General features: G+C 54.2%; 53 protein-coding genes (2 of these 53 running past the window's edge). 31 read left to right on the plus strand and 22 right to left on the minus strand.

Going from position 1 to position 57,671, the window contains the following annotated elements; all coding sequences use genetic code 11:
- A protein-coding gene (gene cysQ, locus I3V23_09225) for a 3'(2'),5'-bisphosphate nucleotidase CysQ (protein QPI84766.1) crosses the window boundary here: on the minus strand, window positions 1–398 show its start. 400 nt of this gene lie to the left of the window's left edge; the window shows 398 of its 798 coding nt (coding positions 1–398); it begins with the start codon at window positions 396–398; the stop codon falls past the left edge of the window.
- A gap of 131 nt (window positions 399–529) precedes the next feature.
- On the opposite strand from cysQ, the gene I3V23_09230 reads away from it, so the two are divergent.
- From I3V23_09230 to dnaJ, 3 genes are all read left to right on the plus strand, one after another.
- Window positions 530–1,351: an ABC transporter permease gene (locus I3V23_09230; protein ID QPI84767.1), complete on the plus strand. Its 822-nt coding sequence runs from the start codon at window positions 530–532 to the stop codon at window positions 1,349–1,351.
- A 187-nt stretch (window positions 1,352–1,538) separates the two neighbouring features.
- On the plus strand, window positions 1,539–3,437 hold the full coding sequence (gene dnaK / locus I3V23_09235) for a molecular chaperone DnaK (protein ID QPI84768.1): 1,899 nt from the start codon (window positions 1,539–1,541) through the stop codon (window positions 3,435–3,437).
- A 76-nt stretch (window positions 3,438–3,513) separates the two neighbouring features.
- Window positions 3,514–4,665 (plus strand): molecular chaperone DnaJ, encoded by a 1,152-nt coding sequence (dnaJ, locus tag I3V23_09240; protein ID QPI84769.1) that lies wholly within the window; start codon window positions 3,514–3,516, stop codon window positions 4,663–4,665.
- 30 nt (window positions 4,666–4,695) lie between these two features.
- Here the strand turns inward: dnaJ and I3V23_09245 are convergent, their stop codons facing one another.
- Window positions 4,696–6,957: an NADP-dependent malic enzyme gene (locus I3V23_09245; protein QPI84770.1), complete on the minus strand. Its 2,262-nt coding sequence runs from the start codon at window positions 6,955–6,957 to the stop codon at window positions 4,696–4,698.
- A gap of 119 nt (window positions 6,958–7,076) precedes the next feature.
- Between I3V23_09245 and mutS the strand changes: the two genes are divergently transcribed.
- Complete coding sequence (gene mutS, locus I3V23_09250; GenBank protein QPI84771.1) at window positions 7,077–9,710, plus strand: DNA mismatch repair protein MutS; 2,634 nt, start codon at window positions 7,077–7,079, stop codon at window positions 9,708–9,710.
- On the opposite strand, the gene I3V23_09255 is transcribed toward mutS, so the two are convergent.
- Entirely contained in the window at window positions 9,707–10,279 is a 573-nt protein-coding gene (locus I3V23_09255) for a nucleotide exchange factor GrpE (protein ID QPI84772.1), read from the minus strand. The genes mutS and I3V23_09255 overlap by 4 nt on opposite strands.
- A 10-nt stretch (window positions 10,280–10,289) precedes the next feature.
- Window positions 10,290–11,354 carry a heat-inducible transcriptional repressor HrcA gene (hrcA, locus tag I3V23_09260; GenBank protein ID QPI84773.1) on the minus strand — a complete coding sequence of 355 codons (1,065 nt, stop codon included), beginning with the start codon at window positions 11,352–11,354 and terminating at the stop codon, window positions 10,290–10,292.
- 116 nt (window positions 11,355–11,470) lie between these two features.
- Between hrcA and rph the strand changes: the two genes are divergently transcribed.
- The 3 genes from rph to I3V23_09275 are packed head-to-tail and all read left to right on the plus strand — an operon-like array spanning window position 11,471 to window position 13,945.
- Window positions 11,471–12,184 (plus strand): ribonuclease PH, encoded by a 714-nt coding sequence (gene rph / locus I3V23_09265; protein QPI84774.1) that lies wholly within the window; start codon window positions 11,471–11,473, stop codon window positions 12,182–12,184.
- Window positions 12,184–12,795, plus strand: a complete 612-nt coding sequence (gene rdgB, locus I3V23_09270) for an RdgB/HAM1 family non-canonical purine NTP pyrophosphatase (protein ID QPI84775.1) — start codon at window positions 12,184–12,186, stop codon at window positions 12,793–12,795. Before rph ends, rdgB begins: the two co-directional genes overlap by 1 nt.
- On the plus strand, window positions 12,782–13,945 hold the full coding sequence (locus I3V23_09275) for a coproporphyrinogen III oxidase (protein ID QPI84776.1): 1,164 nt from the start codon (window positions 12,782–12,784) through the stop codon (window positions 13,943–13,945). The genes rdgB and I3V23_09275 overlap by 14 nt, the downstream gene beginning before the upstream one ends.
- Here the strand turns inward: I3V23_09275 and I3V23_09280 are convergent.
- The 6 genes from I3V23_09280 to rho are packed head-to-tail and all read right to left on the minus strand — an operon-like array spanning window position 13,942 to window position 20,741.
- Complete coding sequence (locus tag I3V23_09280) at window positions 13,942–14,865, minus strand: ParB/RepB/Spo0J family partition protein (GenBank protein ID QPI84777.1); 924 nt, start codon at window positions 14,863–14,865, stop codon at window positions 13,942–13,944. The genes I3V23_09275 and I3V23_09280 overlap by 4 nt on opposite strands.
- Before the next feature lie 9 nt (window positions 14,866–14,874).
- On the minus strand, window positions 14,875–15,666 hold the full coding sequence (locus tag I3V23_09285; GenBank protein QPI84778.1) for a ParA family protein: 792 nt from the start codon (window positions 15,664–15,666) through the stop codon (window positions 14,875–14,877).
- Window positions 15,659–16,285 carry a 16S rRNA (guanine(527)-N(7))-methyltransferase RsmG gene (gene rsmG / locus I3V23_09290; protein QPI84779.1) on the minus strand — a complete coding sequence of 209 codons (627 nt, stop codon included), beginning with the start codon at window positions 16,283–16,285 and terminating at the stop codon, window positions 15,659–15,661. Before rsmG ends, I3V23_09285 begins: the two co-directional genes overlap by 8 nt.
- Window positions 16,282–18,147 carry a tRNA uridine-5-carboxymethylaminomethyl(34) synthesis enzyme MnmG gene (gene mnmG / locus I3V23_09295; GenBank protein QPI84780.1) on the minus strand — a complete coding sequence of 622 codons (1,866 nt, stop codon included), beginning with the start codon at window positions 18,145–18,147 and terminating at the stop codon, window positions 16,282–16,284. Before mnmG ends, rsmG begins: the two co-directional genes overlap by 4 nt.
- Before the next feature lie 19 nt (window positions 18,148–18,166).
- Window positions 18,167–19,468, minus strand: coding sequence for a tRNA uridine-5-carboxymethylaminomethyl(34) synthesis GTPase MnmE (gene mnmE, locus I3V23_09300; GenBank protein ID QPI84781.1), 1,302 nt, complete (start codon window positions 19,466–19,468; stop codon window positions 18,167–18,169).
- Between the two features lies 1 nt (window position 19,469).
- Window positions 19,470–20,741, minus strand: coding sequence for a transcription termination factor Rho (gene rho / locus I3V23_09305; protein QPI84782.1), 1,272 nt, complete (start codon window positions 20,739–20,741; stop codon window positions 19,470–19,472).
- Window positions 20,742–21,270: 529 nt separating this feature from the next.
- Between rho and maf the strand changes: the two genes are divergently transcribed.
- From maf to dnaQ, 4 genes are read left to right on the plus strand one after another with little or no spacing between them, the layout of a single operon-like run.
- Window positions 21,271–21,867 (plus strand): septum formation protein Maf, encoded by a 597-nt coding sequence (gene maf / locus I3V23_09310; GenBank protein QPI84783.1) that lies wholly within the window; start codon window positions 21,271–21,273, stop codon window positions 21,865–21,867.
- On the plus strand, window positions 21,864–22,697 hold the full coding sequence (locus I3V23_09315; GenBank protein QPI84784.1) for a shikimate dehydrogenase: 834 nt from the start codon (window positions 21,864–21,866) through the stop codon (window positions 22,695–22,697). Before maf ends, I3V23_09315 begins: the two co-directional genes overlap by 4 nt.
- Window positions 22,694–23,284 (plus strand): dephospho-CoA kinase, encoded by a 591-nt coding sequence (coaE, locus tag I3V23_09320; GenBank protein QPI84785.1) that lies wholly within the window; start codon window positions 22,694–22,696, stop codon window positions 23,282–23,284. The genes I3V23_09315 and coaE overlap by 4 nt, the downstream gene beginning before the upstream one ends.
- The gene (gene dnaQ, locus I3V23_09325) at window positions 23,284–23,970 is read left to right on the plus strand and encodes a DNA polymerase III subunit epsilon (GenBank protein ID QPI84786.1); all 687 of its coding nucleotides are present in this window, start codon (window positions 23,284–23,286) and stop codon (window positions 23,968–23,970) included. Before coaE ends, dnaQ begins: the two co-directional genes overlap by 1 nt.
- Before the next feature lie 3 nt (window positions 23,971–23,973).
- On the opposite strand, the gene secB is transcribed toward dnaQ, so the two are convergent.
- Window positions 23,974–24,480 carry a protein-export chaperone SecB gene (gene secB / locus I3V23_09330; protein QPI84787.1) on the minus strand — a complete coding sequence of 169 codons (507 nt, stop codon included), beginning with the start codon at window positions 24,478–24,480 and terminating at the stop codon, window positions 23,974–23,976.
- 56 nt (window positions 24,481–24,536) lie between these two features.
- The gene (locus I3V23_09335) at window positions 24,537–24,998 is read right to left on the minus strand and encodes an FxsA family protein (protein ID QPI84788.1); all 462 of its coding nucleotides are present in this window, start codon (window positions 24,996–24,998) and stop codon (window positions 24,537–24,539) included.
- Window positions 24,999–25,144: 146 nt separating this feature from the next.
- Between I3V23_09335 and I3V23_09340 the strand changes: the two genes are divergently transcribed.
- From I3V23_09340 to I3V23_09350, 3 genes are read left to right on the plus strand one after another with little or no spacing between them, the layout of a single operon-like run.
- Window positions 25,145–25,804 carry a Tim44 domain-containing protein gene (locus tag I3V23_09340; GenBank protein QPI84789.1) on the plus strand — a complete coding sequence of 220 codons (660 nt, stop codon included), beginning with the start codon at window positions 25,145–25,147 and terminating at the stop codon, window positions 25,802–25,804.
- Between the two features lie 21 nt (window positions 25,805–25,825).
- Window positions 25,826–26,761, plus strand: a complete 936-nt coding sequence (locus I3V23_09345; protein QPI84790.1) for an MltA domain-containing protein — start codon at window positions 25,826–25,828, stop codon at window positions 26,759–26,761.
- Window positions 26,762–26,764: 3 nt separating this feature from the next.
- Complete coding sequence (locus I3V23_09350) at window positions 26,765–27,349, plus strand: Smr/MutS family protein (protein QPI84791.1); 585 nt, start codon at window positions 26,765–26,767, stop codon at window positions 27,347–27,349.
- Between the two features lie 3 nt (window positions 27,350–27,352).
- Here the strand turns inward: I3V23_09350 and hslU are convergent, their stop codons facing one another.
- The 4 genes from hslU to crtI are packed head-to-tail and all read right to left on the minus strand — an operon-like array spanning window position 27,353 to window position 31,665.
- Window positions 27,353–28,666, minus strand: a complete 1,314-nt coding sequence (gene hslU / locus I3V23_09355; GenBank protein QPI84792.1) for an ATP-dependent protease ATPase subunit HslU — start codon at window positions 28,664–28,666, stop codon at window positions 27,353–27,355.
- A complete protein-coding gene (hslV, locus tag I3V23_09360) occupies window positions 28,663–29,217 on the minus strand; it encodes an ATP-dependent protease subunit HslV (GenBank protein QPI84793.1) in 555 nt (184 codons plus the stop codon). Before hslV ends, hslU begins: the two co-directional genes overlap by 4 nt.
- 46 nt (window positions 29,218–29,263) lie before the next feature.
- A complete protein-coding gene (locus tag I3V23_09365) occupies window positions 29,264–30,109 on the minus strand; it encodes a carotenoid 1,2-hydratase (protein QPI86775.1) in 846 nt (281 codons plus the stop codon).
- Window positions 30,110–30,144: 35 nt separating this feature from the next.
- Window positions 30,145–31,665, minus strand: coding sequence for a phytoene desaturase (gene crtI / locus I3V23_09370; protein QPI86774.1), 1,521 nt, complete (start codon window positions 31,663–31,665; stop codon window positions 30,145–30,147).
- A 144-nt stretch (window positions 31,666–31,809) separates the two neighbouring features.
- On the opposite strand from crtI, the gene I3V23_09375 reads away from it, so the two are divergent.
- The 13 genes from I3V23_09375 (at window position 31,810) to I3V23_09435 (ending at window position 44,950) form a co-directional block, all read left to right on the plus strand.
- The gene (locus tag I3V23_09375; protein ID QPI84794.1) at window positions 31,810–32,682 is read left to right on the plus strand and encodes a polyprenyl synthetase family protein; all 873 of its coding nucleotides are present in this window, start codon (window positions 31,810–31,812) and stop codon (window positions 32,680–32,682) included.
- A gap of 3 nt (window positions 32,683–32,685) precedes the next feature.
- On the plus strand, window positions 32,686–33,837 hold the full coding sequence (locus I3V23_09380) for a methyltransferase domain-containing protein (protein ID QPI84795.1): 1,152 nt from the start codon (window positions 32,686–32,688) through the stop codon (window positions 33,835–33,837).
- A 133-nt stretch (window positions 33,838–33,970) separates the two neighbouring features.
- On the plus strand, window positions 33,971–34,906 hold the full coding sequence (gene bchC / locus I3V23_09385; GenBank protein QPI84796.1) for a chlorophyll synthesis pathway protein BchC: 936 nt from the start codon (window positions 33,971–33,973) through the stop codon (window positions 34,904–34,906).
- Window positions 34,903–35,907, plus strand: a complete 1,005-nt coding sequence (locus I3V23_09390) for a chlorophyllide a reductase iron protein subunit X (GenBank protein QPI84797.1) — start codon at window positions 34,903–34,905, stop codon at window positions 35,905–35,907. The genes bchC and I3V23_09390 overlap by 4 nt, the downstream gene beginning before the upstream one ends.
- 6 nt (window positions 35,908–35,913) lie before the next feature.
- Entirely contained in the window at window positions 35,914–37,500 is a 1,587-nt protein-coding gene (gene bchY / locus I3V23_09395; GenBank protein ID QPI84798.1) for a chlorophyllide a reductase subunit Y, read from the plus strand.
- The gene (bchZ, locus tag I3V23_09400) at window positions 37,500–38,978 is read left to right on the plus strand and encodes a chlorophyllide a reductase subunit Z (GenBank protein ID QPI84799.1); all 1,479 of its coding nucleotides are present in this window, start codon (window positions 37,500–37,502) and stop codon (window positions 38,976–38,978) included. Before bchY ends, bchZ begins: the two co-directional genes overlap by 1 nt.
- Window positions 38,978–39,196 carry a protein pufQ gene (locus I3V23_09405; GenBank protein ID QPI84800.1) on the plus strand — a complete coding sequence of 73 codons (219 nt, stop codon included), beginning with the start codon at window positions 38,978–38,980 and terminating at the stop codon, window positions 39,194–39,196. Before bchZ ends, I3V23_09405 begins: the two co-directional genes overlap by 1 nt.
- Window positions 39,197–39,409: 213 nt before the next feature.
- Window positions 39,410–39,562: a light-harvesting protein gene (locus I3V23_09410; protein ID QPI84801.1), complete on the plus strand. Its 153-nt coding sequence runs from the start codon at window positions 39,410–39,412 to the stop codon at window positions 39,560–39,562.
- A gap of 10 nt (window positions 39,563–39,572) precedes the next feature.
- Window positions 39,573–39,728, plus strand: coding sequence for a light-harvesting protein (locus I3V23_09415; GenBank protein ID QPI84802.1), 156 nt, complete (start codon window positions 39,573–39,575; stop codon window positions 39,726–39,728).
- Between the two features lie 139 nt (window positions 39,729–39,867).
- Entirely contained in the window at window positions 39,868–40,728 is an 861-nt protein-coding gene (locus I3V23_09420; GenBank protein QPI84803.1) for a photosynthetic reaction center subunit L, read from the plus strand.
- Window positions 40,729–40,731: 3 nt separating this feature from the next.
- Window positions 40,732–41,733: a photosynthetic reaction center subunit M gene (locus tag I3V23_09425; protein QPI84804.1), complete on the plus strand. Its 1,002-nt coding sequence runs from the start codon at window positions 40,732–40,734 to the stop codon at window positions 41,731–41,733.
- A gap of 1 nt (window position 41,734) precedes the next feature.
- On the plus strand, window positions 41,735–42,835 hold the full coding sequence (locus tag I3V23_09430; GenBank protein ID QPI86776.1) for a photosynthetic reaction center cytochrome c subunit: 1,101 nt from the start codon (window positions 41,735–41,737) through the stop codon (window positions 42,833–42,835).
- Between the two features lie 165 nt (window positions 42,836–43,000).
- The gene (locus I3V23_09435) at window positions 43,001–44,950 is read left to right on the plus strand and encodes a 1-deoxy-D-xylulose-5-phosphate synthase (GenBank protein QPI84805.1); all 1,950 of its coding nucleotides are present in this window, start codon (window positions 43,001–43,003) and stop codon (window positions 44,948–44,950) included.
- On the opposite strand, the gene idi is transcribed toward I3V23_09435, so the two are convergent.
- The 6 genes from idi to I3V23_09465 all read right to left on the minus strand — a co-directional run bounded on the left by idi (window position 44,947) and on the right by I3V23_09465 (window position 51,455).
- Window positions 44,947–45,480, minus strand: a complete 534-nt coding sequence (gene idi / locus I3V23_09440; protein QPI84806.1) for an isopentenyl-diphosphate Delta-isomerase — start codon at window positions 45,478–45,480, stop codon at window positions 44,947–44,949. The genes I3V23_09435 and idi overlap by 4 nt on opposite strands.
- A gap of 2 nt (window positions 45,481–45,482) precedes the next feature.
- Entirely contained in the window at window positions 45,483–46,667 is a 1,185-nt protein-coding gene (locus I3V23_09445; GenBank protein ID QPI84807.1) for a geranylgeranyl diphosphate reductase, read from the minus strand.
- Between the two features lies 1 nt (window position 46,668).
- Window positions 46,669–47,961, minus strand: coding sequence for a BCD family MFS transporter (locus I3V23_09450; GenBank protein QPI84808.1), 1,293 nt, complete (start codon window positions 47,959–47,961; stop codon window positions 46,669–46,671).
- 4 nt (window positions 47,962–47,965) lie between these two features.
- On the minus strand, window positions 47,966–48,880 hold the full coding sequence (chlG, locus tag I3V23_09455) for a chlorophyll synthase ChlG (GenBank protein ID QPI84809.1): 915 nt from the start codon (window positions 48,878–48,880) through the stop codon (window positions 47,966–47,968).
- Between the two features lie 97 nt (window positions 48,881–48,977).
- A complete protein-coding gene (ppsR, locus tag I3V23_09460; GenBank protein ID QPI84810.1) occupies window positions 48,978–50,414 on the minus strand; it encodes a transcriptional regulator PpsR in 1,437 nt (478 codons plus the stop codon).
- 21 nt (window positions 50,415–50,435) lie between these two features.
- Complete coding sequence (locus I3V23_09465) at window positions 50,436–51,455, minus strand: cobalamin-dependent protein (protein ID QPI84811.1); 1,020 nt, start codon at window positions 51,453–51,455, stop codon at window positions 50,436–50,438.
- Between the two features lie 211 nt (window positions 51,456–51,666).
- Between I3V23_09465 and bchF the strand changes: the two genes are divergently transcribed.
- The 4 genes in view from bchF to I3V23_09485 are tightly spaced (each overlapping or abutting the next) and all read left to right on the plus strand, a layout consistent with a single transcriptional unit that may run on beyond the window.
- Window positions 51,667–52,146, plus strand: a complete 480-nt coding sequence (gene bchF, locus I3V23_09470; protein ID QPI84812.1) for a 2-vinyl bacteriochlorophyllide hydratase — start codon at window positions 51,667–51,669, stop codon at window positions 52,144–52,146.
- Window positions 52,143–53,426 (plus strand): ferredoxin:protochlorophyllide reductase (ATP-dependent) subunit N, encoded by a 1,284-nt coding sequence (locus I3V23_09475; GenBank protein QPI84813.1) that lies wholly within the window; start codon window positions 52,143–52,145, stop codon window positions 53,424–53,426. Before bchF ends, I3V23_09475 begins: the two co-directional genes overlap by 4 nt.
- Entirely contained in the window at window positions 53,423–54,955 is a 1,533-nt protein-coding gene (locus tag I3V23_09480) for a ferredoxin:protochlorophyllide reductase (ATP-dependent) subunit B (GenBank protein ID QPI84814.1), read from the plus strand. Before I3V23_09475 ends, I3V23_09480 begins: the two co-directional genes overlap by 4 nt.
- On the plus strand, window positions 54,945–57,671 hold the 5' portion of the coding sequence (locus I3V23_09485; protein ID QPI84815.1) for a magnesium chelatase subunit H. 834 nt of this gene lie beyond the right edge of the window; the window shows 2,727 of its 3,561 coding nt (coding positions 1–2,727); it begins with the start codon at window positions 54,945–54,947; its stop codon lies off the right edge, out of view. The genes I3V23_09480 and I3V23_09485 overlap by 11 nt, the downstream gene beginning before the upstream one ends.

Here is a 57,671-nt window from a genome sequence, read left to right on the forward strand (position 1 = left end):
TGGCCATCCGCACGGGTGTAAAACAATCGCTGCTTCGCGGGCGCATAAACAACACCACGCTGAGGGCGGCCATCCAAAACAAGGGCAATGTTGACCGTAAAATCCCCACGGCGCTGCACAAATTCCTTTGTGCCATCAAGCGGGTCAACAATGATGAAATCCCGCAAGGATTGCCGATGGGTTTCAGCCTGTTCTTCGGTCACAAGCGCAAGATCGGGAAAAGCTGCGCGTAGGCCCGCAGAGATATAGGCATCCGCCGCCTGATCAGCGCGGGTTACGGGACTGTCATCTGATTTGCTTTCAACACCAAAATCATCCGAGGCATAAACCTCCATGATTTTTTCGCCTGCCCCCAAGGCGAGGCTTCGAAACACGCGCTCGATCTTGTCAAAATCCATTTTGTAACAATTTCCTTAACCAGATTGCCTTAAATGGCCGTTTGCGGTTATCCTAGTCTCGTTGGATGGGGCAAGTAGATCATATATATCTTGCCAAACAAACCGACATCTATGGATCAAGGCCAGCATCCATGTTTGAAGCGCGACAAACGAACACGATGAGGCGTAGCCTCTTTTCCATGCTTGAGGTGACCTATCACGCCTCGGTTCAAAAGGTGCGTTCATCGCACCGCAACGCCGTTTGGGCCATCATGACCAGCATTTTACAGGCGGGCATGTTTGTCGGCGGATTTTATCTGATGTTCTATTTCATCGGCGCGCGCGAGGCAAAACTGCGCGGCGATTTCATGATGTATCTCTTGTCAGGGATTTATTTATACCTCTGCCATATCCGCGCGGTGGCTGCTGTCTCTGCCGCAGAAGGCGGCACCTCATCCCTGATGCAACATGGGCCGATGAATCCAATTGTGGCGATTGCATCCTCACTGATCTCGGCATTTTACGTGCAAACCATTTCGCTCTTGGTGATTTTATTCGCGCTGCACACGTTCAGCGGCACGGTGACCTTCCATAACTGGAAAGCCGCTTTGATGATTTACCTTTTGGCGTGGTTTTCTGGCTTTGGCGTTGGGCTGGTGTTTCGCGCCATGCGCCCATGGTCGCCCGAAGTAACGCGATTTGCGCAACAGGCCTATATGCGGATCAATATGGTCGCGTCAGGCAAGATGTTTGTCGCCAATACGGTGCCGGGATTCATTATTTCGATGTTTGATTGGAACCCTTTGTTTCACATTGTCGACCAAATGCGCGGCGCCGTGTTCGTGAATTACTTTCCGCATCATACGAATTGGGAATACCCGCTTTATGTGGCCTGTGGCCTGTTGATTGTTGGCCTGATGGCTGAGTTTTTCACAACCAAGCGGGCCTCAATGTCGTGGGATATGGGGCGCTAGCCAAGAATTTCGTAGAATTCCTTGTGATCTTTCCCAAATTCCTAGCGTTGCGCTGCTTGCAGGGGGCGATGTGCCTGCCTATATAGCCACCGAAACAGGCTGTTCTGAACGGCCTATACATAAGCAGTGACGGAGCCGAGATCGGGCCGTTGCCGCATGTTCGCTTGAAGAAAAGGGACCAGAAAAGATGGCTAAAGTAATTGGCATTGACCTCGGCACCACAAACTCCTGTGTTGCGATTATGGACGGCGCGCAACCGCGCGTGATTGAGAACGCTGAAGGCGCGCGCACCACCCCATCGATTGTTGGCTACACCGATGACGAACGTCTGGTGGGTCAATCGGCAAAGCGCCAAGCTGTTACCAATCCTGAAAACACAATTTTTGCTGTAAAACGTCTGATCGGGCGTCGTTTGACCGATGCCGAAGTGGAAAAGGACAAGAACCTTGTTCCCTACAAAATCATTGACGGCGGCAATGGTGACGCATGGGTCGAGGTAAAGGGCGAGAAATTCAGCCCCAGCCAAATTTCTGCACAAATCCTGACCAAGATGAAGGAAACCGCCGAGAATTATCTGGGCGAAGATGTGACGCAGGCCGTGATCACCGTTCCTGCCTATTTCAACGATGCACAGCGTCAGGCGACCAAAGACGCGGGTAAAATCGCAGGCCTTGAGGTGCTGCGCATCATCAACGAACCAACAGCGGCCGCATTGGCCTATGGGTTGGACAAAAAAGACACCAAGACCATTGCGGTCTATGACCTTGGTGGCGGCACATTCGACATCACAATTCTTGAGATTGACGATGGCCTGTTTGAGGTAAAATCCACCAATGGCGACACGTTCCTTGGCGGTGAAGATTTCGACATGGCGATTGTGAATTACCTCGCGCAGGAATTCAAAAAGGAAAACAATGTCGATCTGACGCAAGACAAAATGGCGCTTCAGCGTCTCAAAGAAGCGGCGGAAAAAGCAAAGATCGAACTTTCCTCTTCGACCCAGACCGAGATCAACCAACCGTTCATCTCGATGGGGTCAAACGGCCAGCCCTTGCACCTTGTGCTGAAACTGACCCGCGCGAAATTGGAAAGCCTTGTGGGTGATCTAATCAAACGCTCGCTGAAACCATGTCAGGCTGCGTTGAAAGATGCGGGCCTCTCAAAAGGTGATATTGACGAGGTGGTTTTGGTCGGCGGCATGACCCGTATGCCCAAAGTAATCGAAGAAGTGTCTAACTTCTTTGGCAAGGAACCCCATAAAGGCGTGAACCCTGATGAGGTTGTAGCCATGGGCGCGGCCATTCAAGCGGGCGTTTTGCAGGGCGATGTGAAGGATGTTGTTCTTCTGGACGTCACCCCGCTAAGCCTTGGGATTGAAACCTTGGGCGGCGTCTTTACCCGTCTGATCGACCGCAACACGACCATCCCAACCAAGAAAAGCCAGATTTTCTCGACCGCTGAGGACAATCAAAATGCGGTGACAATCCGCGTCTTCCAAGGCGAGCGGGAAATGGCCGCTGACAATAAAATGTTGGGCCAGTTCAATCTGGAGAATATCCCACCGGCGCCGCGCGGCATGCCACAAATCGAAGTGACGTTTGACATTGACGCAAACGGGATTGTCTCGGTTTCTGCGAAAGACAAAGGCACAGGCAAAGAGCAAAAGATCACCATCCAAGCATCGGGTGGCCTCAGCGATGAGGATATTGATCGTATGATCAAAGAGGCTGAGGAAAACTCTGATGCCGATAAGCAGCGCAAGGAATTGGTAGAGACCAAGAACCAAGCGGAAAGCCTGATCCACTCGACCCAGAAATCCTTGGAAGAACACTCCGACAAGGTTGATCCGACCACAGTCGAAGCAATCGAGTTAGCCATCAAAAACTTGGAAGAACAGATCGCGACCGATGATGCGGGCAAGATCAAATCTGGCATCCAAAACGTGACCGAAGCCGCGATGAAACTTGGCGAGGCGATTTACAAAGCCCAAGCCGAGGATGGCGAAGGCGGTGATGAGCCATCTGGTGTCGATGATGACATCGTAGATGCCGATTTCGAAGATCTGGACGACAGAAAGCGCTCCTAATCGGGAAATTTGATCCCGATAGACCAGCTGGGGTGCGCCTTGGCTGGTCTATGCGTTAAGAAAAGGGTGTCTACCGATGTCGAAGCGCGATTATTACGATGTTTTGGGTGTGGCGCGTGGCGCTTCGCCTGAAGAAATCAAGAAAGCCTATCGTCAAAAGGCGAAAGAACTGCACCCCGACCGCAATTCTGACAATCCGAATGCGGAAGCGCAGTTCAAAGAAGCGAATGAAGCCTACGAAGTTCTGAAAGATGCCGATAAAAAAGCGGCTTATGATCGTTTTGGTCATGCGGCGTTTGATGGCGGTATGGCAGGCGGCCCCCGTGCGGGCGGCCCTCACGCAGGCGGTGACTTCGCCAGCGCCTTTTCAGATGTGTTCGAAGACCTTTTTGGCGATTTCATGGGCGGTGGCGGTGGCCGCGGTGGGCGTCAACGCAGCACGCGCGGCTCTGATCTGCGCTATAATATGCGGATCACCTTGGAAGAAGCCTATGCGGGTTTCAGCCGCGAGATTACCGTTCCCACAGCCGTAACGTGTTCAAGCTGCTCTGGCAGCGGATCAGAGGGCGGATCTGAACCCGTCACTTGCCCAACTTGTTCAGGCATGGGCAAAGTCCGCGCGCAACAAGGCTTTTTCACTGTGGAACGCACTTGCCCCACCTGTTCAAGCGTGGGTCAAATTGTGAAAAACCCCTGTCGATCATGCGGGGGCGCGGGTCGCGAACAAAAAGATCGTCATCTTTCCATCAAAGTGCCCCCTGGTGTTGAAACAGGAACACGCATTCGGCGCTCGGGCGAAGGTGAGGCAGGTTTGCGCGGCGGGCCAGCGGGTGATCTTTATATTTTCATCGAAGTGGCCGAACACCCAATTTTCAAACGCGATGGCGTTGATCTTTACTGCCGCGTGCCCGTGTCGATGGTCACCGCTGCCTTGGGTGGCGATGTCGAGGTGCCTTGCATTGATGGCGGACGCAGCCGCGTGAAGGTGGCCGAAGGCGCGCAATCTGGTCGCCAAATGCGTTTGCGCGGCAAAGGTATGCCCGCACTTCGCGGCAATGGCACAGGGGATATGTATATCGAATTGGCGCTTGAGACGCCTGTGAACTTGAATTCCGAGCAAAAAGACCTGCTTCGGAAATTCGAGGAAAGCCTGAATAAGGGGAATAATCCCCACGCGTCAGGCTTTTTCGACAAGGTCAAAAGCTTTTTCGATGATCTGAAAAACTAACGTAAACCCCCGCTGTTGCGGGGGTTTTTGTTATTTTCCGATTTCGCAGGCCGCCATGACAGCCATATTCAAAATGTCATTGGCGGTGGAAACAGTTGAACAGATCTGCACAGGCCGATCTGGCCCTGTCAAAATCGGGCCAATGACCGTAGCCCCCGCCATTTCTTGCATCAATTTCACGGAAATCGAGGCGGAGTGACGCGCAGGAACAACCAAAACATTGGCAGGGCCAGAGAGTTTGCAGAATGGATATTGCTGCATCGCGTCCCGATTAAGCGCAACATCCACCGCCATTTCACCATCAAATTCGAAATCGACCCCTTCGCGCGCCAAAATCGCAGGGGCATCCCCCATTTTCACCGCGCGCTCAGAGACTGGATAGCCGAATGTTGAAAAACTGACAAAAGCGACACGCGGCTCAAGGCCCAAGATACGCGCAACATTTGCACCGCGCTTGGCAATCAGGGCCAGATCCTCGGCTTCGGGCCATTCATGGACAAGCGTGTCGCCCACCAAAACAACACGGCCCTTATGCATCAGCACCGTGATACCAACCGCGCCATCCTTGGCGGAGGCGTCAAATACATGGTTGATCAAGCCCAAAACATGCGCGGATTTTCGCGTGGCCCCTGTGACCAAACCATCCCCATGCCCATGTGCAAGCATCAAAGCCGAGAACACATGACGATCCCGCGCGGCCAGACGATGGATGTCATGCCGATCAAAGCCTTTACGTTGCAGGCGGTTGTAAAGGAAATCTTTATAGGCATCTAAGTGGCGCGTTTTTGCGGCATTCACGATCTCAAGCTCGCGCACTGCATCCGCCAAACCCGCCGCTGAGAGTTTTTCCGCGACATCAGCCTCACGCCCAACGACCAGTGCCTTGCCCAAACCATTGCGCTGATAGGCCACCGCGGCGCGCAAGACGCGAATATCGTCCCCTTCAGCAAAAATCATACGCGCCTGCGCATTACGGGCGCGGGCATAAATGCCCTGCATGATGGAGGAGGTCGGATCCATCCGCGCCTGCAAATCATTGGCATAGGCATCGAGATCCAAGATTGGCCGCCGTGCTGCGCCCGTATCCATACCCGCGCGTGCAACAGCGGGCGGAATCGTATAGATCAATCGCGGGTCAAAAGGTGTGGGGATGATGTAATCGCGGCCAAAAGACAGCTTTTCACCATAGGCCATTGCGACCTCATCAGGCACATCTTCGCGCGCAAGTTCGGCCAAGGCGCGCGCGCAGGCGATTTTCATTTCATCATTGATGGCGCGGGCGTGAATATCCAACGCACCGCGGAACAAATACGGGAAACCAAGAACGTTATTCACCTGATTGGGGTAATCACTGCGCCCCGTGGCCACGATCGCATCCGGGCGCACCTCGTGGGCTTCTTCTGGCGTGATTTCTGGATCAGGATTTGCCATGGCGAAAATCACAGGGTTTTCGGCCATGGATTTGACCATGTCTTGCGTGACCGCCCCTTTTGCCGAAACACCAAGAAAAACATCAGCGCCGCGCATCGCGTCTTCAAGACTGCGCAAATCGGTTTTCACCGCATGGGCCGATTTCCACTGGTTCATCCCTTCGGTGCGGCCTTGGTAAACCACACCTTTCGTGTCGCAAATAATACAATTCTGATGCTGCGCCCCCATGGATTTCAGCAGCTCAAGGCAAGCGATCCCTGCCGCGCCTGCACCGTTTAAAACGATACGGACATCTTCGATTTTTTTGCCCGTCAAATGCAGCGCGTTGATCAAACCCGCCGCACAGATCACCGCTGTTCCGTGTTGGTCATCATGAAAGACAGGAATATCCATTTCTTCCTTGAGACGCTGTTCAATCATGAAACATTCGGGGGCCTTGATATCCTCAAGATTAATCCCGCCAAAGGTGGGCCCCATGAGGCGCACGGCGTTCACGAATTCATCGACATCTTCCGTGGCAAGCTCGATATCAATCGAGTTGATATCGGCAAAGCGTTTGAACAAGACCGCTTTACCTTCCATCACAGGCTTTGAGGCGAGTGCGCCTAGATTTCCAAGACCTAGAACGGCTGTCCCGTTTGAGATCACAGCAACCAGATTGCCCTTGGTCGTATAATCATATGCGGTTGCGGGGTTTTGTGCGATCACCTCACAGGGAACGGCCACACCTGGCGAATAGGCAAGGCTGAGATCCCGTTGGGTCGACATCGCCGTTGACGCGGAAATGTCAATTTTTCCAGGGCGGGGTTCCAAGTGATAGGCCAAAGCCTCTTCACGCGTGACCTTTGGTTTATTTGCCATAAATTCGCCTCCTCTTTCATTCGGTTTACAATCCCTTGACCGTGGCGACAACGCATCTCTTTTGTCCCTTCAAACAATGCCGCAGAGACAGTAGGGTAAGCCCAAAGAAGGGGGCAGGAATGACAGGCCAAGTCACGCCAATGATGGCGCAATATCTTGAGGTGAAAGCCCGCCACGCGGATGCGTTATTGTTTTACCGCATGGGCGATTTCTATGAGATGTTTTTTGATGATGCTGTCGCCGCCGCCGAGGCATTGGACATCGCCCTAACAAAGCGCGGCCAACATCTGGGTGAAGACATTCCTATGTGCGGTGTCCCCGTTCATGCCGCTGAAAACTATTTGCTGACATTGATCCGCAAAGGATTTCGCGTGGCCGTCTGTGAACAGCTCGAAGACCCCGCCGAGGCGAAAAAACGGGGGTCAAAATCAGTTGTTAAGCGCGATGTTGTGCGCGTTGTCACTCCGGGCACTTTGACCGAAGACAGCCTTCTGGACGCGCGGCGTCACAATTATCTAACGGCTTATTTTGAATCACGGGACGGATCAGCCGCGCTTGCATGGTGCGATATGTCGACTGGGGGGTTTTGGGTGATGCCTGTGACCCCCGCGCGGCTTGGCCCAGAATTGGCACGCCTTGCACCGCGCGAAATTCTTATCTCGGAAAACCTTGATCCTAGCCGCATTGCCTTAATCGAAGAAACAGGCGCAAGCGTGACACGCCTTGCACCGTCAAGCTTTGACAGCAGATCCGCAGAAACACGGCTTACCGATTTGTTCAAAGTCGACAGCCTAGAGGCCTTTGGCCAGTTTGAACGTCCTGATCTCTCCGCTATGGGGGCGGTGGTCGATTATTTGGACATCACGCAAAAAGGCAATCTGCCCCGCTTGCAACGCCCACAGCGGCAATCTTTGACGCGGGTGATGTTGATTGATGCCGCAACGCGAAAAAATTTGGAAATTACACAATCTCTGTCGGGCGGGCGCAAAGGCAGTCTTTTGGGCGTGCTCGACAAAACTGTGACCAGCGCAGGTGGGCGTTTGTTGGAGCGGCGCCTTTCCGCCCCGTCCACAGATTTTGATGAAATCACAGCCCGACATGATGCGGTGACCTTCGCGCTAACGAATTCTTCGATTTCGGAAAGACTGCGTGAGATTTTGCGAAAAGTTCCTGACATGGAACGCGCGCTGTCGCGCCTGTCCTTGGATCGGGCCAGTCCACGGGATTTGGCCGCAATCCGTTCGGGTCTACGCCAAGCGCAGGAGGTGGCAGCTCAGCTTGGCGGTATAGAGCTTTCCTCGTTATGGCGCGATTTAGTGACTGATTTGGTCGGTCATGAACCCCTGATTGGGCTGCTGACAGATGCCCTGATTGAGGAGCCGCCCCTCCTCGCCCGCGATGGGGGATTTGTTGCGTCAGGCTATCACCCTGAGCTGGATGAAATGCGCGCCCTTCGAGATGAGGGGCGTGGAATTGTCGCAAAAATGCAAGCTGACTATATTAGCACGACAGGCATTCCATCCCTTAAAATCAAACACAACAATGTGCTTGGCTATTTCATCGAAACGACCGCCACCCACGCGGAAAAGATGCTATCTGCCCCCCTGTCCGAGCAGTTTATCCATCGCCAGACCACGGCCAATGCGGTGCGCTTTACCACAGTCGACTTGTCAGAACTTGAAACAAAGATCCTGAATTCTGGCGCGCGGGCGATTGAGATTGAAAAACAAATCTTTGAGGCGCTGCGCCACGAGATTTTAGCACAGTTTGATCCGGTTATGCGTGCCGCATTTGCCCTCGCATCAGCGGATTTTTATCTGGCCTTAGCACATATCGCGCGGGCACAAGATTGGGCGCGACCAGAGATCACAAAAAATCGCGATTTTGATATTGTCGCAGGTCGCCATCCCGTGGTTGAGGACGCGCTTCGCGGCAGTAAAGATCGCTTTGTTCCAAATGACTGCGCGCTATCCCCGCAGAGTGATGCCGCCGCTATACAATTGCTGACTGGCCCCAATATGGCGGGTAAATCAACCTATTTGCGGCAAAACGCGTTGATTGTGATTTTGGCTCAAATGGGCGGTTTCGTGCCTGCCAGATCGGCAAAACTGGGGTTGGTCAGCCAAGTTTTCAGTCGCGTTGGAGCCTCTGATGATCTTGCGCGCGGCAGGTCGACCTTCATGGTCGAGATGGTGGAAACAGCCGCGATTTTGAACCAAGCCGATCATCGCGCCTTAGTTATCCTTGATGAAATAGGGCGCGGGACAGCCACCTATGACGGGCTGTCGATCGCATGGGCCACGTTGGAATTTCTACATGATGTTAATAAGTGCCGCGCACTTTTTGCGACCCATTACCACGAATTAACCGCGCTTGCGGGCACGCTATCGGGCGCGCGCAATGCAACCGTGGCAGTCAAAGAATTTGAAGGTGAGATTGTCTTTCTTCACGAATTACGCGAAGGCGCCGCAGATCGATCCTATGGGGTTCAGGTCGCGAAACTTGCAGGATTGCCGCCTGCGGTGATCCATCGCGCCGAAGAAGTTTTGAAGAAATTGGAAAAGAATGATCGTGAGGGCGGCGCGCAGAAATCGCTGATTGATGATTTACCGCTCTTTACCGCACAGCCTGCGCCACAGGCCCCCAAATCATCCCCGCTTGAGGATCGCCTGCACGCCGTGCATCCAGATGAGATGACGGCGCGCGAGGCGCTTGATTTAATTTACGACCTAAAGGCGTTGATGAAAGATTAGGATTTCGGTGTTGATGACACACCCACCTGCGCAGGGCGCAAAAGGCGATCATGCAACAGGAATCCTTCGGTCATAACCTGAATGATCTGGCCCGCTGTCGTGCCTGGAACGGGGGCCTCAAACATCGCCTGATGCATTTGCGGGTCGAATTGGTCGCCCTCTTCGGGTTTCACGACTGTCACGCCATGTTTTGAGAAAACATTCAGAAGCTCGCGCAAGGTCAGCTCAATACCTTCGATCACGCTGCCCGCAACATCACGTTGCTCATCGCCAACAGCCGATAAAGCGCGGTTGAGGTTGTCATAAACAGGCAACAAATCGCGGGCGAGACGGGTGCCGCCATAATGCTCGGCTTCGCGGCGATCCCGCTCGGCACGTTTGCGTAGATTCTCGGAATCCGCCATGACGCGCAACAAACGATCGCGCAGTTGATCCCGCTCCTCAGTCAGCGCAGCAATAACGCCTTCGGGGCTGGTATCAACATCTTCGCCAATGCCTTCGGCAAGGTCGATATCTTCCTCAGGCGCGTCAATATCATCAAGGAATTGCTCTTCCTGTGGCTCTGCCATCTTTCACCTCTTATGCACGATCAGAGATTAATTTCCCAACCAACTGTGCCGTGTAATCCACAATCGGCACGATCCGACCGTAATTGATGCGCGTTGGCCCAATCACGCCCACAGCGCCGATAATTTTCCGTTCCGAGTTCATATAGGGAGAGACAACCAAAGAGGAACCCGTAAGTGAGAATAACTTGTTCTCAGACCCAATAAAAATGCGCACACCATCGCCGCGATCGGTCAAATCAAGGAATTCCGCGATGTCCCGCTTGCGTTCGAGATCATCAAACAAGGATTTGATCCGTTCGAGATCTGCAATTTCTGGCGCATTGTCCAACAGATTCGCCCGCCCGCGAACAATGAGGCGCTCGCCCCGATGACCAGAATTTTCCCAAATCGCCAAACCCTGCTCAATTAGCGATTTTGCAATTTCATCAATCTCGCGGCGGCGTGTTTTGACCTCTTGCTCCATCACCGCGCGTAAATCTGTAACGGTGCGGCCTTCTGCCCATGCGTTCACAAAATTCGCAGCCTCGCGCATCGCACTTGGCGTCAATCCAGGCGGTGGGGTGAATAGCCGATTTTCAACATGGCCATCGGCGAACACCAAAACAACAAGGGCTTTTTCCGTTGAGAGGGATACAAACTCAACATGTTTGATCGGCGCCTCGTGTTTCGGGGCAAGCACCAAACTCGCGCCATGGGTGATGCCCGACAATGCCTTGCCAATCCTGTCCAAAGCCGTTGAAACCGTGTCGGAATTGCTTTGAACTGTCGCATCAAGGTGGGTTTTGTCGTCTTCGCCGAGTTCGGTAACCTCAAGCAGCCCATCCACGAACATGCGCAGTCCCAAATGGGTCGGAACACGCCCCGCCGAAATATGCGGGCTGTCGAGCAGGCCGAGATATTCCAAGTCCTGCATCACATTGCGAATAGTGGCCGCTGAAATCTGTTCGGTCATGTTGCGGGTCAGGCTGCGTGATCCAACGGGCTCACCAGTGGAAAGATAGCCCTCAACCACGCGGCGAAAAACTTCGCGCGATCTCTCGTTCAATTCAGCGAGAATTTGTGATGTTTCACTCATTCTTCAGCCCCAAATCATCACCTAATTTCGCCGCATGGGCCGCAGATGGTCAATCCTGCTTGCAACTGCCCCTTTACTGCGACTATCCCACAGAGGTGGATCACAAGGAGATATTTATGCGTCCTTCAGGCAGAAACCTAGATGAAATGCGGAAAATTTCTATTGAAACTGCCGTGATGCGCCATGCGGAAGGGTCGTGTTTGATCAAATGCGGCGATACCCATGTTCTGTGTTCCGCCACAATCGAAGAGCGCGTGCCGCCATTTTTGAAAAATTCAGGGTTGGGATGGGTCACCGCTGAATATGGGATGCTACCACGCGCCACGCATACGCGGGGGCGGCGTGAGGCTGCGGTTGGCAAACAATCGGGCCGCACACAGGAAATTCAGCGTCTCATTGGTCGCGCGTTAAGGGCAAGCGTGGATCGCTCCGCGTTGGGTGAACGTCAAATTACCATCGACTGCGATGTTATGCAGGCGGATGGTGGAACGCGCTGCGCCTCTATAACAGGGGGTTGGGTCGCATTGCGACTTGCTGTGAACAAGCTGCTTACCTCTGGCGCCATTACATCTGACCCGATTTTGGATAATGTCGCCGCCGTCTCTTGCGGCATTTACGCGGGACAACCTGTTCTTGATCTGGATTATCCCGAAGATTCAGAGGCTGGAACCGATAGTAACTTTGTTATGACTGGCGCAGGCAAGCTGATCGAGATTCAAGCCAGCGCAGAGTCAGCGACTTTTTCCTTGGACGAGTTCGCAGAATTGCAAAAACTTGCGCAAAAAGGCGTTGCAGAGCTTGTTTTGGCGCAAAACGCGGCGGTTGCGTGATGCGGAAATTCACCTCAAACACTTTGCTTGTGGCCACCCATAATCAAGGCAAACTTGAGGAAATATCGGCGCTTTTGACGCCATTTGGCATCAAGACCGTATCCGCCAAAGATCACGATCTGCCTGAGCCCGAAGAAACAGGCACAACTTTTATCGAGAACGCGCGGATCAAGGCCCATGCTGCCGCCAAGGCAACAGGTCTACCCGCTTTGGCCGATGACAGCGGTATTGAAATTGACGCGCTCGGCAATGCACCTGGTGTTTATACGGCTGATTGGGCCGAAACCCCGAACGGGCGCGATTTTGTAATGGCCATGCAGCGCGCCCATGATGAGCTAGAGGCTGCAAACGCCCCACATCCACGCCTTGCGCGGTTTTGCTGCACGCTTGTGCTTGCATGGCCCGATGGCCATGACGAGATATTCGAAGGCGTTATGGCGGGTCAGGTGGTTTGGCCAATGCGCGGTGACCAAGGTCACGGCTATGACCCGATTTTCCAACCCGAAGGCTATGATATCACCTTTGGTGAGATGGATCGTTGGGAAAAAAACAAAATCAGTCACCGCGCTGATGCATTTGCAAAATTGGTGAGCCTGTTTGAACAAGCGTGACGATTGGGAAAATGGCGGCTTTGGGATTTATATCCACTGGCCCTTCTGTCAGGCCAAATGCCCCTATTGCGATTTTAACTCGCATGTATCGCAATCCATTGATCAGTCACGCTGGAAACATGCCTATCTGAGTGAAATTGATCGATTGGCCGCTGAATGCGGCGGGCGCGTTCTAAAGTCGGTGTTTTTTGGCGGCGGCACGCCATCTTTGATGGATGGGGATCTGGTCAACGCCATTATCGCGCGGATTTTACAGCACTGGCCCGCGGCAAATGATCTAGAGATTACCCTAGAGGCCAATCCGACCTCGGCGGAGGCAAGTCGATTTAAACAATATCACGAAGCGGGCGTTTCGAGACTATCTATGGGCATACAAGCCCTCAATGACCCTGATCTCAAAGCACTCGGTCGCCTACATAGCGCCGAGGAAGCCTTGCGCGCCTTTGACATCGCGCGCGGCATCTTTCCCCGAGTCAGTTTTGATTTGATCTATGCGCGGCAGCATCAAAGCCTAGAGGATTGGCGCGCGGAGTTGCGCCGCGCCCTATCCTTGGGGTTAGATCACTTATCCGCCTATCAGCTCACAATCGAAGAGGGCACCGCCTTTGGCGCACGCGCCAAGATCGGCAAGCTCGATGGCCTACCAACTGAAGACTTGGCCGTTGATATGTATGATGTGACCCAAGAACTCTGCGATAATGCGGGATTGCCGGCATATGAGGTGTCCAACCATGCCAGCGATTTGGCGCAATCTCGGCATAACTTGGTTTATTGGCGCTACGGCGATTATCTCGGCATAGGGCCTGGGGCCCATGGGCGTTTAACGCTCGGCGGCGTGAAATACGCGACAGCGACACCGCTTTCGCCAAGTCTGTGGCTGGATCAAGTGAACCAAACGGGTTCAGGTGAAACCGCACGGGAAGAAATTTCCTCGTATGATCAAGCCGTTGAGGCGCTAATGATGGGGTTACGCCTCAGCGAAGGCGTATCTCTTGCAAGGATCAAAAACCTATCAAATACTGCGGTTAATCTAGAAAAGTTGAATGAATTCAAAGACTTAGGGTTAATCAACATAGATGGAGACAGGCTGAGTTGCACTGCGTCTGGACGGCCCGTGCTGAATGGGGTGTTGCGCGGCTTATTGGCCTAGGCCCCGCCACCCAAACGGCGCATCAGCTCATCCAAGGCTTCGAGATCTTTATAGCTGATTGAAATCTTACCAGCCCCAGACCCTGAATCATGACTGATATCCACCTTCATGCCCAAAGCGGCTGACAAATCCGCCTCAATCGCGCGGGTATCAGCGTCTTTGGTTGGTGCTGTTGGGCGCGGAGATTTAGATTTATCGCCTGCCGCGCTTGCCAGTTTCTCTGCCTCACGCACCGATAAACCTTTGGCAATGATCTCGCGTGCCAGTTCCGAGGCATTGGGCGTTGTGATCAGGGCACGCGCGTGACCCGCTGACAGGCGCCCTTCGCGCAGCATGGCCTGCACATCATCAGGCAACTGCAAAAGACGCATTAAGTTTGCAATATGGCTGCGGCTTTTCCCCATCGCCTCAGCCAGTTTTTCTTGGGTATGGCCAAAACGATCAATCAGCTGCCGATACCCCATCGCCTCTTCGATTGGATTGAGATCAGCGCGCTGAATATTCTCGATAATCGCGATCTCGAGAACCTCAACATCTGTGAAATCCCGAATAATGACGGGCAATTCATGCAATTGCGCCATTTGCGAGGCGCGCCAGCGGCGTTCGCCAGCAACAATCTGATAATCACCATCATGGTTTGGGTCGGCACGCACAATAAGGGGCTGAATAATACCCTTTTCCTTAATCGATGCGGCAAGTTCCTCCAGCGCTTCTGGGGTGAAATTGCGGCGCGGCTGTTCGGGATTGGGGCGAATACGCTCAATCGGTAGTTTGGTATCCGCACGGCGCGCAGGAGCGGGTTGCGATCCCTCGATATCTTGCGCTGGCGCGGCATTCGGGGTTGGGCTCGTCCCCACATCAATGTCTTGCATCAATGCAGACAGACCACGCCCCAAACCGCGTTTATCCCGTTTACTCATTATCTTCTCCTAGCGCGACTTTATCGCATCGTGGCGCGCCACGATTTCTTCTGCAAGCGCCTTATAGGCCAGAGCGCCCGTTGAGGTTGCATCATAATCCAAAACAGTTTGCGCAAAGGATGGCGCTTCGGACAGGCGAACATTGCGCGGGATTTTGGTTTCATAAACCAATTCCCCCAAGGTTTGCCGTGCATCATCTTCAACCAATTTTGAAAGGTTATTGCGCAAATCATACATCGTCAAAACCACACCTTCGATGCGCAACTCCGAATTTGCACCTTCACGCACTTGGCGCACGGTCAACATAAGCTGTGACAAACCTTCCAATGCAAAAAATTCAGCCTGAAGCGGCACCAACACAGAATCCGCAGCGACCAAAGCGTTCACTGTCAGAAGGCTTAGGGATGGCGGGCAATCCATGAAAACATAATCATAGGCACGCAGATCCGCCGCGCTAAACGCATTACGCAACAGGACAATACGTTTTTCATTATCGCTGAGTTCAACATCAGCCGAGCTGAGATCGGTTGTTGCGGGGACAACATCAATGCCATCAACCTTGGTTTTCTGGGTCACATCCGCAAGTTTCGCACCCTCAATCAGCAAATCATAGCTTGAGAGATCGCGATCCTCGACACCCAACCCAGTCGAAGCGTTGCCCTGTGGGTCAAGGTCAATCAGCAAAACGCGCTTGCCCATTGCGGCCAATGCAGCGCCAAGATTGATTGTTGTGGTTGTTTTTCCAACCCCGCCTTTTTGGTTGGCAATCGCGATAATTCGTGGTGAGGCGCGTTCAGACACGGCGTAATTCCTTTATTTCTATGATTTGACCGTCGTCACTGGTTACGCTCGGATGAGTCTTGATCGACATCTGCCACGATTCCTTTGCCGTGTCGATTTCTTGCGGGGCAGATTGGCCCTTTAAAAACAAACATTGGCCATCTGTTGCTAAATGGCGATAGGACAGCGTGCAAAGCTTGGATAAATCGCTAAGCGCACGGGCTGAAATGATGTCGGCATTTTGGGGCGGCGCGTCTTCGATCCTGCGGGACATCACATTAATTGATATCCCGACCTGACGTGCGACATCCCGCAAGAACGCGCATTTGCGCAAATCGGATTCAATGAAATGAAAGCTGAGGTCTGGGGATGTTTCAGCTGCAATAATTGCGCAAACCAATCCAGGAAAACCGCCGCCACTGCCCATATCTAGCCATTTTCCATTGGATTTTTCTGCCAATGGAAAGATTTGTGCAGAATCTACGATATGGCGCGACCACGCATCAGGTAATGTTGCAGGGGCGACCAAATTGATCGCCTTTTGCCATTTCACCAACATATCAACGTAAATCTGCAATCGATCCAATGTTTCACGTGAAACAAAGGTGCTAAGATATGCCTGCGCTTCGCCTTCGGTCATGCGGATTTCCGTTGAATTTGGCGCAGTTTTGTCAGGATCAACGTCAAGGCGGCTGGGGTCATGCCATCAATTCGGCCCGCCTGCCCCAAATCGCGTGGCTGCACTTTGGTCAGTTTCTGCCGCAATTCTGTTGATAGCCCCTCGATCTCCATAAAATTAAGGGTTTCGGGGATTAATTGCGCCTCGTCCCGCTTGAGCGCCTGAACATCGCGCTCTTGGCGTTCAATATAGGCGGCATATTGCGCCTCTCGGTTGATCTGCGCCTTTGTCGCCGCGCTGTGGTCGATTAATTCGGGCCAAATGGCCTCAAGATCGGAGAATTCTACGTCCGGGAAGGCCAAAAGCTCGACCCCGTTGCGGCGCTGACCATCTTGGTTCATATTCAGCCCGTGCTTCTTACCCTCAGATGGCGTCAGATTATGGTTCCGCAGTACGGTGTAGCAGGCGTCAATCTGGGCCATCTTATCTTCGAATAAACGCTTTCGCGTCTCGTCCACTGTGCCAAGATCAATACCAAGCGGTGTAAGACGTTGATCCGCATTGTCCGCGCGTAAAGAAAGACGAAACTCAGCGCGCGAGGTGAACATGCGATAGGGTTCGCTGACACCACGGGTCACCAAGTCATCAATCATCACGCCGATATAGCTTTCACGGCGCGAGAATATCACGGCATCCCGCCCCTGTGCGGAACGTGCTGCATTAACACCCGCCACAAACCCCTGTGCGGCCGCCTCTTCATATCCCGTTGTGCCGTTGATTTGACCTGCGAAATAAAGGTTTTTTACAGTCTTAACCTGCAAATCGGCTCCAAGCGCGCGGGGATCTACAAAGTCATATTCAATCGCATATCCAGGTTGAAGGATCTCAACCGCCTCTAACCCAACCATCGAGCGAACATAATCCACCTGAACATCAGCGGGAAGCGAGGTTGAAATCCCGTTTGGATAAATAGTGTGATCCGCCAGACCCTCAGGCTCAAGGAACACTTGATGCGAGGTTTTGTCGGCAAAGCGCACAATCTTATCTTCAATAGAGGGGCAATACCGTGGCCCGATCCCCTCAATATGCCCGCCATACATCGCAGAGCGGCCTAGATTGTTGCGGATAATCTCATGTGTTTTTTCATTGGTATGCGTAATACCGCACGCAATTTGGCGCACATGTGGCTTATCCGATAGGAAAGAGAATAGAACAGGGTCATCATCCGCGGGTTGGGTTTCCAAAATATCCCAATTAATCGTACGCCCATCCAAACGCGGCGGCGTGCCTGTCTTCAAACGGCCAAGTGGCAAGGCAAAACTGTCGATCCGCTGCGCCAATTTAACCGAAGGCTTATCACCCATCCGTCCGCCAGGCATACTTTTGTCGCCTATATGGATAACCCCACGCAGGAATGTGCCTGTTGTCAAAACCACTGATTTCGCTGAAATCTCGGCTCCATCCGCCAAAACAACGCCTGACACGGCCCCGTCTGTGCCAAGAAAATCGGCCACCTCGCCTGCAATAACTGTCAAATTCTCGGTTCGGGCGAGCAGATCTTGCATCGCAGCACGGTATAGTTTGCGGTCAGATTGCGTGCGCGGGCCCTGAACCGCGGGGCCTTTTCGGCGATTCAGCAAGCGAAACTGAATACCTGAGCGGTCCGCAGCCAAACCCATAACGCCCCCTAGTGCATCAATCTCACGCACCAGATGGCCTTTACCCAAGCCGCCAATGGCTGGATTACAGGACATAACCCCAATATTATCGAAGGATAATGTAACGAGCGCGGTTTTTGCACCCGCCCGCGCGGCTGTATGAGCGGCCTCTGCACCTGCATGGCCACCCCCAATCACAACAACATCGAAATCATGATGTTTCACGTGAAACACTCCGCTTTTCTCATTTACCGAGGCAAAACTGCGAAAAGATTTCGCCCAAGACCATTTCAACATCGACACGGCCAATCAGCGAATCCAGCTTTCTTATAGCATATCGCACATATTCCGCAGCTATGTCTGTGTGACTGTCGCCTTTTGCAAGGGCAATCCGTGCGTCATCCAGACCTTGCCGCGCATCTAGCATCGCTTGGCGATGGCGCATATGGGTTGCGGTGGCCACATTCACGGCGCGATCCGATAAGCGCGCTGAAATTAGCGCGATCAACTCATCCACGCCCTGACCCGTCTGTCCTGACACAGAAATCCCGCTGCCGTTCTGCATGTCGGCCTTACCCAATATGGATATATCATCAGCATCTAAATCAAAGGGCGGCTGTTCCTCTGGGTTAGATTTCAGAAAAACCCGCAAATCTGCAGATTTTGCGCGATCAATCGCACGTTCAACACCGATGGATTCAATCGTGTCTGTGCTGTCACGGATGCCAGCAGTATCGAGTAACGTCACAGGCAGGCCACCAAGATCAAGGCGCACCTCAATCACATCGCGGGTTGTTCCCGCGATTTCTGAGGTGATCGCAATATCCCGCCCAGAAATAGCGTTCAACAGCGTGGATTTCCCCGCGTTTGGCGCACCAATTATAGCGACCTCAAACCCGTCACGGATACGTTCAGCCACCAAACTGCCTGCAATTTCGACATCCAAACTCTGCACCACCTGCGTGATAAGGCCCTGCACCTCAGGGGTCACGTCAGTGGGCACTTCCTCATCCGCGAAATCAATCGTCACTTCGATCAATGCTGTCGCGCGCAACAAATGCTGCCGCCACTCTTCAACCAGCTTTCCCAAATGTCCCGAAAAAACACGGCTGGCTTGGCGTCTTTGCGCCTCTGTTTCTGCATTGATCAGATCACCCAGCCCTTCAACTTGAGCGAGATCAAGCTTGTTATTTTCAAGGGCGCGGCGCGTAAACTCGCCAGGTTCGGCCATACGGGCGCGGCCACTCTCGGATAAAGCCGCAAGAACGGCTTTCACAACTGCGGGGCTGCCATGGCAATGCAGCTCAATCACATCTTCGCCTGTAAAACTATGTGGCGCCTGAAATCGCAACGCCAAAACATGGTCAATAATCTGGTCTTTATCCTTGAAAGGTCGAAGCCGAAATTGACCAACATCTGGAAGACCGCCAAGAAATTTGGAGCATAAATCGACAGCCTCCGCTCCCGATACCCGAATAACGGAAACGCCCGCCCGACCATTGGCCGAGGCGAGCGCGAAGATGGTATCCGCAATGAAGCCTGACATGTTAGGTGTTCATGGAATCGAAGAATTCCGAGTTCGTTTTGGTCTGTTTCAATTTAGAAATCAGGAATTCAATCGCGTCTGTTGTGCCCATTGGGTTCAAGATGCGGCGCAAAACATAGGTTTTCTGCAAATCGCCCTTATCGACCAACAGGTCTTCCTTACGGGTGCCAGATTTCAAAATATCCATAGCTGGGAAGACCCGCTTATCCGCCACCTTACGATCCAACACGATTTCCGAGTTACCCGTGCCCTTAAATTCTTCAAAGATCACTTCGTCCATACGGCTGCCTGTATCGATCAAGGCAGTTGCGATAATCGTCAGCGATCCACCTTCTTCGATATTACGGGCCGCACCAAAGAAACGCTTGGGCCGTTGCAGGGCGTTTGCATCAACGCCGCCTGTCAAAACCTTACCCGATGATGGCACAACGGTGTTATATGCGCGCCCCAAACGGGTAATAGAGTCGAGCAAAATAACAACGTCACGCTTATGTTCGACAAGGCGTTTTGCTTTTTCGATAACCATTTCCGCTACCGCAACGTGACGCGTTGCAGGCTCGTCAAAGGTCGAGGATACAACCTCACCCTTCACTGACCGCTGCATATCCGTCACTTCCTCGGGGCGTTCATCAATCAACAAAACAATCAAATAGCACTCTGGGTGGTTCGTTTCGATAGAATGCGCGATGTTCTGCAAAAGAACGGTTTTACCCGTGCGTGGCGGGGCAACAATCAAGGCACGTTGGCCTTTACCGATGGGCGATACCAAATCAATGATGCGTGCGGAACGATCTTTGATTGTTGGATCTTCGATTTCCATCTTCAACCGCTCATCAGGATAAAGCGGCGTGAGGTTATCAAAGGCAACCTTATGGCGTGCCTTTTCTGGCACTTCAAAATTGATCTTGGAAACCTTGGTCAGACCAAAGTAATTCTCTGTCTCGCGTGGTGCTGCAATCACACCCTCGACCGTGTCACCCGTGCGCAAGCTATGCTGCCGGATCATGTCAGGAGAGACATAAATATCGTCTGGGCCTGGAAGGTAATTTGCCTCAGGCGAGCGTAGGAACCCAAACCCGTCTTGCAACACCTCCAGCACACCATCACCGTAAACATCCCACCCTTCTTCTGCGCGCTCTTTGAGAATGGCGAACATCATGTCGCCTTTGCGCATGGTCGAGGCGTTCTCGATCTCCAGCTCTTCTGCCATGGACAGAAGATCTTTAGGTGATTTTGCCTTTAGATCAGCAAGATTGAGAGAGTTAACTGTCATGAGGGTTCCATATGCCTCTTGAGACGCATCGCGTTTAAGGGCTTTTGCACAATTGGGAAGGATGATGATCGGACGATCACTCAGCCTGTCTTCTACGCACAGATGGAACCCAAGTCAATCTGAAGCACAGCACGTAAAATTTTATCGGTGTTAAAAAAGAAAATAATAAATTTAAGAAAAGGATGATGATTTGGTTGTGCAGTGCAAAACCTTGGAAACTTATTTATCATCACTTTATCAACAGGCTTTCCGTTGGGGATGATATTTACCCCCACAAAGCGAAATTCTAAAAAAATCAATAATATCAATTAGTTAATGAAAAATTAAGAATGAAAAACTGTGGAAAACTTTGGGATATTTCTGTGTTTGTTGCATCTTCTCCAACCCGCTCGGATAGAAATTACACCCGTGGATAACCGACAGATAATTTTCTGCTACGTCACAATGACCTGTGGTTGAAGCGGTGCATGTGACTATGTCATCACTTGATCCAAGGGCTTATCCCCAAGACTTCCCACGGAATTATCCAATGCAAAAAATCATCTTGGCGTCTCAATCGGCAGTCCGACAGCAGCTTTTGCAGAATGCTGGGGTATCATTTATCGCAGAAAATGCACGAATCGATGAATCGTTATTAAAGACATCATTGTTGGCCGAAGGTGCCCCGCCGCGCGATTTGGTAGATCAATTGGCCGAGGCGAAAGCCGCTAAACTTGCCCGAAAAAATCCTGATGCTGTTGTTATAGGCTGCGATCAGATTCTGGAATTTGAGGGTAATATTCTCTCAAAACCAGATAGCCTGGAAGACGCGCGCGCGCAATTGACGATGCTGCGTGGAAAATCGCACAAACTTATGTCCGCCGCGGTGATTTATCACGAGGCGCAACCAATTTGGCGCTATATCGGTGTCGTGCGTCTCTTTATGGCAGAATTTAGTGACAGCTATCTTGACGCTTACCTTGCCCGCAACTGGCCCGATATCGCACAATCAGTTGGTGCTTATATGCTTGAATCCGAGGGCATTCGCCTGTTTTCTCGGGTCGAGGGCAGCTATTTCGATGTTTTGGGCTTGCCATTAACCGAAGTTCTGAACTTCTTGGCGCTGCGAGGGTTTATAGAAAGATGACAGCATCGGTGCCACTTGCGGCCGTTATTGGTGACCCAATTGGTCATAGCAAATCGCCCGTGTTGCATGGGTTTTGGCTGCGGGCCTATCAGATTTCAGGCCATTATGTGCCGCTGCATGTAACATCTGGCGACTTAGAACAGGTTCTGGCTGCGATGCCGCGGATGGGATTTGTCGGCGCAAATGTGACGATTCCCCATAAAGAAACGGTTTTGGATTTGGCCGATATTGTGACCGATCGCGCGCGTGCAATTGGCGCTGCGAATACCCTAACCTTTCACAAAGACGGCAAAATCGAGGCTGATAATACAGATGGCCACGGATTTCTTGCCAATATTCAACAAAACGCGCCCGCATTCGATGCAATGGATGGCCCTGCTGTTATTCTGGGTGCGGGCGGGGCGGCAAAGGCGGTCATCTATGCATTGCTAGAGGCAGGTACACCGCAGGTTCGGGTGCTGAACCGTAATCTTGACCGAGCGAAAAACCTATCTGCCCGATTTGGGGATCGTGTTTCTGTGCATCAGATGTCAGATCTTCCAAACCTTCCTGGGGATTGTAATCTTCTGGTCAACACCACATCCCTAGGCATGACAGGGCAGCCACCTCTTGCGGTGGATCTGAGCAACTTACCAAAAACCGCCGTTGTGAACGATATCGTTTATGCCCCTCTTGAAACAGATCTCTTAAAACAAGCGCGTGCCATGGGCGCAGTCGCGGTTGATGGTTTGGGCATGTTGTTGCACCAAGCGGCGCCTGGCTTTGCGAAATGGTTTGGAACAGAGCCCGCTGTTACCGATGAGCTGCGCCGCGCGGTTTTGGCAAAATGAGTTTTCTTCTTGGTCTTACGGGCTCAATTGGGATGGGCAAAAGCACCACCGCAGATATGTTTCGTGAGGCGGGTGTTCCTGTGTGGGATGCCGATGCAACAGTTGCCAAACTATATGGCAAAAGTGGCGCCGCGGTGGCACCGCTTTCAGCGTTGAATAGGGGGTTGATCCAAAATGATGCGGTGGATCGGGAAGCATTGAAAAATTGGGTCAAAAAAGACCCGAACGCGCTTAATCGGCTTGAATCACTTATTCATCCCCTTGTGGCTGCAGATCGGGCCGAATTCATTGACGACCATGCGGAACAGTCCCTGATTGTTTGCGACATTCCGCTTCTTTATGAAACAGGTGCGGATCAATGGCTCGATGCCGTTTTGGTTGTGACAACTGATGCCGAAACGCAGAAAGCCCGCGTCATGGGACGTGCGGGAATGGATCCTGCGCTATTTGATCGAATTCTTGCGCGCCAGATGCCAAATTCTGAAAAAATTGCCCGCGCGGATTATGTCATAGAAACAAATAGCTTTGAGGGTGCGCGCAAAGCTGTGCATGATTTGATCAACGATTTAACGGCAAGGACATTGTGATGCGCGAGATTGTTCTAGACACCGAAACCACAGGCTTTGAGCCGTCCGAAGGGCACCGTATTGTCGAAATTGGCGCGGTTGAATTGTGGAACCACCTGCCAACAGGCAAGACATATCACCAATACATCAACCCCGAACGCGCGATGCCGCAAGAGGCGTTTAATGTCCACGGATTGGGCGATGAGTTTTTAGCTGATAAACCAGTTTTTGCCGCCATTGCGCAAGATTTTCTGGATTTTGTCGGTGATGCAAAGCTGGTCATTCATAATGCAAGCTTCGATATGAAGTTTTTGAATGCAGAACTTGGATGGGTGAACAAACCGCTTTTGCCGAATGATCAGGCGATCGACACGCTGGCTATTGCGCGGCGCAAATTCCCTGGATCACCCGCAAGTCTTGATTCCCTATGTCGCCGTTTTGGTGTCGATAATTCTATGCGCGAAAAACACGGCGCGCTTTTGGATTCGGAAATCTTGGCCGAAGTCTATCTCGAGTTGATTGGGGGCAAGCAGCCTGATTTTGCCCTCTCTCCAGATGATCAGGACAAAGATCGTGATGTTGTGCGGCCAATGCGCCGCGCCTCTGCACGGCCAGAACCCCTCAAGCCGCGTTTGACGGATGAAGAAATCGCCGCCCATCAAGACTTCATCTCCGAGATGGGCGACAAGGCTGTTTGGATGCGTTAACGCTTAGGCATCTGCCTTTTGTTCGGTCATTTTGCGCGCCAATTCATTGCGATAAAGCGCAACAAAATCAATCGTGTCGAGGTTCAGCGGCAAATACCCACCGTCTCGCGTGACGTCTGAAACGATGCGGCGGATGAACGGGAAAAGCATCCGAGGGCATTCGATCATCAGATACGGGTGAAGCTGTTCTTCGGGCACGTTATCGATGTGGAAGATGCCAGCATAATCAAGGTCTACGCGAAAGATTGGTTCGGGGGCGTCCCCTTTGGTTTTTGCTTCAATCGTAACTTTTACGATGACGTCATACTGCTTTTCCGTGGGCCGCTTTCCGCCATCGAGCGCCACACGCAATTGAATGTCGGGCTGACCCGCACCTTGAACCGATTTTTGCGCTGCGATGTTCTCAAACGACAAATCTCGCACGAATTGGCCCAAGATTTTCATTTGCGGCATTACGGGTTGTTGTTGTGCTGCGCTGTCCTGCGCGGCATCCGCATCTTTTTTCGCCATCTTTCATCTCCCAAAGGCAAATTTTTAAGGCGTCTTAACAGCCTGATCCAAAAGCCTCAATGCCGTGTCCATCCCGATGGGCCATGCGGGTCTGTATCTAAGATCTCGCCATCTTCATCTATGATTGTGCCAGATTGGCTACCAAAATTGGCTCGGCTTTGAAAACTAGTGGTTTTTATGCGTGATTTGACCTGAAGGATCAAAAATTGTCGAACGGGCGGCACCAACAAGGAAAATCCAATCGCATCGGTGAAAAATCCAGGTGTTAGCAACAGGGCGCCCGCAATTAGGATCATGGCCCCATGGGCCAGCGGCTCGGTTGGGTCATTTAATTCGTTAAAGCTGGCGCGGATTTGCGACAGCGCCAGCGACCCTTGCGATCTGACCAGCCATGTTCCCAAAATTGCCGTTACAACAACCACAGCCAAGGTTGGCCATAACCCAATAAATCCGCCAATTTGTATGAACAAGCCAATCTCAATCAGCGGAATCGCCAGAAAAAGAACAAATAACCACATTTTTTCAGCCTTTCCCGCAGATAGTCGGCAAAACCGCGCCCAGCTTCATGGACTTGGCCCCCTTCCCTCCCTACATATGAACCTCAAGCGCAGTCTAAAACCCCTGCGGCAACATTAGCCTGTATCAAAACTGGATTGAGACTCACATGAACTCATCATTTCTTTCCCTTTTGGTTCTCGCGGCAATCGCGATCTTTTTGATCCTGCGGTTGCGCGCCGTTCTCGGCACGCGTGAGGGGTTTGAGAAATCGCCCGAAGTTGTAAAAACCGCAAAATCCGCACAATCCCGTAATTTTGAGGTGATCGAGGGCGGCCCTGATCGGGATATCACCGATCATGTTCCCGAAGGATCAGAAAGCGCCCGTGCCTTGGCCGCGATGAAATCCGCAGAGCCAAGTTTCGCAGTGGGCGAATTTTTGACTGGTGCGCGCGGCGCCTATGAAATGATTCTCATGGCGTTTGAACGTGGCGATATTTCCGAAGTGCGCGATTTCCTATCGCCTGAGGTTGCCGAGAGCTTTGACGAGGTTATCGAAGCGCGCCGTGCGCAAGGCCTCGAGATTGAAGCAAATTTTGTGGGCCTCAACGATATCGCTGTTCAAGAAGCCCAGTTTGACGCCAGCTCGCGCGAAGGTGAGGTCACGGTTCGTTTCGCTGCAGAACTGACCTCTGTGGTGCGCAATTCCGATGGTGAAATTGTCGAAGGCAGCGCAACTGAAATCAAACGCCAGCGGGACGTTTGGACCTTCGCCCGCGAAATGGGCAGCCGCAATCCAAATTGGGTTTTGGTTGCTACAGGCGGCTGATCCTAGCGTAAGGACTGCGTGGTGACTTATCCCCAACCCATAGGATTTTCCGATCTTTTGGGTTGGGATGACGAGGATTACGCCGAAATCCTTTCAATTTTCCAATCTCAAACGGATTTGGCGATATCCGATCTTGTGACAATCGCCCGCAAGGTTAACCGCTCACAGGACCGCGCGTTTTTTCAATCAAATTTTCAGCCTCTCAGATTTGGCCCCGCTCTTTCTGGGCATATCACGGGATATTACGAACCCGTTTTGCCCGCCCGCGCCACGCCAGATGCCGAATACAGGTTCCCACTTTACGCCGCCCCTAAAGATATGCCTGAAATTTGGGCAACACGCGCGGAAATCGAAACGGGCAATTTGCTTTCGGGGCAAGGATTGGAACTGGTCTATCTCAATTCGCGCATAGACCAGTATTTTTGCCATATCCAAGGATCTGTTGCCGTGACCTATCCAGATGGTGAGACGCGCCGCTTTGGGTTTTCGGCAAAAAACGGGCATCCCTATCGTTCGATTGGGGCTGAATTGGTCGCGATGGGTGAGATCAGTGCAAAAGAGATCACCGCAGATTGGGTCAAGGATTGGCTTAGACACCATCCTGACAAAATGGATGCGCTTTTACAAAAAAACCCCTCCTATATCTTCTTTGAACCGCGTCACGAAAATGGCGCGGTCGGTGCCGCAGGGCAGGTTTTGACCGCGAACCGCTCGATCGCGATTGATCCTGCATATATCCCTTATGGAATGCCCGTCATGGTTGCGGGTGAGACGCGCGCGGCGCGGATTTATTTTGCCCAAGATTGTGGATCTGCCATTAAAGGCGCGCAGCGCGCCGATATTTTCTGTGGATCAGGTGATGCTGCGGGTAGGAGTGCGGGTGCAATAAATGAACCTGCCAGCTTGACCGTGCTTTGGCCCAAGGGTCATGATTTGCCCAATGGATGGGCAGGATAAGCCATGGCAAAAAAAACAAAAAACCTAAGCAGTGAAGACCGCGTTTTATGGGATCGCGTTGCACGCAGCGCTAAGCCATTGAAACGTGCCGCCGCCAATTTCTATCTTGCAAAACCCGACACGGCGACAATTCCCCCGCGTGAAATTGTCGATCTCACGCCAAAGTTGGATCTCAGTGACTTTGACATTGGGCTGACAGCCCCATCTGAAAAACCGCAAAACGCGCCTGAAAAGCGCCCCGTTCGCATGGATAAAAAATTGCATGGCCGCATGGTGCGGGGAAAGTTGCAGCCAGAGGCGAAAATTGACCTTCACGGCATGACACAGGCCCAAGCCCATCCTGCGTTGCAGCGATTTATCCTTGACTGCCATGCGCGCGGATATCGTTTGGCCCTTGTGATTACGGGCAAGGGCAATCTGTCTAGCGGCCCCCATTATGACCCGATTGCACCTGCCCGTGGGGTATTGCGGCAAAACGTGCCGCGGTGGCTGCGCCACCCATCAATCGCGGGCTATATCCTTGATATTCGTGAGGCGCATATCCGCCATGGCGGGGCGGGTGCGCTCTATGTCTATCTCAGGAAATAGAGACTAGAGCACATAGCGGCTAAGATCGGCCTTACCTGCCAAGTCCGCGAGATAGGTTTGCACATATTTTTCATCAACGATCACGCTTTCGCCGCTTCTGTCAGGTGCGGTAAAGCTGAGCTCCTCGAAAACACGCTCCAGCACGGTATAAAGCCGCCGCGCACCGATATTCTCGACCGATTTATTCACATCTGCCGCGATTTTGGCCAAGGCTTTGATCCCATCTTCGGTGAAATCAACAGCCACGTTTTCGGTCGCCATTAAAGCAGAGTATTGGCGCGTCAGCGCATTATCAGTTTCTGTCAAAATGCCGGTGAAGTCGTCCTCGGTGAGTGCCTGTAATTCCACCCGAATGGGCAAGCGCCCCTGAAGTTCTGGCAACAGGTCAGAGGGTTTTGCGATGTGAAATGCACCAGAGGCAATGAACAGGATATGGTCTGTTTTCACAGGCCCATGTTTTGTTGAGACTGTTGTCCCTTCTATCAGAGGCAATAGATCACGCTGCACCCCTTCGCGGCTGACATCCGCCCCGCGGGTTTCCGCGCGCGCCGCGACCTTGTCAATTTCGTCAATAAAGACGATGCCATTTTCTTCAACGGCCCGAATGGCCTCTTTCGTGACGGTTTCTTGATCCAAAAGCTTATCAGCTTCTTCACCGATAAGGATTTCATAGCTCGCCGCCACAGTCATCTTCTTGCGGATTTTCCGCCCGCCAAAGGCCTTGCCGAATATATCGCCAAGGTTCATGCCGCCGCCCATTGGCCCCATCTGGGGCTGACCTGGAACTTCAAACATGGCCATTGGGTTGGATTGATCCGTAACTTCCAATTCAATGACAGTGTCGTCCAATTCCCCTGAGCGGAGTTTCTTGCGGAACATTTCGCGGGTTTGGTCGCGCGCATCGGCGCCCGCAAGCGCCTCGATCACACGATCTTCGGCGGCTTTATGCGCCTTGGAGGTAACTTCTTCGCGCATATGGTCGCGCACCATAATTTGCGCGGCATCTACCAGATCACGGATGATCTGCTCGACATCACGACCTACATAGCCCACCTCTGTAAATTTTGTCGCCTCAACTTTGAGAAACGGGGCGCGGGCAAGTTTCGCCAAACGGCGGCTGATTTCTGTTTTTCCCACCCCAGTCGGCCCGATCATCAGAATATTTTTTGGGTAAACTTCATCGCGCAAATCATCCCCAAGTTGCTTGCGCCGCCACCGATTGCGCAGGGCAACCGCCACCGCGCGTTTTGCATCGGCTTGCCCGATGATGAAACGATCCAATTCCGATACGATTTCGCGGGGGGTCAGGTCGGTCATTTTGCGATCCGCTCTACTGTGAGGTTGCCATTGGTATAGACGCAAATATCAGCCGCAATTTCCATCGCGCGGCGGGCCACATCTTCGGCGGATTTATCGCTGTCCATCATCGCGCGAGCCGCGGCCAATGCGTAATTTCCACCCGACCCAATCGCGGCAATACCATGTTCTGGTTCTAAAACATCGCCCGCGCCCGTGATGACATAGAGCTCGGATCCATCTGTGACGATCAACATCGCCTCGAGCTTTTGTAGATACTTATCCGTGCGCCAATCTTTCGCCAATTCAACACTGGCGCGCTGTAATTGGCCTGGTGTTGCCTCAAGCTTTGCTTCGAGACGCTCAAGCAAGGCAAACGCATCTGCTGTCGATCCTGCAAATCCTGCGACCACCTCATATCCACCCGGGGAAAGGCGGCGCACTTTGCGTGCTGTGCCTTTGATCACGGTTTGGCCAAGACTGACCTGACCATCACCTGCAACCACAACCTCGTTACCCTTGCGCACACCGATAATGGTTGTGCCATGCCAATCTGGAAAACTATTCGACATGTTTACCCTTTCATGTTCCGCCCAATATGGAAGCGACACGATCAGATCACAACCACCGCTTCGGCCAATTTTTGCGGCGGGGCACACGAAAGGCCAGCATCGGCATCATCCATGCTTTGCGAAATCTATTAAGATCAAGCGATTCATGAACACCTGTCACGGTCTCACCATTGATTTTGGTTCGCACCATGGCACGGTTGTAAAATGGGGCGTCTAACATGGGCTGAACCTCATGTGGTGCAAAATCTGGATCCGCGCGGGTTTCACGGCGCACCCCCCAAAACGCGGATTTGAACCTTGCAGTGCGCGGCGCATCAACGGGTGATGCCTTGCCCGTTTCATCAAAGGCAATGGCGGCTGCAAGATTGCTGCCATCGCAGCGCGTTGCATCATAGAAACAACAAGCGCCGTCTCGCGTTGGAAAGCGGCCCCATGTCCAGTAATCAAAATCCTCCTCCAAGGCGCGAGTGCCAAAATTGGCATCAAAATATCCATGCCCAGACCATGACCAACCTGCATTTTTGAGACGAACATCGATATCGGCAACGGGTGCGAAAGGGCGCCAGATATGCGCGCCATCATCGCAGAGCGACAATTCAACATTCGTCACTGCACGCGGGGTTAGTGTCACTTTTCCGCGCAAGCGCCCGCCATGTGGTGTTGTGCGTTCATCAATATGAATGGTGAGGGCTGAACCGTCCCAAGACAGGTGGCTAGGGCCTATTTTCATGTGCGTTTCTGAAAGTTCGAGCGCATCGCGGCCGCGATCTGTCATCGTCCAACGGCCCCCTTTGCCATAGGTGACAACATTCAAGCAGCAATGATCTTCGGGGTCTTTGCGCCCCGACCAACGATACCATGGCGAGAAAACTGACCCGATGAACGCGATGATTGAAATAGCCTTTGTTCCGTCATCGCTTATGCCGTCTATGTACCACCACGCATAGCCGTTGGGCGGGACGGCAAGGTTAAAGCATGGTCCGTCAAGATCGCCTCGGCCGCGTGCCGTCCTGAGAGGCAGGCCATCGGAATTCCCGCCCCCGGATGGGTGCCGCCCCCCGCCAAGTATAGACCCTTGAGAGACGTCCGCGCCCGTGGCCGTTTCAATGCTGCCGTCATTCCATGTGGGCTCAGCCCGTAAAGGGATCCGCGCGAGGCGGGAAACATCGTTGCGAAATCCTGTGGTGTCATCAATGCGCTGTCGGGAATCGGGTCGGGAAAGACCAACCCGCGATCCGCTAATGTTTGGAATGTCAGATGACGACATGCGGCCACCTCCCTTTCTGTTGGGGCCTCGGTTGGCGCGCCGTTCATGATAATTTCAAATCTCTGCAGCGCCGTGTCAGTGTTGGACTCGAGCCCAGCATCCTGAGCGCAGATATAAAGAGTTGGATCACGCGGCAGCGCACCATTTTCGATAGGGTCAAATTCGCTGCGTTGGTTATCACCAAAAAATACGTTGTGATGGGCAAGGGTCTTGCCCCAAGCGCGGGAGGCGAAACTCCAAACATAGGCAGATAGGCTGCGCGGTTCGACCTGCGCGCGCGTTACACAGGGTGCGTGGTCTTGGCCCAGCAGCCCAATATGAATCGCGCGTGGGTCACCGTTAAACACCACAATATCTGCCGCCACATGCCGACCACCTGAAAGGGTGACGCCAGTGACATGATCCGCATCTTTTGTAATGGCCTCGATGGACTGCCCAAGCTGAAACTCGACACCCATGGATTGCCCGATATTTTGCATCGCGCGGGCTAGTTGATGCACACCGCCTTTGACCCGCCACACGCCTCCTGCCTCAGATTGCCAAATCAGCGAAAGCAGCGCGGGGCTAAGATAAGGGTTGCCGCCAACATAGGTGGAATAACGCGCAAAAACTTGTGCCAAACGGGGATCGCTGAACCGCTTAAAGACCGCCTGCGCCAAAGTTTGGTGCGGGGCCATTGCGCGCAGCAGATGGGGTGATTTCAAAACCGTGAGCGTCAAATCCGTTTGTCGCGGATGAGCGCGCAGCATCATTGGCCCCTCGAATGCTGAAAATAGCGCGGCCGTATCTTGGTGGAATTTGAGAAACTCGCCGCGCGCCTTGGAACCTGAAAAGCGATCAATGGTTGTAAGCGTTTCTTCGAGATTAGCACGAAAATCTAACTCGCTGCCATCTGGCCAGAAATGGCGGGCGAGGATGTCATCCTGTGTTAGCGTCACATGATCCGCAAGCCTCAAACCTAGTGTTTGAAACAGCTCGTCAAACACATGGCGCATCGTCACCACTGTTGGCCCCGCATCAATCGGCCCCGCAGCGGATTGCACTTGCCGCATTTTGCCGCCGACATGGTGCATCGCGTCAAAGACTGTAACCTGACATCCCGCATGCGCGAGGCGCAGCGCGGTTGAAAGACCGCCCATACCTGCACCGATCACCACGGCGCGGGGCCTGACAGGTGCAATAGGTCGGGTCACAGTGTTGCGTCTTTCATTTGGGCCACTTTCGAGAATATGTCAGATATTGTTGACATATTCCCGCAAACTGTCCAGTCTAATTTACATATGCGTGGGATCCTCTGCGCAAACCTCGATGAAGGCTGAGTGACCATGTCCCTGTCCGCCCGCATAGAATCAGCGATCTCTGCTGCCCTCTCTTTAGCCATGAAAGAGCCTGCGCCACGCAAATTGGCGCAAGCCTTGGATCATGCCGTCAATCCGGGCGGCGCGCGGATCAGGCCGACCATCTCCCTTTCTGTGGCGAAGGCCTGCGGGGATGATAAGCCGAATCTTTCAAACGCTGCTTGCGCGGCGATTGAGCTTATCCATTGCGCCAGCCTCGTTCATGATGACCTACCTTGTTTTGACAATGCGGATTTGCGGCGCGGAAAGCCCACGGTGCATATCGCTTATTCGCAACCCATTGCGGTTCTCGCAGGTGATACGCTGATTGTTTTGGCCTTTGAGGTCTTGGCCCGTGCCGCGGTGGATGATCCGCAGCGCGCAGTTGAGATGATCAAAATCCTCAGCCAAGCCACAGGCATGCCCAATGGAATTTGCGCAGGCCAAGGCTGGGAAAGTGAAGATAAGATAGACCTGTCCGCCTATCATCGGTCGAAAACAGGCGCGCTGTTTGTCGCCGCCACCAAAATGGGTGCCGCTGCTGCGGGGGAAGATCCCGAGCCTTGGACAGAACTGGGCGCTCGGATTGGTGAGGCGTTCCAAGTTGCCGATGATCTGCGTGACGCGCTTTACGATGAAAAAACCTTGGGTAAGCCTGTGGGTCAGGACGATCTTAACGGGCGACCTAATGCTGTTTCACAACTGGGTGTGCGCGGCGCCGTTTCGCGGTTGGAGGATATTTTATCTGGCGCGATTGCCTCGATTCCGTCTTGTGCGGGTGAAGCGGCGCTGTGTGACATGGTGCGCGTATATGCAGAGCGGCTTACGCCTGTTTTGCCCGCACATCACGCGGCCGAATGAGATATGGCCGCTATCTCCCCAAGTGACGAACCGCGCCCAAGATTTTGGGATAAATGGCGCGCGCGCTATTTGGATTTGGTGGGTTCGGCTGCATTTCAATCATGGGCCGCGCGTTCCCTCTTTACGCGTGCGGCTGCAAAACGGGATGGCGAGCGGCTTTTTGATTTGGTGGCAGGCTTTACCTATAGCCAGATTTTGCAGGCCTTTGTTGCGCTTGATCTGCCACACCACTTGCGCGCCCGCCCTGCTTATCCTGCCGAATTAGCCGCAAAAATTGATGCGCCCGAAAGACGGATTTCTGTCTTATGTCAGGCCGCAGCCAGTCTTGGGCTTTTGACCCGCTTGCGGGATGGGCGCTATGCCTTGGCGCGGTTAGGGGCCGCGATCAATGGCGTGGGTGGTCTGCGCGATATGATCTTGCACCATGATATTCTATATCGCGATTTGGGCCCTGCCGAAGGGTTTTTTCGGGGAGAAACAGACCCAGACCTTGCACGGTTTTGGCCCTATGTTTTTGGGGCCGCCGCGGCGGAAGATCCTGCTACGGCAGAGCGCTATTCGCATTTGATGTCTGAGACGCAAAATCTTGTAAGTGACGAAATCCTCGCAAGCCTGTCCTTTGCGAAGGCGCAGCATGTCATGGATATCGGGGGTGGCACGGGTGTGTTCTTGGCGGCCTGTGCCAGGGCCCATCCAGATGTTCAAGTGACCCTTTTTGATTTGCCGCAGGTGGCGGCACTGGCACAAGATCGGTTTGAGCGCGCAGGCATTGCCGCGCGGGCCACGATTGTCTCGGGCAGTTTCCGCGATGATCCTTTGCCAATTGGGCCTGATCTCATCACCCTTATCCGCGTTCTTTACGATCACGAAGATGAAACCGTCCTTCGATTGTTGAAATCGGTTCACGCCGCTTTGCCCGAAGGCGGTAAGATCGTCATTGCCGAGCCGATGTCAGGCGGGCAAACGCCAGATCGCAGCGCGGATGCGTATTTTGCGCTTTATTGTATGGCGATGGGCACAGGCACAGTCCGCAGTGCTGCCCAAATTGGCGAATTATTGTCGAAAGCAGGGTTTGCGCGGGTTTCGCCCGTCAAAACGGGGCGTCCATTTGTGACGCGGATCGTTACAGCTGAAAAGACTGTCAACAAAAGCTGACAATCTTTTTGTATAAACTGTCCATTTTAATTGACATACAGTGCTGTAATATTAAACTGACACATGACTCACAGTGGAATCTCATTGCGTCTTGAGGCGTGATTTGATCCGAAAACCAAGGGGAAGTGCGACCGTGCACGCGACCGCCGTCATACTCGAAGGGCCAAAGAAAATAGGGCTCGGACAGGTTAGCCTCGTGGCGCCTTCGCTTGAGGATATGGTTGTGCGCGTGTGTCACTCTGGCATTTCCACGGGAACCGAAAAACTGTTCTGGTCTGGCCGCATGCCGCCCTTCCCAGGCATGGGTTATCCCCTGATCCCCGGCTATGAAGCCGCTGGTGAGGTCGTTTCAACACCGAAAAATTGCGAATTTTCGGTTGGTGATCATGTTTTTGTGCCGGGCGCGAATTGCTACGGCGATGTGCGTGGCTTGTTTGGCGGCGCGTCTTCCATGTTGGTTACAGCGCCAGAGCGCGCCGTGCGCATTGATCGTGCAAGCGGCCCTGAAGGTGCGCTTTTGGCTTTGGCTGCCACTGCCTATCATGCGCTCGCGGGCCATGAGTTGCCTGATCTGATCGTGGGTCATGGCGTATTTGGTCGTCTCTTGGCGCGTCTTACTTTGGCGCTGGGCGGCCCCGCCCCGACTGTATGGGAGGTTAATCCTGCCCGTGTTACAGGCGCAGAGGGATATCTTGTTACCAATTCCACCGATGATACACGCCGTGATTATCGCTGCATCTACGATGCTTCGGGCGTGGCGGCGTTGTTGGATGAAATGATCGGGCGCCTGACCAAGGGCGGTGAAGTCGTCTTGGCAGGTTTCTATCCCGAATCTGTCGAATTCGCCTTTCCGCCTGCCTTCATGCGTGAGGCGCGGCTGCGGATCGCGGCGGAATGGACGCGCGCCGACTTGGTCGCTACCCGCGATTTGATCGAAGCGGGACAGCTCAGCCTTGGTGGTTTGATCACGCATCAACTGCCCGCTGCAGAGGCAAGCCTCGCCTATCCTCAAGCCTTTGAGGATGCCGCTTGCCTGAAAATGATTTTGAATTGGGAGAAGCCAGAATGACCCTCGATGTTCCCAATCTCAAGGATTTCGATGCCCGCCTGCGCGATGAGGCGCAGCAAGAGCCGACCCTCGAAGTGCCTCAGGGCGAACCCACCAAGAAAACGCAGATCATTGCGATTTACGGGAAAGGCGGCATCGGTAAAAGTTTCACCCTTGCCAATCTCAGCCATATCATGGCCGAGCAAGGAAAGCGGGTTCTCTTGATTGGTTGTGATCCGAAATCCGATACGACCAGCCTACTTTTTGGCGGCAAAGCCTGCCCAACGATCATTGAAACCTCGACCAAAAAGAAATTGGCGGGCGAGGAGGTGAAAATCGGGGATGTCTGCTTCAAGCGTGGCGGTGTCTACGCGATGGAGCTTGGCGGGCCAGAAGTTGGCCGCGGCTGTGGTGGGCGTGGGATCATCCACGGCTTTGAGCTGCTTGAGAAGCTAGGCTTCCATGACTGGGATTTTGACTATGTCCTGCTCGACTTCTTGGGCGATGTGGTTTGCGGCGGGTTTGGCCTGCCGATTGCCCGTGACATGGCGCAGAAGGTGATTCTGGTTGGATCAAATGATCTGCAATCTCTGTATGTGGCGAACAATGTTTGCTCGGCAGTGGAATATTTCCGCAAAATGGGCGGCAATGTGGGTGTCGCGGGTTTGGTCATCAACAAAGATGACGGCACGGGCGAGGCTCAGGCCTTTGCCGATGCGGTGAATATTCCCGTTTTGGCCTCGATCCCTGCGGATGATGATCTGCGCAAGAAATCTGCGAATTACCAAATCGTTGGGACGCACCAAAGCCAATGGGGCGCGCTTTTTGCGGCTTTGGGTGAAAATGTCGGCGAAGCGCCGCCGTTGCGACCAACGGCACTGAGCCAAGATGAATTGATCGGTCTTTTCGATGGCAAGGATACAGGTGCGGGCATTGTCCTAGAGCCCGCAACCGAAGCCGATATGCGCGGCAAGAACGCCGCGCCGAAAAAGTCGCTTGAAGTAATTTATGACGAGGTCTGAGGAAGAATGTCCGAAGAAGTGAGATATGATGCCGCCGATGAGGCCGAGGTAATCCTCGGCCAAGATCGCGCTGATGCATCTGCCGCTTCGGATGGGCAGACCCCCCCCGAATTGGGGCAGGGTATGGGTTGCCACGCAGGGGCGGCCGAAATGGAAGCTGCCGCGCGCATGGCGGGGAAATCCGAAATCCTTGATCAATATGCCCGCGATTACCCGCAGGGGCCGCATGACAAACCCCAAAGCATGTGCCCTGCCTTTGGCAGTTTGCGCGTAGGGTTGCGGATGCGCCGCGTGGCATCGGTTTTGTCTGGCTCGGCCTGCTGTGTCTATGGCCTCAGCTTTGTCAGCCATTTTTATGGCGCGCGCCGTTCAGTCGGCTATGTGCCTTTCAACTCGGAAAGTTTGGTTACGGGCAAGCTCTTTGAGGATATTCGGGATGCCGTTCACGAGATGGCAGATCCCGCGCGCTATGATGCGATTGTGGTGACCAATCTTTGCGTTCCGACCGCCTCTGGTGTTCCGCTGCGTCTCCTGCCGCAGGAGATTAACGGTGTTCGGATCGTGGGCATTGATGTGCCAGGATTTGGAATTCCCACCCATGCCGAAGCCAAAGATGTGCTTGCAGGCGCTATGTTGAATTATGCCCGTAAAGAGGTGGAGGCTGGCCCCGTCCAAGCCCCTGTTTCGGGCAAATCAGATCGCCCGACAGTGACCCTGTTGGGCGAGATGTTCCCAGCCGATCCCATTGGGATTGGTGGGATGCTCGCGCCGCTCGGTCTGGCGGCAGGTCCGGTCGTTCCCTGCCGTGAGTGGCGCGAGCTCTATTCTGCCTTGGATAGCGAAGTGGTGGCAGCAATCCACCCGTTTTATACATCCGCCATCCGAGAATTTCAGGCCGCAGGCCGCACGATTATTGGCAGCGCCCCCGTTGGATATGACGGCACAGCCGCATGGCTGTCTGCGATTGGTGCGGCTTATGGTGTTGCAGCGGATCAGATTGCTGCTGCGCAAAACGCCTTTTTGCCCGCGATCAAGGGTGCGCTTGCCGCCCAAAAGATCAACGGAACGATCACCTTGTCGGGCTATGAGGGGTCAGAGCTTTTGGTCGCGCGCCTGTTGATCGAGAGTGGGGCCGATGTGCCCTATGTTGGCACGGCCTGCCCGAAAACACCTTGGTCAGAGCCTGATTTGGACTGGCTAACAGCTAAGGGCGTTAAGGTTAAATTCCGCGCAAGTCTTGAAGATGACTGCGCCGCGATGGAAGCCATCAAGCCTGATCTTGCCATCGGCACGACCCCTGTTGTGCAGAAGGGCAAAGAGCTTGGCATCCCAAGCCTGTATTTCACCAATTTGATTTCCGCGCGTCCTTTGATGGGGCCAGCGGGTGCAGGGTCTTTGGCGCAGGTGGTCAACGCGGCCATGTCAAACAAAGACCGCATGGATCATATGCGCGCCTTCTTTGAAGGTGTTGGTCACGCGGATACAGCAGGCATTTGGGAAGGCAGCCCAAATGAGCGGCCTGATTTTCGCGCCACGCATCAGAAAAAACTCGACAAAGCGGCCCGTGCCGCCAAAGCGCAGGAGATGATCTGATGTTGATCCAAGATCATGATCGCGCGGGCGGATATTGGGGGGCGGTTTACGCCTTTACCGCTGTCAAAGGATTGCAGGTGATCATCGATGGCCCAGTGGGTTGTGAAAACCTGCCCGTCACATCGGTTCTGCATTACACTGATGGGTTGCCACCCCATGAATTGCCGATTGTGACCACGGGTCTTGGCGAGGAAGAATTGGGCCGTGATGGCACTGAGGGCGCGATGAAACGCGCTTGGGGCACGCTAGACCCCGCGCTTCCTGCCGTTGTTGTCACGGGCTCGATTGCCGAGATGATTGGCGGGGGGGTCACACCCCAAGGCACCAATATTCAACGCTTTTTGCCGCGCACCATTGATGAGGATCAATGGGAGGCCGCAGATCGTGCCATGACGTGGATTTTCACGGAATTTGGCATGACCAAGGGGCGTATGCCGCCCGAGAAACAGCGTGACGAAGGGTCTGCGCCGCGGGTCAATATTCTTGGGCCGATGTATGGCACCTTTAATACGGCCTCTGATCTGCACGAAATTCGCCGCCTTGTGGAAGGCATCGGGGCCGAAGTGAATATGGTCATGCCATTGGGCAGCCATTTGGCCGAAATGCGCAACTTGGTTAACGCGGATGCCAATATCGTGATGTATCGCGAATTTGGGCGCGGTTTGGCCGAGGTATTGGGCAAGCCCTATTTGCAAGCGCCCATTGGGGTTGAGTCGACCACGAAATTCCTGCGCCAATTGGGCGAGATGTTGGGCCTAGATCCCGAGCCTTTTATCACCCGCGAAAAGCATTCGACCCTCAAGCCTGTTTGGGATCTGTGGCGGTCGGTCACGCAAGATTTCTTTGCAACGGCCAATTTTGGCATCGTGGCGAATGAAACCTATACCCGCGGCATTCGGCATTTCCTTGAAAGTGATCTTGGGTTGCCCTGTGCCTTTGCGGTGGCACGCACAGCAGGCAAAAAAACCAACAATGACGAAGTGCGCAGCCTGATTTCTGCAAAGCGTCCCTTGGTCTTGATGGGATCCATCAACGAGAAGATGTATCTCGCGGAAATGAGCGCGGGCCATGGCCCTCGCCCGTCTTTCATCCCTGCAAGTTTCCCTGGCGCTGCGATCCGCCGCGCCACGGGCACGCCCTTCATGGGATATGCAGGTGCCACTTATCTTTTGCAGGAAATCTGCAACAGTCTGTTTGATGCCCTGTTCCATATTCTTCCGCTTGGCAGCGAGATGGACAGCGCCAAAGCAACCCCGACAACATTGCGCCGCGATTTCCCATGGGACGCTGATGCGCAGGCGTTGCTCGACAAAATTGTTGCCGAACACCCCGTTTTGACACGGATTTCGGCAGCCAAAACTTTACGCGATGCCGCAGAAAAAGCCGCGCTTGAAAGCGGGGCTGAGCGGGTCGTGAAAGAAACGGTGGCGCAACTCGCGCCCCGCCGTTTTGAGACGCTGAACGAGGGAGGCGTATAATGACAGATATTAGCTCCAACACCCAGATTGCGCGGTCAAAGCCGCCCAAAACGGAGTTCATGATTTACTTCGGGATCATTTTTCTCGCGACCTTGCCGCTTGCCACGCTCACTTGGGGCTTGGCTGCGCTGCGCACAGGAAGCTTGACGGAAAAAGGCCCCGTAAAGCGCGCTTGGAGCCAAGCGCGGATTATCACGCCGATGATTTTTTCGGCCTGATCCTCTCACTCAGCCGCCGTTCGAGACTGATTAGACCCGGTCGAGGCGCATAGGTGAGACGATAACATTCTCGGCGTGACGACCGGAGCCGACACAAGTTCGCCAATGCGGGGTGACTACCCGCGTGGGTGGAATGCCGACAAGACAATGAGGTTTTGTCGGGGCCCGGCCGCAGGGTGTGCGGCACTAGTCAAACGTTCCGGAGGAAAGTTCATGGCTGGTAACACCGATCTGTCCTTTACAGGTCTGACCGACGAGCAGGCGCAAGAGCTCCACTCGGTGTATATGAGCGGCCTTTGGCTGTTCGCAGGCATCGCCCTGCTTGCTCATATCGCCACGTATATCTGGCGCCCGTGGTTCGGCTGAGGAGAAAGACATGTCCAAATTTTACAAAATCTGGCTGATCTTCGACCCGCGCCGCGTCTTCGTGGCCCAGGGCGTCTTTCTCTTCTTGCTCGCTGCAATGATCCACTTGGTGGTTCTGAGCTCGGGTCTCAACTGGTTTGAGACTGCAGCTGCAGCAGGCATGTAAGAGTTAGGCCCGCCGCCTGCGGCGCGCCTGATATGCCTTATGACATCGCTGCGGGCGGGCTGCCCGCCCGCAGCTAACCGACCAATAACGGACGGCTAAGTGGAGATGATCCAAAGCCGCCAAACGCGGAGACAGACGCATGGCTTTGCTAAGCTTCGAAAGAAAATATCGCGTCCGCGGAGGGACGCTGATTGGCGGCGATCTGTTCGACTTCTGGGTTGGCCCTTTCTATGTGGGCTTCTTTGGGGTGACCACGATCTTCTTCGCTGCCCTTGGAACCATCCTGATCTTCTGGGGGGCGGCCATGCAAGGCACGTTCAACCCTTGGACGATCAATATTGCCCCACCTGACCTCTCATACGGGTTGGGCATGGCCCCGCTGCTTGAAGGCGGCCTTTGGCAAATCATCACGATTTGTGCCGTTGGCGCCTTTGTATCTTGGGCCTTAAGAGAAGTTGAAATCAGCCGAAAGCTTGGCATGGGCTATCATGTTCCATTTGCCTTTAGCTTCGCGATTTTGGCTTATGTGACATTGGTTGTTGTGCGCCCCTTGTTGCTTGGCGCATGGGGACATGGCTTCCCCTATGGCATCTTTAGCCACCTCGATTGGGTATCCAACGTTGGGTATTCCTATCTGCATTTCCACTATAACCCAGCCCATATGATCGCGGTGACCTTCTTCTTCACCACGACCCTTGCCTTGGCGCTGCATGGTGGTTTGATCCTATCCGCGGCGAACCCTGAAAAAGGTGAGGAAGCGAAAAGCCCTGATCACGAAGACACGTTCTTCCGTGATTTCATCGGCTATTCCATCGGCACTTTGGGCATCCACCGCCTAGGTCTGTTGCTGGCTTTGAATGCTGGTTTCTGGAGCGCGGTTGGTATCGTGATCTCTGGCCCCGTTTGGACAAGCGGTTGGCCTGAATGGTGGAATTGGTGGCTAACACTGCCGATCTGGCCAGATCCAAGCCCGATCCACGCGGTTTCGGGAGGGATGTAAACCATGGCCTATTTCGAATATCAAAACATCTTCACGCAGGTGCAGGTGCAGGGTCATCCCGAGATGGGGATGGACAATGAAAACAACTTGGCGGCCGAGCGCACGAAGTCGGCCTCCTTCTCGACCCTCGCAGGTTTGATTGGCAACGCGCAGCTTGGCCCCGTCTACTTGGGTTGGGCAGGCACGATCAGCTTGGCGACAGGTTTGCTGTGGTTCAACATCGTTGGCCTCAACATGCTGTCCCAAGTGGGTTGGTCGATCCCCGAGTTTATTCGTCAACTGTTCTGGTTGGCGCTTGAACCTCCTGGGCCTGAATATGGTCTAAGCATTCCACCGCTGAACGAAGGCGGCTGGTATATCATCGCAAGCTTCTTTCTGCTTGTTTCGGTGATGTCTTGGTGGTTGCGCACCTATCTTTTGGCTGAACAGCATAAGATGGGCAAACATATCGCTTGGGCCTTTTTGGCAGCGATTTGGTTGTTCCTTGTGTTGGGTTTGTTCCGCCCTGTCTTGATGGGCCAGTGGAGTGAGGCAGTGCCTTACGGCATTTTCCCACACCTTGATTGGACGACAGCCTTCTCCATCCGTTACGGGAACCTCTACTATAACCCGTTCCACGCACTTTCGATTGTGTTCCTTTATGGTTCGGTTCTGCTCTTTGCGATGCATGGCGCGACCATTCTGGCGGTATCGCGCTTTGGCGGCGACCGCGAATTGGAACAGATCTATGATCGTGGCACGGCATCTGAACGCGCAGCCTTGTTCTGGCGCTGGACGATGGGCTTTAACGCCACAATGGAGGGGATTCACCGTTGGGCTTGGTGGTTCGCGGTTTTGACCCCGATCACAGGTGGCATCGGCATCCTTTTGACAGGAACCGTGGTGGATAATTGGTTCATCTGGGCGCAAGAGCATAACTTTGCACCAGAATACCTCGCACCCTATGGCTACGAGGCCTATGGCAGCTATGAAGGCTTCCTTGGCCAAACCACGGGAGGAAACTGAGATGTTCCCCAAATGGTTCAATGAATGGAACTCGAAAAACCCGACCAATATTTATGGCCCTGCCATTTTGGTCGGGGTGGTGGGTGCCGCGGTCTTTGCCGCAGCTGCATTGGTCACCATCGGTCAGCCGTTCAAAACAGACACGCTGCAAACTGGCCCGCGCGGGACAGGGATGGGTGTGCCTGAATTCCAAGCTGACTTGGCGGCCTCTTATCCTGACGCGGATAATTTCTACACCACCGAGCCAATTGTTCCCGAAGCCAATGCGCGCCCGATCCGTATCGTGCGTGCCGATGCAGAGCCAACCTTGGGTTATTTGACACCTGAGAACTATGACCGATTGGTCGAGGCAATGCGTATTTGGACAGGTATCCCCGACCTCTTTGCAGGCGAGGAAAACTACCAAACCGTGGTGGCGCGGAATATGATCGAGATGACCCAGAATATTAACGAATTCTGGGGCGGGCACGTTAACGCCAATGCGGAAGTGGGTGTCACCTGTTACACCTGCCACCGTGGTCAGCCCGTGCCAAATAATATCTGGTTCGAAGTGTCGCCTGTGAATGAAAACGCAGGCGGTTGGTCGGCAAACCAGAACCGTGTGACGATTGTGTCAAACTCGACATCCTTGCCCTCGGATTATCTGGAAACCTATCTGCTCTTGAACGAAGACGGTCAGTATAACCGCATCGGTGTGCATGATCTGGCTTCGCGCGTGCAGCAGATTGAGGGGGATCCGCTGATCCAACATGCAGAACGCACTTATGCCTTCATGAATTACATTGCGAATTCTTTGGGCGTGAATTGCACCTTCTGTCACAACACGCGGGCTTTCTACGATGCGGCACAGGTCACCCCACAATGGGCGACCGCAACGCTTGGCATTCAGATGGTGCAAGAGGCGCTTGACCTCTACATCCTGCCATTGGCCGATGTTCTGCCAGCAGAACGACTAGGGCCTGTGCATGGTGACGTGCCGAAATTGGCCTGTCGCACCTGTCACCAAGGGCAGCAGCGTCCATTGCGTGGCTTGAACGTGATCGCGAATTGGCCCGAGCTTGCCACAACATCGGGCGAGCCTGACTATTCGGCCTTTCAGTGATGTTTGGCTGCGGCCAAAATAAGACCCTGTTCTGCGGTATAGACCCTATATCGCAGAACAGATCAGACCATCAGAACTCACCTATCGTCCCTTCGTAGGTGCGCCTTGCCACGGGTTTGGGGTTTCCCCACCCGTGGTTTTTTCTGGCTTGGGAGGGCTGGAAAGATGACACGACCAACGACCGAGCTTCTTAATCGTATTCAAAGCCCCGCAGATTTGCGCCGCATGAGTGATGACGAATTGGCCCGCCTCGCGGATGAGTTGCGAGCCGAAACGATCTCCGCTGTATCGGAAACGGGCGGCCATCTGGGATCAAGCCTTGGTGTCGTAGAGATGACCGTGGCAATCCATGCCGTGTTCAACACCCCCTATGATAAGCTGATCTGGGATGTCGGGCATCAATGTTATCCGCATAAAATCCTGACAGGTCGGCGTGATCGCATCCGCACCTTGCGTCAAGAGGGCGGTTTGTCAGGTTTTACAAAACGCAGTGAATCGGCTTTTGACCCGTTTGGTGCGGCGCACAGTTCAACCTCAATTTCGGCGGCGCTGGGCTTTGCCATGGCGCGTGAATTGGGTGAGGCCACTGGTGATGCTATTGCCGTTATCGGGGATGGTTCGATCTCCGCAGGCATGGCCTATGAAGCCATGAACAACGCGGGCGATTTAGGGCGGCGCTTGTTCGTGATCTTGAATGACAATGATATGAGCATTGCGCCCCCTGTTGGGGCGATGTCCCGCTATCTGCAAGATTTGGCGAAACATTCGCCGCTTTCGGCATTAAAGGATATTGCCGATGGTATGGTGCCCCTCTTGCCCGAGCCATTTCGTGCGGGCGCGACCCGCGCGCGGGAGTTGGTAAAAGCGCAAATTGGCGACTTGCCGCATGGGGAAAACCTGTTTGAGCATCTAGGTTTTGACTATATCGGCCCGATTGATGGTCATGATATGGACGCGCTCCTTGAGACGCTGCGTCATGCGAAAACCCATGCAACAGGCCCTGTTTTGATCCACGCGGTGACAGTAAAGGGCAAAGGATATGCGCCTGCCGAAATGGCGGATGATTGTTATCATGGTGTGGCGAAGTTTGATCCGAAAACCGGTGTTCAACAAAAGGCTACTGCGAATGCGCCCAGTTACACGGGCGTGTTTGGCAAACGTCTTTTGGCTGAGGCGCAAAATGACCCAAAAGTTGTGGGTGTCACAGCCGCCATGCCAGGCGGCACGGGTCTGAACGTGATGCAGCAGGCCATGCCACACCGTATTTTTGATGTGGGCATTGCGGAACAGCATGCGGTGACATTTGCCGCCGCTTTGGCTGCAGGTGGCCTCAAGCCATTTTGTGCGATTTATTCTAGCTTCCTTCAGCGCGGTTATGATCAGATTGTGCATGATGTGGCGCTGCAAAATTTACCCGTACGCTTTATGATTGATCGCGCAGGATTGGTGGGCGCCGATGGCCCGACACATGCAGGCGCGTTTGACATCAATTACCTCGCGGCCCTGCCCAATATGGTGGTGATGGCTTGTGCGGATGAGGCGGAATTGGTCGATATGATCGCGACCGCTGTCGCCTATGACGATGGGCCAATTGCGCTGCGTTATCCGCGCGGTGAGGGCACTGGCGTTGCCATGCCTGAAAACGGGCAGATATTGGAAATCGGTAAGGGTCGTATTCTGCAAGAGGGCAGTGATATTGCCTTGCTCAGCCTTGGGGCGCATTTGTCCGAAGTGCAGGAAGCTGCCGCCGCCTTGGCCGCGCGCGGTATCTCTGTCACCATCGCGGATGCAAGATTTGCCAAGCCGCTGGATACAGATTTGGTCAATGATCTGGTCGCCAATCACAAGGCCATTGTCACAGTCGAACAAGGCTCTGCACTAGGGTTTGGTGCCTTAGTTTTACATCATCTTGCCGCCACAGGGCGTTTGGATGGTGGCGTGTCTATCCGCACCATGCATCTGCCTGATCGGTTCATTGAACATGCAAGCCCCAAGGCGATGTATCGCGATGCGGGATTGGGGGCTGATGATATTATGCGCGCAGGCTTGGCCGCGCTTGGCATTGCCGCGCCGAATTTTGAGCAAGACAGCAAAGTCGCAAAATTGAAACGCTAGACCTTTGCGTCAGCGCCAAAAATCTTTGCCGCGTGTTCCTCAAGATAGATCCTGAGCCACGGGGTAAAGCTCTGCGGCGCTGCTTTGACGCGCGCGGATAGACCATCGAGATCCATCCAAGCAATATCGACCACCTCATCGGGATTGGGCGTTGGCTCAATCTGCGGGGGCAACGCGCCGACAAATATATCGACAAGTTCATGCTCGATGAGCCCGCCGCCAACATCCGCGCGGTATTCCACGCGATCGCGTTTTTCCAACGCAATGATGGGTAGGCCTAGTTCCTCGCCCAAACGGCGTTGCGCACAGCTAAGCGCATCTTCGTTCCAATGTGGGTGGGTGCAGCAGGTGTTCGTCCAAAGTCCAGGTGTATGGTATTTCGACAAGGCCCGCCGCTGCATCAATACTTTGGTCCCGCGCATCAGAAAGACGGAAATCGCCTTATGACGCAATCCGCGCTGATGCGCCAACAGCTTGTCTACAGGTTTTAGCTCATCCCCGATCCATGCGGGGATCATGACATCATCCATCGCTACACACGTGTCGCAGAAATTAAACCCGTCAAATGGGCCAGATTTTTAACACCGATCTTGATATGCGCCAAAGGCCGCGCTTTGACCAGTTTCTTGTTCATATAGGCCTCGAAGGTCAGGCGCTGCACATCAATATCGTGACACAGGCTGACAAAGCGCTCGCGCCGCTCATCGGATCGGTAATAGGCGTTTTGCATCGCGCTCAAAACTTTGAACACGCCCTTATGTTCGCGCATGAACAACCGCCGCGCCAGATCTAGGTCTTTGATACGGCCTGATTGCAGCTTTGCTGCGGCGGCTGTGGCCGCCACACGGCCACCCACCATGGCATAATAAATTCCTTCGCCCGAAGAGGGGGCAACCACACCTGCTGCATCGCCCGCAAGCACGACATCGCGCCCATTGTCCCAACGGTCGAGCGGTTTGAGGGGAATAGGCGCCCCCTCGCGGCGAATGGTTTTGCAATTGGCCAGATGTGAAAACGCGCGCAAATCAGCGGTGGCTTTTTTCAAATCAACCTCTTTATCCATCGACCCCATACCAATGGATGCGGATTTCCCATGTGGGAAAACCCAACCATAGAAGTCAGGGCTGATCCGTCCGTCATAGACCACATCACAACGATCCGGGTCATAAGCATCGGTGCCGCCTTCGGGGGCCTCGACAATTTCGTGATAGGCAATGACGTAAGGAATGCGATCACCGCCCTTGACCTCGTCCCGCGCCACGTTCGAGCGCGCGCCATCCGCCCCAATGACCACCGCACAGGTCAAACGGCGGGTGTCGCCTGTTTCTTTGTCGCGATAGATGACATGTGTGCCTTGTGCATCGCGTTCGATCTTTGTGTAGGTGCCTGTGAAACGCTCGGCCCCTGCATCAGCGGCGCGGACACGCAGGAATTCATCGAAATTTTCCCGATCCACCATGCCGACAAAGCCGTTTTCAATCGGAATATCCACTTTGCGCCCTGTTGGTGAGATCATCCGCGCCGTTGTGATCTTTGCAACGATCTGCGTGTCTGGAATGTCAAAATCAGCGATTAAGCGGGGTGGGATTGCGCCGCCGCAGGGCTTGATCCGTCCTGCGCGATCCAACAAAGCAACACGATGGCCAGACAGCGCCAGATCATGTGCGGCGGTCGCCCCTGATGGGCCACCCCCTACGACAACAACATCATAATCCATTTTATTCTCCTGGCACTGAAAGGGGCGTGGAAAGTCTTGGTTGCGCGGGCCCTGCAATCACGCGTGCCGCCATAAGGGCGGATGCGATATAAAGCGCGGCCTCGAATAAAAACACGGCGGCAAACCCATCGGCATCGCCCATCACAGGGCGCGCCAGATCAACAAGGGCGGCGCCGATCAGACCACCAAACCCTGCGGCAATTGCTTGGGCTGCCCCCCAAAGGCCCATTCTCGTGCCTTCGCGGGCGGTGCGGCCTTCGCCTGCAAGCGCCATCATAGATCCGATGGCCGCAACAGCGAAAACGCCGTTGAAAAACCCCATGGCCACCACGGCGGGCAAAAGTGGTGCGCTTGGCCCGATTTGACCAAGCCATGCAATCACGAGGAGCGCGGCAGCAGACCCTAAACACCCCCCCACCACCCATTGGCGGAGGCTGCCAAGGCGCAGCGCGGTTCCCGCAACGCCCACTAAGACCATACCCAAAAACACGCCGCCATTTTGTGCGCCAGAGAGGGAGGTTGATTGACCTGGGGTGAAGTGAAACACGAGGCCCGAATAGGGTTCTAGGATCAATTCCTGCATGAAATAGGCAGACATGCTGAGGAACACGAAGATCGTGAAATGGCGCGCTTTGCGCTCGGCCCAAATTTCACGCAAGCCCTCCAAAAAGGGTGCGGATTGTTCTTCGGCGCGGGCGGTGACCTTCGCTTCAATGCCCCAGATGGACAAAATCGTCAGACCCACAGCGCCAAATGACACCACGCTGACCACAGCCATCAGTCGCGTATGGCTATAGGGGTCGAGGAATTGACCAGCGACCCCAGCGGTTACGGCAATGCCGAATATCATCAAAAGCCATGTGATGGTGGCCGCAGCAGGACGGCGTGCAGGGTCGGTTGCGGTTGCCAAAAGCGCCAATAGTGATGTGCCAGATGCCCCAACCCCAACACCGATCATCACATAGGCCAAGATGGAGACGGATAGGCCGAGCATGTAATGGCTTGCAAAAAGTGACAGCGCATAAGCCGCCAAACCTGCGCCGCTCGCCAAAATCACCATGCCCCCGATGATCCAACGGCTGCGCGATCGGCCTGTATCCGAGCGATAACCCCATTGGGGTCGAGTGATTTGAATGGCGTAATGCAACCCAACCAAGAGGCCGGGCAGGATCGCAGGCAGGGCCAATTCCACAACCATGAGGCGGTTTAGGGTCGAGGTTGTTAAAACCACAATTGCGCCAAGGCACAGCTGAATAAACCCAAGTCGAATAATCTGCACCCATGTCAGGCTCATGTCGCTATCCCCCCAAGCCGCGCAGGCCAAAGGCCGCGATCATCATGCCCGAGACATAAAGCGAGACGCCTGTGGCATTATACCAAGGCGCGCGTTCTTTTGGGTTTTGCATTAAAACCTGCATCGCGGCGATTTGCGCCAACAGCGAGGCCGTGATGAAAAAGCCGAACCAAGGCCTGTCCCAGTGGAACATCAAAAGAATGACGATGAATTGGGGAATGGCCATCACCCATGCCGCCACCAATGCGGCGCGGCGTGGGCCAAGGGTTACGGGCAGCGAATTCACGCCCATTTGGCGGTCGCCTTCTAAGGCCTTAAAGTCATTGAGCGTCATGATCCCATGCGCGCCAATCCCGTATAGCAGCGCCGTTATCACGATGGGCCAAGACGGCGCACCTGCCGATAAAACCGCAGCGCCCGTGAACCAAGGCAAGCTTTCATAAGACAGACCAACCAATCCAGGCCCCAAAATGCCTGATCGTTTCAGGCGAACAGGCTCGGCGGAGTAGGCCCAAGCAGCGGCGATCGCCACAAGCGTTGCGCCAAATCCCCAAGGGCCAAGCGCAAGCCCGATGATGGCGGCAGCGCCTGACATGAGAATTGCAATCCACAATCCCCATTTTCCAGGGATGCGCCCCGAAGGGATGGGGCGATAGGGTTCGTTGATCGCGTCCACATGACGGTCGCACCAATCATTGGCTGCTTGGCTCATCCCGCAGACAATCGGCCCCGCCAAGATAATACCCAAAGCCAAGCCCAACCAATGGCCCGAAGTAGCCATTCCTGTGGAAATTGCCCCGCAAAGATAAGCCCACATTGGGGGAAACCATGTAATGGGTTTAAGGAGCGTCAAGACGGCGCGTGGTTCAGGAAAGGCACGCGGGGTCTGGCGGGTATGCGTGTCGGTCGTTACGCTCATACTGTCAAGTTACACTGACAGTAAGCGACTCGGCAAGTGTAAACTATACTTGACGCACGCACCAAAAGACGCGCGATGCCCAAGTTTTAAGGGGGATTTACTGGCCGTTCTTGTTCAAAAGCCCGTATTTGCGCAGTTTCACATAGAGTGACTGACGCGACAGGCCTAACATCTCGGCGGCTGCAACGCGGTTGTTATCCGTCAATTCCACGGCGGTTTCGATGCACATCTTCTCAACCACATCGGTGGTTGCTGCGACAATTTCCTTGAGGGGTGCGGAACCCACCAAGTCCATCACATTGCGCATCGCATCATCACCTACAGGCGCGCCTGCAGGAACCGGTGAGCTTGGCTCGCGCACAACTTCCATTCGAGATGTGTCACGGATCACAAAGGCAAAACCGCCCATGGATTGACCCATCATGTGAGTTGCTGAAATCTCGACCGAAAGCTGTGAGCCATAGCTGCCCTCAAGCCGCGTGGAATAAACCCGCATTTTCCCCGCGCGCGAGGCGTTGTCGATCAACACTTTCATGTCAACGCTGCCGCGGATCAAAAACTCACTGAGGGATTTTCCGCGAATATCGCTCAGCCGCGCAGTATCGCAGAGGCCAAGGAACGCGTCATTCGCAGATTTTATGGTGCCGTGGTTATCTGTAAAGACAATCGCATCTGCACCATGTTGATAGAGGATTGCCATCGCCTCAGACAGCTCGGCAGCGATCACCTCAGAGGTGCCATCAACTTCAATCCGACAGAGCAATGTATTGTCGCCCGCAGCACGGAACAGCGATGGATAAAGCGATACAGATTTATTCTGTCGCTTGGTCGTGACAATCATCGGCCCACCGATGCTGTCACCTGCGCGCGCCACCAAGGTTTCGATGAATTCAACCCGCCGTTTGCCTTCGAATTCAGTGGCAAAGGTGGCGCCAGTTAGACTATCAGCTGTACCACCCAGCGCCTGCGCGGCGGCGGTGTTAAGATCGGTGATCCGACCAGAATTCACATCCACCAAAATAAGCGCATCGCGCGCAGCTTCCATGATCACGCGGTAGCGTGTTTCGTAATCGCGGTGGGTTTCGTAATCTTTTTCAAGGGCAAGCTGTGCTTTGACCAAGCGGTGCTGCAATTCCGCAATTGGGCGCAGATCGCGGCCAAGCATGAGAATAATATCATCCCGCCCCGTTTTGTGGAGCGTGTAGCGAATTGGGAATTCCCAACTGGCATTGTCGTAGTGATTGACCTCAATCGCTTCGACTTTGTTTTTCTTGCCGCCCCGATAGGCCTCGAGCTGTGCCTCTAGTTTGGATAGCGAATCCTCGGCCATGAATTCGCGAATATCGCGGTCTTTCCAATGGTCGAGTCGGCCCAAACTGGGGTTCAGGGGATTGGTGATAACCGAACGGACAAGACCAGATGTGTCTAGCACAATCGCTAAATCCGCCGCAGTCGCGACAATATCGTTAAAATGCTCAGGCGCGATAGGCGGGCCTGCGGGCTGATCCCAAAAATCTGTTCCGCGCGTGTTCATACGACGTTCCGTCCGTTTCCGTTACCTGTTCTCGGTCGCATCGTTTCGTTCAGTGCCTTGCGACGCTTGGGCGGGCTCAACGTCTGTTTTTGTTAGCCCACAAAATTCAAGCGCAGCTTCGATATCAGCGGTCGCGAAGTCCGCCCCTGTGATGCCGACCGTATCGAGGCCAGAGTCAATAATAGACCCCCCCACGATGACGGGCGTTATACGAGGAACGCTCTGCTTTATTATTTCCACCAAATCCTTTACGGATGCAAGCGTTCTGCGTCCAGCCGCCGTGACACCTATCATGTCATACTTAAAACGCTTCACCCGCTCGGCAACCTGCCGTGCGTGTTGAGACACGGAAATATGAACATCGTAACCACGCCGTCTAAGCTGATCGGCAACAACAAATACACCGAGCGTATGATGCTCAGGATACGGAACAACCAATAGAATCGTGCCGCGGTTTTTGACAATTTCGCGGCGTTGCTGCGTGGTCAGTCCACGCACTGTTTCCTGCAATCGGGCCGAGCCGATGGAAACCTCGGCAAAGCTCAAACTGTCATTGGCCCATCGGAAACCCATCAAACGGGCGGTCGCGGGAATGACATAGTCAATGGTATCCTCGATGCTGACACCTTCTTGGGCCAGCTTGGTGAGGGCATCGTGACGATGCGCCTCTTCGGGCGAGATGAATGCCTCTGATAAGGTTTCAAGACGGCGCGCGAGGCCCTCGGGCGTGGGTGCTGATTGACGCGCCAAAACAGAAATCGCGGCCTTGGCCAGCGAAGTAATTTCTGCCGTGCGTTTTTCCGTCCCTTTGCGGGACGTAGCGTCACCGTCTTGGGTCATTCGGCTCCTCACCACCAACAAGACTGAAGAGAAGGCAGTCTTACTGGCCTGTGTTAAAAGATCGGGGCGATCTTTTTCCTTGTATTGGCCGCTATAGTCGCGGCCCGTCATCTGTCTGCCGCGTGTGTTGCACAACCGCTGCCCTGTCTCAAGGGCAGTTGTTTCGCCTGCAAGTGTCTCGCAAACGACCGCATCTGTCAAAGAAAATTGACAATTCCCTTGCGTCAACAAGCGCCAAAGCGCCGATGGGTGCCTTGGATGCAAAAAATATTGGGAAATTAGCGCTCGTGCCACAGGGTCATTGCCCTTGCAAAACTGGCGACTGTCAAGTTCAAGACTGTAAGTTTTAATTGACACTTTACCCCTTTGAGGGCTAGCCTTTCCTTAATTGACAGACTGGAATCAAAGACAAATGCCATCGGATAGTCTGACAGCAAGCCCGTCACGCAAGCTTTACAGCGTGGATGAGCGCGCAAGGCGTGACGCAACCATCTGGACATTGGTTCAGGGGATTCTTGCGCCGATTCAGTTTGTTGTCTTTCTTGTGTCGCTTGCGCTGGTTGGACGATTCTTGATCACGGGCGCGGGCTATGACCTCGCCACATATTCCATCATTGCCAAAACGGCGGTGCTTTTGACCATCATGGTGACAGGCGCGATTTGGGAAAAAGTGGTGTTTGGCCAATATCTTTTCGCCCCCGCATTCTTTTGGGAGGATGTGGTCAGCTTTCTCGTGATCGCATTGCATTTGGCCTATGTGGCGGCTTTGATCCAAGAGGTGCCTGCGGTTCAGCAGATGTGGATCGCGCTCGCGGCCTATGCGGCCTATGTGATCAACGCGGCGCAGTTCCTCTATAAGCTGCGCCAAGCACGGCTGGAGGGGGACAGATGAACACCCCTGCACCGATCAAGGCCCAAAGCTGCGCCGATGCGCCCGTTCTCAAAGAGCGCGGACAGCGCGAGGTATTCTGCGGCCTGACGGGCATCATTTGGCTTCACCGTAAAATGCAGGATGCGTTTTTCCTCGTTGTCGGCAGCCGCACCTGCGCGCATCTTTTGCAATCTGCCGCGGGTGTGATGATTTTTGCTGAACCCCGTTTTGGTACGGCAATCCTTGAAGAAACCGATTTGGCGGGCATGGCAGATGCCAATGACGAATTGGATCGCGAGGTTGCACGGCTGTTGTCGCGCCGTCCTGATATCAAGCAGCTTTTCCTTGTGGGATCTTGTCCTTCTGAGGTGATCAAGCTGGATCTTGCCCGCGCGGCCGAGCGTCTGACGACCGCCCACGCCCCTCATGTGCGGGTGCTGAATTATTCGGGCAGCGGGATCGAAACCACATTTACCCAAGGCGAGGATGCATGCCTTGCCGCGATGGTGCCTGTTCTCAAGGATAGCCCTGCGCGGGAATTGGTCTTGGTTGGCGCCTTGCCCGATGTGGTCGAAGATCAGGCCATCACGCTTTTGTCGGAGATGGGTATTGGCCCGATCCGTGTTTTGCCGTCCTCGCGCGCTGAGGGTGCGCCCGAGATTGGTGAAAATACCGTCTTTGCGTGCCTCCAACCGTTTCTGGGTGATACGACAGCCGCACTTGAGCGGCGCGGCGCGCGGCGGATTACGGCGCCGTTTCCCTTTGGGGAGGAGGGCACAACCCTATGGCTGCGCGCCATAGCCGATGAATTTGGCGTAGATGATGCCACATTTGCCCGTGTTACGGATGCCCCGCGCGCGCGCGCCCGAAAGGCCATTGAGAATGCAAGCGCGGCTTTGCGTGGGAAATCCGTGTTCTTCATGCCCGACAGCCAGTTGGAAATCCCACTCGCGCGGTTCTTGACCCGTGAATGTGGAATGGAGGCCGTTGAGATCGGCGCACCCTATATCCATCGTGGCTTGGTTGGCCCTGATTTGGCGTTGATCCCTGAGGGGCCGCGCATTTCAGAAGGGCAGGATGTTGATGTCCAACTTGACCGCGTGCGCGCTGCGCGCCCCGATTTGACGGTTTGCGGTCTGGGTTTGGCAAATCCCCTTGAGGCCGAAGGTCTGAGCACAAAATGGGCGATTGAGCTGGTCTTTACCCCCGTCCATTTCTACGAACAGGCGGGGGATTTGGCAGGGCTCTTTTCACGTCCCTTGCGCCGCCGCGCGATCCTCGAGCAGGGGGCCGCGCGATGAAATTGACCGTCTGGACATATGAAGGCCCACCCCATGTTGGTGCCATGCGTGTCGCAACCGCGATGCGCGGTCTGCATTATGTGCTGCACGCGCCGCAAGGTGACACCTATGCGGATTTGTTATTCACGATGATTGAGCGGCGCGACCACCGCCCGCCTGTCACATATACAACATTTGAGGGGCGCGACTTGGGCGCAGATACCGCGGGCATCTTCCGCGATACCTGCCGCGCGGCCTATGAGCGGTTTGTGCCTCAAGCCATGATTGTTGGGGCCTCTTGCACCGCGGAATTGATCCAAGATGATCCCGGTGGCTTGGCTGAAACCATGGGTCTGCCTATCCCTGTGATCCCATTGGAACTGCCGTCTTATCAGCGCAAAGAAAACTTCGGCACCGATGAGACGTTCTTTCAAATCGTAAAAGCCTTGGCCAAACCCATGCCGCGCAGTGCGGAGGTTTCGGTCAATCTTCTTGGCCCCTTGGCGCTTGGGTTTCGGCATCGAGACGATATTGAAGAAATCAAACATCTTCTGGCACAAATGGGCATTGCCGTGAATGTTGTTGCCCCATTTGGTGCAACGCCTGAGGATATCGCGCGATTGGGCGCGGCCCATGCCAATATCCTGATGTATCCTGAACATGCCGAGGCTGCGGCGCGGCATCTTGAGCGGGTCTGCGATCAACCTTACACAAAAACTGTGCCGATTGGCGTAGGCGCGACCCATGATTTCGTGAATGAACTGGCTCAAATCTGCGGTGTAGAGCCAAAAATCGACACAACCCGCCTGCGCCAACCTTGGTGGAGTAAGTCAGTCGACAGCACCTATCTGACGGGCAAGCGCGTGTTTCTATTCGGGGATGCCACCCATGTGCAGGCCGCCGCCCGCATCGCCCGTGATGAGATGGGGTTCGAGGTGGTTGGGCTTGGCTGCTACAACCGCGAATTTGCCCGCCCCATCCGTGCTTTGGCCAAAGAGTTTGGTCTAGAGGCCCTGATCAGTGACGATTATCTCGCCGTTGAGCAAGCCATCGAAGAAGCCGCGCCCGAGATGATCCTTGGCACGCAGATGGAACGCCATATCGGCAAACGTTTGGGTATCCCCTGCGCCGTGATCTCGGCCCCGGTTCATGTGCAAGATTTCCCTGCCCGCTATTCGCCCCAAATGGGATGGGAAGGCGCAAATGTCATTTTCGATACATGGATCCACCCGCTTGTGATGGGTCTTGAGGAACATTTGCTGACCATGTTCCGCGAAGATTTCGAATTCCATGATGACGCAGGCGCCAGTCACCACGGGGGTAAGGCTGTGGCATCCACTGCCCCTACGCCAGAGGTTCAAGAGCGCGCACAAGACACGGGCTCCGATGTCATGGTTTGGCTCGCTTGTGCGGAAAAAGAATTGAAGAAAATCCCGTTCTTTGTGCGGGGTAAGGCCAAGCGGAATACCGAAAAATTCGCAGCCGAGCGCGGCATGTCTGAGATCAGCGTAGATACGCTTTATGAGGCGAAGGCCCATTATGCGCGGTGATGGCGATCATATCCCTGGCTATCGCGTGGTCATTGTCACGTTGGATAGCCACGCGGCAGGCCCTGCCGCTCGCGTCAGCGAACGGTTGTCGGGCGAGTTTCCAGGGCTGTCTGTCTCCGTCCATGCCAGTGCCGAATGGGCCGAGAACCCCGCCGCCTTGGAAGAGGCGCGTTTGGCTGTGCGCCATGGCGATATCATTGTCGCCAATCTTTTGTTCATTGAGGAACATATCACCGCAATCTTGCCCGACTTGCAGGCCCGCCGTGATGCCTGTGATGCGATGATTGGGGTGATCTCGGCTAAAGAGGTCGTATCGCTGACCCGTATGGGCGAGTTGGATATGCTCAAGCCCGCCTCAGGCGCAATGAAGCTTTTGAAAAAGCTGCGTGGCTCATCTAAACCAAACGCGAATTCTGGGCATAAGCAGATGACCATGCTGCGCCGATTGCCGAAAATTCTGCGTTTTATTCCCGGCAAGGCGCAGGATTTGCGCGCATGGTTTTTGACGATGCAATATTGGTTGGGTGGCTCGGATGATAATGTCGAGCAAATGATCCGCTTCTTGGTGGGTCGCTATTCCAGCCAATCTGATCTCCATGGCGCAGAGGCTGAAGCGCCGATTGATTACCCAGAACTTGGGCTCTATCACCCTGACTTGCCGCATAATGGCATCACCACCGATCTCGCTGATTTGCCCCAGCCTGAAAATCCGATTGCGACAGTCGGCTTGTTAATGATGCGCTCTTACATTCTGGCGTCTGACACCGCCCACTATGATGGCGTGATCCGTCAAATGCAGGCCGCAGGTTTGGCCGTGGTTCCCGCCTTTGCGGGTGGGTTGGATGGCCGCCCTGCAATTTCTGAGTATTTCACGAATGATCGCGTGGATGCGATGGTGTCGTTGACGGGCTTTAGCCTCATTGGTGGCCCCGCCTATAATGACAGCGCGGCGGCGGTTGAGGTGCTGCGCGATCTCGATCTGCCCTATATCGCGGCGCATCCGATTGAATTTCAGACTTTGGGCCAATGGGCCGCATCAGGTGGTGGGCTTGGCCCAGTTGAGACTACGATGCTGGTTGCGCTGCCCGAGATTGATGGCGCGACAAATCCCACTGTTTTTGGTGGTCGCCATGGTGCGGACGGCTGCCAAGGGTGCAGCCATATGTGCCAAGCCAGTGCCTGTCAAAAGGCGATGGCACCGTGCCATGAGCGTATCGCGTCATTGGTTGAAAAAACCGCACGTCTGGCGGTTTTGCGGCGTAAGGCGAACCGCGACAAACGGATTTCGGTTGTTCTCTTTGGCTTTCCGCCCAACGCGGGTGCTGTGGGAACCGCGGCCTATCTCAGTGTCTTTGAAAGTCTCTATAATACGCTTTCGACCCTGAAATCCGAAGGCTATCAGGTCGACCTGCCCGCTTCGGTTGATGATCTGCGCGCCGCGGTTCTTAAGGGCAACGCGGCGCAATATGGGCAAGAGGCCAATGTAGCCGATATTGTTGATGCAGACACGATCTTGCGCAACACGCCCCCCTTGGCCGCGATTGAGGCGGCGTGGGGCCCCGCGCCTGGTAAGGTGCAATCAAACGGTCGCGGTGTGTTCATTTTAGGCGCCCATTTCGGCAATGTCTTTGTCGGTGTGCAGCCCACCTTTGGCTATGAAGGTGATCCAATGCGCCTGTTGTTTGAGACAGGTTTTGCGCCCACCCATGCCTTTGCGCAATTTTATCTTTGGTTGCGCAACACGTTTAAGACAGATGCGATTTTGCATTTTGGCATGCATGGCGCGCTTGAGTTCATGCCTGGAAAACAGGCGGGGCTTGGCGCGCGTGATTGGCCTGATCGTTTGATTGGCGAAGTGCCGAATATTTATCTTTACGCGTCAAATAACCCGTCCGAGGCAACTTTGGCCAAGCGGCGCTCTAATGCTGTTACAGTCACGCATTTGACCCCGCCTTTGGCGGCTTCGGGTCTGTATAAGGGCCTGTCCGAGCTAAAAGACAGCCTGTCGCGCTATCGCAGTCTTGCCCCTGATGCGCATGAGCGCGCCGACCTTGCCGCGCTGATTGCGATGCAGGCCGAAGCGGTTGATTTGGATGGCAGCGACCCCGATCATCTGTGGTTGACCCTGCTTGAGACGGAAACGGCGCTGATCCCAGACGGCTTGCATGTCATGGGCCGCCCCATGGGGGATGCGGAGCGGGCCGAACATTTGCGCGTGATGGCCGAAACAGACCCTGAAACGCTGACTCGGGTCGATCAATTGCTGCAAGAGGATCACGAATTGCCTGCGCTGATGCGCGCCCTATCGGCGCGCTATATCGCGCCTGTTGCAGGTGGCGACCTCATCCGCAGCCCTGATGTTTTGCCAACGGGGCGCAATATTCACGCCTTTGATCCGTTCCGTATGCCCACCGCGTTTGCGATGCAGGACGGTGCGAAACAAGCGCAGCGTTTGCTTGATGCGGCGGGTGATTTACCCCGTTCGGTGGCGATTGTTCTTTGGGGCTCTGATAACATTAAATCTGATGGTGGGCCGATTGCGCAGGCGATGGCGCTGATGGGCGCTGCCCCCCGATTTGATGGATATGGGCGCCTCTGCGGGGCTGATTTGATCCCGCTTGCCGAATTGGGCCGTCCGCGCATTGACGTTGTGATGACGTTGTCGGGTATCTTCCGCGATCTTCTTCCCCTTCAGACACGGATGTTGGCAGAAGCG

The organism is Rhodobacterales bacterium HKCCA1288, assembly GCA_015693905.1.
Taxonomy (GTDB): domain Bacteria; phylum Pseudomonadota; class Alphaproteobacteria; order Rhodobacterales; family Rhodobacteraceae; genus M30B80.

Coding starts and splice junctions, on each gene's coding strand:
- I3V23_09230 (QPI84767.1), top strand. CDS start 530: ATGTTTGAAGCGCGACAAACGAACACGATGAGGCGTAGCCTCTTTTCC.
- dnaK (QPI84768.1), top strand. CDS start 1,539: ATGGCTAAAGTAATTGGCATTGACCTCGGCACCACAAACTCCTGTGTT.
- dnaJ (QPI84769.1), top strand. CDS start 3,514: ATGTCGAAGCGCGATTATTACGATGTTTTGGGTGTGGCGCGTGGCGCT.
- I3V23_09245 (QPI84770.1), bottom strand. CDS start 6,957: ATGGCAAATAAACCAAAGGTCACGCGTGAAGAGGCTTTGGCCTATCAC.
- mutS (QPI84771.1), top strand. CDS start 7,077: ATGACAGGCCAAGTCACGCCAATGATGGCGCAATATCTTGAGGTGAAA.
- I3V23_09255 (QPI84772.1), bottom strand. CDS start 10,279: ATGGCAGAGCCACAGGAAGAGCAATTCCTTGATGATATTGACGCGCCT.
- hrcA (QPI84773.1), bottom strand. CDS start 11,354: ATGAGTGAAACATCACAAATTCTCGCTGAATTGAACGAGAGATCGCGC.
- rph (QPI84774.1), top strand. CDS start 11,471: ATGCGTCCTTCAGGCAGAAACCTAGATGAAATGCGGAAAATTTCTATT.
- rdgB (QPI84775.1), top strand. CDS start 12,184: ATGCGGAAATTCACCTCAAACACTTTGCTTGTGGCCACCCATAATCAA.
- I3V23_09280 (QPI84777.1), bottom strand. CDS start 14,865: ATGAGTAAACGGGATAAACGCGGTTTGGGGCGTGGTCTGTCTGCATTG.
- rsmG (QPI84779.1), bottom strand. CDS start 16,285: ATGACCGAAGGCGAAGCGCAGGCATATCTTAGCACCTTTGTTTCACGT.
- mnmE (QPI84781.1), bottom strand. CDS start 19,468: ATGTCAGGCTTCATTGCGGATACCATCTTCGCGCTCGCCTCGGCCAAT.
- rho (QPI84782.1), bottom strand. CDS start 20,741: ATGACAGTTAACTCTCTCAATCTTGCTGATCTAAAGGCAAAATCACCT.
- maf (QPI84783.1), top strand. CDS start 21,271: ATGCAAAAAATCATCTTGGCGTCTCAATCGGCAGTCCGACAGCAGCTT.
- I3V23_09315 (QPI84784.1), top strand. CDS start 21,864: ATGACAGCATCGGTGCCACTTGCGGCCGTTATTGGTGACCCAATTGGT.
- coaE (QPI84785.1), top strand. CDS start 22,694: ATGAGTTTTCTTCTTGGTCTTACGGGCTCAATTGGGATGGGCAAAAGC.
- dnaQ (QPI84786.1), top strand. CDS start 23,284: ATGCGCGAGATTGTTCTAGACACCGAAACCACAGGCTTTGAGCCGTCC.
- secB (QPI84787.1), bottom strand. CDS start 24,480: ATGGCGAAAAAAGATGCGGATGCCGCGCAGGACAGCGCAGCACAACAA.
- I3V23_09335 (QPI84788.1), bottom strand. CDS start 24,998: ATGTGGTTATTTGTTCTTTTTCTGGCGATTCCGCTGATTGAGATTGGC.
- I3V23_09340 (QPI84789.1), top strand. CDS start 25,145: ATGAACTCATCATTTCTTTCCCTTTTGGTTCTCGCGGCAATCGCGATC.
- I3V23_09350 (QPI84791.1), top strand. CDS start 26,765: ATGGCAAAAAAAACAAAAAACCTAAGCAGTGAAGACCGCGTTTTATGG.
- hslU (QPI84792.1), bottom strand. CDS start 28,666: ATGACCGACCTGACCCCCCGCGAAATCGTATCGGAATTGGATCGTTTC.
- hslV (QPI84793.1), bottom strand. CDS start 29,217: ATGTCGAATAGTTTTCCAGATTGGCATGGCACAACCATTATCGGTGTG.
- I3V23_09375 (QPI84794.1), top strand. CDS start 31,810: ATGTCCCTGTCCGCCCGCATAGAATCAGCGATCTCTGCTGCCCTCTCT.
- I3V23_09380 (QPI84795.1), top strand. CDS start 32,686: ATGGCCGCTATCTCCCCAAGTGACGAACCGCGCCCAAGATTTTGGGAT.
- I3V23_09390 (QPI84797.1), top strand. CDS start 34,903: ATGACCCTCGATGTTCCCAATCTCAAGGATTTCGATGCCCGCCTGCGC.
- bchY (QPI84798.1), top strand. CDS start 35,914: ATGTCCGAAGAAGTGAGATATGATGCCGCCGATGAGGCCGAGGTAATC.
- bchZ (QPI84799.1), top strand. CDS start 37,500: ATGTTGATCCAAGATCATGATCGCGCGGGCGGATATTGGGGGGCGGTT.
- I3V23_09405 (QPI84800.1), top strand. CDS start 38,978: ATGACAGATATTAGCTCCAACACCCAGATTGCGCGGTCAAAGCCGCCC.
- I3V23_09410 (QPI84801.1), top strand. CDS start 39,410: ATGGCTGGTAACACCGATCTGTCCTTTACAGGTCTGACCGACGAGCAG.
- I3V23_09415 (QPI84802.1), top strand. CDS start 39,573: ATGTCCAAATTTTACAAAATCTGGCTGATCTTCGACCCGCGCCGCGTC.
- I3V23_09420 (QPI84803.1), top strand. CDS start 39,868: ATGGCTTTGCTAAGCTTCGAAAGAAAATATCGCGTCCGCGGAGGGACG.
- I3V23_09425 (QPI84804.1), top strand. CDS start 40,732: ATGGCCTATTTCGAATATCAAAACATCTTCACGCAGGTGCAGGTGCAG.
- I3V23_09430 (QPI86776.1), top strand. CDS start 41,735: ATGTTCCCCAAATGGTTCAATGAATGGAACTCGAAAAACCCGACCAAT.
- I3V23_09435 (QPI84805.1), top strand. CDS start 43,001: ATGACACGACCAACGACCGAGCTTCTTAATCGTATTCAAAGCCCCGCA.
- idi (QPI84806.1), bottom strand. CDS start 45,480: ATGGATGATGTCATGATCCCCGCATGGATCGGGGATGAGCTAAAACCT.
- I3V23_09445 (QPI84807.1), bottom strand. CDS start 46,667: ATGGATTATGATGTTGTTGTCGTAGGGGGTGGCCCATCAGGGGCGACC.
- I3V23_09450 (QPI84808.1), bottom strand. CDS start 47,961: ATGAGCCTGACATGGGTGCAGATTATTCGACTTGGGTTTATTCAGCTG.
- chlG (QPI84809.1), bottom strand. CDS start 48,880: ATGAGCGTAACGACCGACACGCATACCCGCCAGACCCCGCGTGCCTTT.
- ppsR (QPI84810.1), bottom strand. CDS start 50,414: ATGAACACGCGCGGAACAGATTTTTGGGATCAGCCCGCAGGCCCGCCT.
- bchF (QPI84812.1), top strand. CDS start 51,667: ATGCCATCGGATAGTCTGACAGCAAGCCCGTCACGCAAGCTTTACAGC.
- I3V23_09475 (QPI84813.1), top strand. CDS start 52,143: ATGAACACCCCTGCACCGATCAAGGCCCAAAGCTGCGCCGATGCGCCC.
- I3V23_09480 (QPI84814.1), top strand. CDS start 53,423: ATGAAATTGACCGTCTGGACATATGAAGGCCCACCCCATGTTGGTGCC.